This is a genomic window from Bacillus songklensis, assembly GCF_042649685.1.
Classification (GTDB): domain Bacteria; phylum Bacillota; class Bacilli; order Bacillales; family Bacillaceae_H; genus Bacillus_BA; species Bacillus_BA songklensis.
The window spans coordinates 13,563-71,233 of the sequence record NZ_JBHRZT010000026.1; the positions used below are offsets into that span (position 1 = coordinate 13,563).

The 57,671-nt window shown below is 41.4% G+C and carries 51 protein-coding genes, 2 pseudogenes and 2 riboswitches (1 of these 55 only partly in view); of the genes and pseudogenes, 23 read left to right on the forward strand and 30 right to left on the reverse strand.

From position 1 onward, the window contains the following. A partial coding sequence (locus ACFOU2_RS07170) for a phosphotransferase enzyme family protein (protein ID WP_377913685.1) occupies nucleotides 1–929 on the reverse strand: 929 nt, incomplete at its 3' end. A 237-nt stretch (nucleotides 930–1,166) separates the two neighbouring features. Between ACFOU2_RS07170 and ACFOU2_RS07175 the strand changes: the two genes are divergently transcribed. Both ACFOU2_RS07175 and ACFOU2_RS07180 read left to right on the forward strand, forming a co-directional pair. Then, nucleotides 1,167–1,931, forward strand: a complete 765-nt coding sequence (locus tag ACFOU2_RS07175) for a DUF4931 domain-containing protein (RefSeq protein WP_377913687.1) — start codon at nucleotides 1,167–1,169, stop codon at nucleotides 1,929–1,931. A 303-nt stretch (nucleotides 1,932–2,234) separates the two neighbouring features. After that, nucleotides 2,235–2,966, forward strand: a pseudogene (locus ACFOU2_RS07180) (ZIP family metal transporter). A 206-nt stretch (nucleotides 2,967–3,172) separates the two neighbouring features. Here ACFOU2_RS07180 and ACFOU2_RS07185 read toward each other — a convergent pair. After that, nucleotides 3,173–3,412, reverse strand: a complete 240-nt coding sequence (locus ACFOU2_RS07185; protein ID WP_377913689.1) for a Spo0E family sporulation regulatory protein-aspartic acid phosphatase — start codon at nucleotides 3,410–3,412, stop codon at nucleotides 3,173–3,175. Nucleotides 3,413–3,841: 429 nt separating this feature from the next. Here ACFOU2_RS07185 and ACFOU2_RS07190 point away from each other — a divergent pair, with 429 nt between their 5' ends. Together ACFOU2_RS07190 and ACFOU2_RS07195 are read left to right on the forward strand one after the other, a co-directional pair. Continuing rightward, the gene (locus ACFOU2_RS07190) at nucleotides 3,842–4,738 is read left to right on the forward strand and encodes a DMT family transporter (RefSeq protein WP_377913691.1); all 897 of its coding nucleotides are present in this window, start codon (nucleotides 3,842–3,844) and stop codon (nucleotides 4,736–4,738) included. Nucleotides 4,739–4,910: 172 nt separating this feature from the next. Continuing rightward, nucleotides 4,911–5,075 (forward strand): annotated as a pseudogene (locus tag ACFOU2_RS07195) (VOC family protein); the annotation flags it as partial. 13 nt (nucleotides 5,076–5,088) lie between these two features. On the opposite strand, the gene ACFOU2_RS07200 reads toward ACFOU2_RS07195, so the two are convergent. After that, nucleotides 5,089–6,423, reverse strand: a complete 1,335-nt coding sequence (locus tag ACFOU2_RS07200; protein ID WP_377913693.1) for a CoA-disulfide reductase — start codon at nucleotides 6,421–6,423, stop codon at nucleotides 5,089–5,091. A gap of 179 nt (nucleotides 6,424–6,602) precedes the next feature. Here ACFOU2_RS07200 and ACFOU2_RS07205 point away from each other — a divergent pair, with 179 nt between their 5' ends. Next, a complete protein-coding gene (locus ACFOU2_RS07205; RefSeq protein WP_377913695.1) occupies nucleotides 6,603–7,463 on the forward strand; it encodes a dimethylarginine dimethylaminohydrolase family protein in 861 nt (286 codons plus the stop codon). 273 nt (nucleotides 7,464–7,736) lie between these two features. On the opposite strand, the gene ACFOU2_RS07210 is transcribed toward ACFOU2_RS07205, so the two are convergent. The 8 genes from ACFOU2_RS07210 to ACFOU2_RS07245 all read right to left on the reverse strand — a co-directional run bounded on the left by ACFOU2_RS07210 (nucleotide 7,737) and on the right by ACFOU2_RS07245 (nucleotide 16,342). After that, nucleotides 7,737–8,759, reverse strand: coding sequence for an ABC transporter permease (locus ACFOU2_RS07210; protein ID WP_377913697.1), 1,023 nt, complete (start codon nucleotides 8,757–8,759; stop codon nucleotides 7,737–7,739). After that, nucleotides 8,756–10,243: a sugar ABC transporter ATP-binding protein gene (locus ACFOU2_RS07215; RefSeq protein WP_377913827.1), complete on the reverse strand. Its 1,488-nt coding sequence runs from the start codon at nucleotides 10,241–10,243 to the stop codon at nucleotides 8,756–8,758. Before ACFOU2_RS07215 ends, ACFOU2_RS07210 begins: the two co-directional genes overlap by 4 nt. Nucleotides 10,244–10,431: 188 nt before the next feature. Continuing rightward, complete coding sequence (locus ACFOU2_RS07220; protein ID WP_377913699.1) at nucleotides 10,432–11,523, reverse strand: sugar ABC transporter substrate-binding protein; 1,092 nt, start codon at nucleotides 11,521–11,523, stop codon at nucleotides 10,432–10,434. Nucleotides 11,524–11,710: 187 nt separating this feature from the next. Next, nucleotides 11,711–12,223 (reverse strand): 1,2-dihydroxy-3-keto-5-methylthiopentene dioxygenase, encoded by a 513-nt coding sequence (locus tag ACFOU2_RS07225; RefSeq protein WP_377913701.1) that lies wholly within the window; start codon nucleotides 12,221–12,223, stop codon nucleotides 11,711–11,713. A 19-nt stretch (nucleotides 12,224–12,242) separates the two neighbouring features. Further along, nucleotides 12,243–12,872: a methylthioribulose 1-phosphate dehydratase gene (locus tag ACFOU2_RS07230; RefSeq protein ID WP_377913703.1), complete on the reverse strand. Its 630-nt coding sequence runs from the start codon at nucleotides 12,870–12,872 to the stop codon at nucleotides 12,243–12,245. Next, a complete protein-coding gene (locus tag ACFOU2_RS07235; RefSeq protein ID WP_377913705.1) occupies nucleotides 12,869–13,531 on the reverse strand; it encodes a 2-hydroxy-3-keto-5-methylthiopentenyl-1-phosphate phosphatase in 663 nt (220 codons plus the stop codon). The genes ACFOU2_RS07230 and ACFOU2_RS07235 overlap by 4 nt, the downstream gene beginning before the upstream one ends. After that, nucleotides 13,528–14,772, reverse strand: coding sequence for a 2,3-diketo-5-methylthiopentyl-1-phosphate enolase (gene mtnW / locus ACFOU2_RS07240; RefSeq protein WP_377913707.1), 1,245 nt, complete (start codon nucleotides 14,770–14,772; stop codon nucleotides 13,528–13,530). The genes ACFOU2_RS07235 and mtnW overlap by 4 nt, the downstream gene beginning before the upstream one ends. A 192-nt stretch (nucleotides 14,773–14,964) precedes the next feature. After that, a riboswitch (SAM riboswitch) is annotated at nucleotides 14,965–15,078 on the reverse strand. Nucleotides 15,079–15,157: 79 nt separating this feature from the next. Continuing rightward, nucleotides 15,158–16,342 (reverse strand): pyridoxal phosphate-dependent aminotransferase, encoded by a 1,185-nt coding sequence (locus ACFOU2_RS07245; protein ID WP_377913709.1) that lies wholly within the window; start codon nucleotides 16,340–16,342, stop codon nucleotides 15,158–15,160. A gap of 110 nt (nucleotides 16,343–16,452) precedes the next feature. Here ACFOU2_RS07245 and ACFOU2_RS07250 point away from each other — a divergent pair, with 110 nt between their 5' ends. The 5 genes from ACFOU2_RS07250 (at nucleotide 16,453) to ACFOU2_RS07270 (ending at nucleotide 21,364) form a co-directional block, all read left to right on the forward strand. After that, nucleotides 16,453–17,238, forward strand: coding sequence for a carbon-nitrogen family hydrolase (locus ACFOU2_RS07250; RefSeq protein ID WP_377913711.1), 786 nt, complete (start codon nucleotides 16,453–16,455; stop codon nucleotides 17,236–17,238). Nucleotides 17,239–17,508: 270 nt separating this feature from the next. After that, a riboswitch (SAM riboswitch) is annotated at nucleotides 17,509–17,667 on the forward strand. A 211-nt stretch (nucleotides 17,668–17,878) separates the two neighbouring features. Beyond that, nucleotides 17,879–19,060: an S-methyl-5-thioribose kinase gene (gene mtnK / locus ACFOU2_RS07255; protein ID WP_377913713.1), complete on the forward strand. Its 1,182-nt coding sequence runs from the start codon at nucleotides 17,879–17,881 to the stop codon at nucleotides 19,058–19,060. An 18-nt stretch (nucleotides 19,061–19,078) separates the two neighbouring features. After that, nucleotides 19,079–20,143, forward strand: a complete 1,065-nt coding sequence (mtnA, locus tag ACFOU2_RS07260; RefSeq protein WP_377913715.1) for an S-methyl-5-thioribose-1-phosphate isomerase — start codon at nucleotides 19,079–19,081, stop codon at nucleotides 20,141–20,143. A gap of 328 nt (nucleotides 20,144–20,471) precedes the next feature. Beyond that, entirely contained in the window at nucleotides 20,472–20,918 is a 447-nt protein-coding gene (locus ACFOU2_RS07265) for a chemotaxis protein CheX (RefSeq protein WP_377913717.1), read from the forward strand. Nucleotides 20,919–21,190: 272 nt separating this feature from the next. Next, complete coding sequence (locus ACFOU2_RS07270) at nucleotides 21,191–21,364, forward strand: hypothetical protein (protein WP_377913719.1); 174 nt, start codon at nucleotides 21,191–21,193, stop codon at nucleotides 21,362–21,364. 76 nt (nucleotides 21,365–21,440) lie between these two features. Here the strand turns inward: ACFOU2_RS07270 and ACFOU2_RS07275 are convergent, their stop codons facing one another. The 9 genes from ACFOU2_RS07275 to ACFOU2_RS07315 form a co-directional block, all read right to left on the reverse strand. Next, on the reverse strand, nucleotides 21,441–22,046 hold the full coding sequence (locus ACFOU2_RS07275) for a DedA family protein (RefSeq protein ID WP_377913721.1): 606 nt from the start codon (nucleotides 22,044–22,046) through the stop codon (nucleotides 21,441–21,443). Nucleotides 22,047–22,085: 39 nt separating this feature from the next. Beyond that, nucleotides 22,086–22,604, reverse strand: a complete 519-nt coding sequence (locus ACFOU2_RS07280) for a methylated-DNA--[protein]-cysteine S-methyltransferase (protein ID WP_377913723.1) — start codon at nucleotides 22,602–22,604, stop codon at nucleotides 22,086–22,088. Further along, nucleotides 22,601–24,784, reverse strand: a complete 2,184-nt coding sequence (locus ACFOU2_RS07285; protein ID WP_377913725.1) for a PAS domain S-box protein — start codon at nucleotides 24,782–24,784, stop codon at nucleotides 22,601–22,603. The genes ACFOU2_RS07280 and ACFOU2_RS07285 overlap by 4 nt, the downstream gene beginning before the upstream one ends. A gap of 607 nt (nucleotides 24,785–25,391) precedes the next feature. After that, on the reverse strand, nucleotides 25,392–26,114 hold the full coding sequence (locus ACFOU2_RS07290; RefSeq protein WP_377913727.1) for a LutC/YkgG family protein: 723 nt from the start codon (nucleotides 26,112–26,114) through the stop codon (nucleotides 25,392–25,394). A gap of 2 nt (nucleotides 26,115–26,116) precedes the next feature. Then, on the reverse strand, nucleotides 26,117–27,541 hold the full coding sequence (locus tag ACFOU2_RS07295) for a LutB/LldF family L-lactate oxidation iron-sulfur protein (RefSeq protein ID WP_377913729.1): 1,425 nt from the start codon (nucleotides 27,539–27,541) through the stop codon (nucleotides 26,117–26,119). 49 nt (nucleotides 27,542–27,590) lie between these two features. Continuing rightward, complete coding sequence (locus tag ACFOU2_RS07300) at nucleotides 27,591–28,307, reverse strand: (Fe-S)-binding protein (protein WP_377913731.1); 717 nt, start codon at nucleotides 28,305–28,307, stop codon at nucleotides 27,591–27,593. A gap of 476 nt (nucleotides 28,308–28,783) precedes the next feature. Then, nucleotides 28,784–29,614: an ammonia-dependent NAD(+) synthetase gene (gene nadE / locus ACFOU2_RS07305; RefSeq protein WP_377913733.1), complete on the reverse strand. Its 831-nt coding sequence runs from the start codon at nucleotides 29,612–29,614 to the stop codon at nucleotides 28,784–28,786. Between the two features lie 176 nt (nucleotides 29,615–29,790). After that, nucleotides 29,791–31,233 (reverse strand): nicotinate phosphoribosyltransferase, encoded by a 1,443-nt coding sequence (locus ACFOU2_RS07310; RefSeq protein WP_377913735.1) that lies wholly within the window; start codon nucleotides 31,231–31,233, stop codon nucleotides 29,791–29,793. A 270-nt stretch (nucleotides 31,234–31,503) separates the two neighbouring features. Further along, nucleotides 31,504–32,217, reverse strand: a complete 714-nt coding sequence (locus tag ACFOU2_RS07315) for a FadR/GntR family transcriptional regulator (RefSeq protein ID WP_377913737.1) — start codon at nucleotides 32,215–32,217, stop codon at nucleotides 31,504–31,506. 332 nt (nucleotides 32,218–32,549) lie between these two features. Here ACFOU2_RS07315 and ACFOU2_RS07320 point away from each other — a divergent pair, with 332 nt between their 5' ends. The 4 genes from ACFOU2_RS07320 to putP all read left to right on the forward strand — a co-directional run bounded on the left by ACFOU2_RS07320 (nucleotide 32,550) and on the right by putP (nucleotide 38,889). Then, nucleotides 32,550–34,232, forward strand: coding sequence for an L-lactate permease (locus ACFOU2_RS07320; protein WP_377913829.1), 1,683 nt, complete (start codon nucleotides 32,550–32,552; stop codon nucleotides 34,230–34,232). A 524-nt stretch (nucleotides 34,233–34,756) separates the two neighbouring features. Beyond that, nucleotides 34,757–35,671: a proline dehydrogenase family protein gene (locus ACFOU2_RS07325; RefSeq protein ID WP_377913739.1), complete on the forward strand. Its 915-nt coding sequence runs from the start codon at nucleotides 34,757–34,759 to the stop codon at nucleotides 35,669–35,671. 30 nt (nucleotides 35,672–35,701) lie between these two features. Next, nucleotides 35,702–37,270 carry an L-glutamate gamma-semialdehyde dehydrogenase gene (gene pruA, locus ACFOU2_RS07330; RefSeq protein ID WP_377913741.1) on the forward strand — a complete coding sequence of 523 codons (1,569 nt, stop codon included), beginning with the start codon at nucleotides 35,702–35,704 and terminating at the stop codon, nucleotides 37,268–37,270. A 152-nt stretch (nucleotides 37,271–37,422) separates the two neighbouring features. Continuing rightward, nucleotides 37,423–38,889, forward strand: a complete 1,467-nt coding sequence (putP, locus tag ACFOU2_RS07335) for a sodium/proline symporter PutP (protein ID WP_377913743.1) — start codon at nucleotides 37,423–37,425, stop codon at nucleotides 38,887–38,889. 244 nt (nucleotides 38,890–39,133) lie between these two features. On the opposite strand, the gene ACFOU2_RS07340 is transcribed toward putP, so the two are convergent. Then, a complete protein-coding gene (locus tag ACFOU2_RS07340; RefSeq protein ID WP_377913745.1) occupies nucleotides 39,134–40,846 on the reverse strand; it encodes a sigma-54 interaction domain-containing protein in 1,713 nt (570 codons plus the stop codon). 313 nt (nucleotides 40,847–41,159) lie between these two features. Between ACFOU2_RS07340 and ACFOU2_RS07345 the strand changes: the two genes are divergently transcribed. Next, entirely contained in the window at nucleotides 41,160–42,929 is a 1,770-nt protein-coding gene (locus ACFOU2_RS07345; protein WP_377913746.1) for a B12-binding domain-containing radical SAM protein, read from the forward strand. 156 nt (nucleotides 42,930–43,085) lie between these two features. Here the strand turns inward: ACFOU2_RS07345 and ACFOU2_RS07350 are convergent, their stop codons facing one another. Both ACFOU2_RS07350 and ACFOU2_RS07355 read right to left on the reverse strand, forming a co-directional pair. Then, nucleotides 43,086–43,265 carry a hypothetical protein gene (locus tag ACFOU2_RS07350; protein WP_377913748.1) on the reverse strand — a complete coding sequence of 60 codons (180 nt, stop codon included), beginning with the start codon at nucleotides 43,263–43,265 and terminating at the stop codon, nucleotides 43,086–43,088. Further along, the gene (locus ACFOU2_RS07355) at nucleotides 43,258–43,443 is read right to left on the reverse strand and encodes a hypothetical protein (RefSeq protein ID WP_377913750.1); all 186 of its coding nucleotides are present in this window, start codon (nucleotides 43,441–43,443) and stop codon (nucleotides 43,258–43,260) included. Before ACFOU2_RS07355 ends, ACFOU2_RS07350 begins: the two co-directional genes overlap by 8 nt. Before the next feature lie 221 nt (nucleotides 43,444–43,664). On the opposite strand from ACFOU2_RS07355, the gene ACFOU2_RS07360 reads away from it, so the two are divergent. From ACFOU2_RS07360 to ACFOU2_RS07380, 5 genes are all read left to right on the forward strand, one after another. Further along, the gene (locus tag ACFOU2_RS07360; RefSeq protein WP_377913752.1) at nucleotides 43,665–43,967 is read left to right on the forward strand and encodes an EthD family reductase; all 303 of its coding nucleotides are present in this window, start codon (nucleotides 43,665–43,667) and stop codon (nucleotides 43,965–43,967) included. 91 nt (nucleotides 43,968–44,058) lie between these two features. Next, on the forward strand, nucleotides 44,059–44,373 hold the full coding sequence (locus ACFOU2_RS07365; protein WP_377913831.1) for a DUF3905 domain-containing protein: 315 nt from the start codon (nucleotides 44,059–44,061) through the stop codon (nucleotides 44,371–44,373). Between the two features lie 298 nt (nucleotides 44,374–44,671). Continuing rightward, nucleotides 44,672–45,805 (forward strand): CdaR family transcriptional regulator, encoded by a 1,134-nt coding sequence (locus ACFOU2_RS07370; protein WP_377913754.1) that lies wholly within the window; start codon nucleotides 44,672–44,674, stop codon nucleotides 45,803–45,805. A 166-nt stretch (nucleotides 45,806–45,971) separates the two neighbouring features. Then, nucleotides 45,972–47,384, forward strand: coding sequence for a glycolate oxidase subunit GlcD (gene glcD / locus ACFOU2_RS07375; protein WP_377913756.1), 1,413 nt, complete (start codon nucleotides 45,972–45,974; stop codon nucleotides 47,382–47,384). After that, nucleotides 47,381–48,715, forward strand: a complete 1,335-nt coding sequence (locus ACFOU2_RS07380; protein WP_377913758.1) for a (Fe-S)-binding protein — start codon at nucleotides 47,381–47,383, stop codon at nucleotides 48,713–48,715. Before glcD ends, ACFOU2_RS07380 begins: the two co-directional genes overlap by 4 nt. A 213-nt stretch (nucleotides 48,716–48,928) precedes the next feature. Here the strand turns inward: ACFOU2_RS07380 and phaC are convergent, their stop codons facing one another. The 3 genes from phaC to phaR form a co-directional block, all read right to left on the reverse strand. Next, nucleotides 48,929–50,017: a class III poly(R)-hydroxyalkanoic acid synthase subunit PhaC gene (phaC, locus tag ACFOU2_RS07385; protein ID WP_377913760.1), complete on the reverse strand. Its 1,089-nt coding sequence runs from the start codon at nucleotides 50,015–50,017 to the stop codon at nucleotides 48,929–48,931. A 207-nt stretch (nucleotides 50,018–50,224) separates the two neighbouring features. Then, on the reverse strand, nucleotides 50,225–50,968 hold the full coding sequence (phbB, locus tag ACFOU2_RS07390; protein ID WP_377913762.1) for an acetoacetyl-CoA reductase: 744 nt from the start codon (nucleotides 50,966–50,968) through the stop codon (nucleotides 50,225–50,227). A gap of 84 nt (nucleotides 50,969–51,052) precedes the next feature. Continuing rightward, nucleotides 51,053–51,664, reverse strand: coding sequence for a polyhydroxyalkanoic acid synthase subunit PhaR (gene phaR, locus ACFOU2_RS07395; protein ID WP_377913833.1), 612 nt, complete (start codon nucleotides 51,662–51,664; stop codon nucleotides 51,053–51,055). A gap of 365 nt (nucleotides 51,665–52,029) precedes the next feature. Between phaR and phaQ the strand changes: the two genes are divergently transcribed. From phaQ to ACFOU2_RS07410, 3 genes are all read left to right on the forward strand, one after another. Continuing rightward, a complete protein-coding gene (phaQ, locus tag ACFOU2_RS07400; protein WP_377913835.1) occupies nucleotides 52,030–52,470 on the forward strand; it encodes a poly-beta-hydroxybutyrate-responsive repressor in 441 nt (146 codons plus the stop codon). A 91-nt stretch (nucleotides 52,471–52,561) separates the two neighbouring features. Beyond that, the gene (gene phaP / locus ACFOU2_RS07405; RefSeq protein ID WP_377913764.1) at nucleotides 52,562–53,074 is read left to right on the forward strand and encodes a polyhydroxyalkanoic acid inclusion protein PhaP; all 513 of its coding nucleotides are present in this window, start codon (nucleotides 52,562–52,564) and stop codon (nucleotides 53,072–53,074) included. A 375-nt stretch (nucleotides 53,075–53,449) separates the two neighbouring features. Continuing rightward, the gene (locus ACFOU2_RS07410; RefSeq protein ID WP_377913766.1) at nucleotides 53,450–53,647 is read left to right on the forward strand and encodes a small, acid-soluble spore protein, alpha/beta type; all 198 of its coding nucleotides are present in this window, start codon (nucleotides 53,450–53,452) and stop codon (nucleotides 53,645–53,647) included. 60 nt (nucleotides 53,648–53,707) lie between these two features. Here ACFOU2_RS07410 and ACFOU2_RS07415 read toward each other — a convergent pair whose 3' ends face one another. The 4 genes from ACFOU2_RS07415 to msrB form a co-directional block, all read right to left on the reverse strand. Further along, on the reverse strand, nucleotides 53,708–55,183 hold the full coding sequence (locus ACFOU2_RS07415) for an anti-sigma factor domain-containing protein (RefSeq protein WP_377913768.1): 1,476 nt from the start codon (nucleotides 55,181–55,183) through the stop codon (nucleotides 53,708–53,710). Then, on the reverse strand, nucleotides 55,180–55,929 hold the full coding sequence (gene sigI / locus ACFOU2_RS07420; protein WP_377913837.1) for an RNA polymerase sigma factor SigI: 750 nt from the start codon (nucleotides 55,927–55,929) through the stop codon (nucleotides 55,180–55,182). Before sigI ends, ACFOU2_RS07415 begins: the two co-directional genes overlap by 4 nt. A 551-nt stretch (nucleotides 55,930–56,480) precedes the next feature. After that, nucleotides 56,481–57,107, reverse strand: coding sequence for a DedA family protein (locus tag ACFOU2_RS07425; protein WP_377913770.1), 627 nt, complete (start codon nucleotides 57,105–57,107; stop codon nucleotides 56,481–56,483). A 158-nt stretch (nucleotides 57,108–57,265) separates the two neighbouring features. Continuing rightward, nucleotides 57,266–57,671, reverse strand: the 3' portion of a protein-coding gene (gene msrB, locus ACFOU2_RS07430) for a peptide-methionine (R)-S-oxide reductase MsrB (RefSeq protein ID WP_377913839.1). Its footprint extends 44 nt past the window's final position; the window shows 406 of its 450 coding nt (coding positions 45–450); its start codon lies beyond the right edge, outside the window; the stop codon is at nucleotides 57,266–57,268.

Here is a 57,671-nt window from a genome sequence, read left to right on the forward strand (position 1 = left end):
TCCTTTATCCGAGGTGTGAGCTCCTCTTCACTTAATTTCAAACGTAAAACCGAATAAAAAGTGATATCACGAAGTCTTAAAAACAGCGGTATTTTCTCGATCCACCATAAATCGAGGCTGTATTCGCGTAAATATCCGCTTAAAAAAGCTGTGAAAAAACGCCGGGCAAACCCCTGTCTTGCCTCTTCATCCTTTATGTGGCGGTAAAACGAGGCATAAAACAGCGGAATAGCCAAGTCATTGACAAACCAATGATAGCAGCAATCGTCGAAGTCAAATACTGTGAGATGTTGTTCATCTGCAAAAAAGTTTCCGGAATGAAGATCAGTATGAATAAGGCCATATACATCTTTGTTAACAGGCAGTGTCCGAATTTGCTGGAGGAGCCCTTCCATTTTCTCCAGCAAAAACGGCTCTTTTTTAGCAATTTGCAAAGCAACCGCCAGTTCTTCGTCCTGCCAATCCATCCGTTTTCTCACACCAGGGGACGGTACGTAGGCACGAGTCACACCATGCATCTTGCCGATTGTTTCTCCCCATCGTGTAAATAATGCATCATGAAAATACGTATCATCGTCCACACGTACGGAACAACCCGGAGCCTTTTCAAATAAGCTTACCGTAAAATACCCTTGTTTTACTGGAAGGCATTCAGTTAAACGTCCATGGATTGATAATAACGGGGCTGCTGCCCCAATTCCTTGCCTGCTCAAAAATTGAAGCCAATCAAGCTCTGCCTCTACCTGCTCACGCCCGCGATGGGAGCTGTATGTCAAGCGAAGTACATAAGGCTTGTTCTTTCTTTTCACTTCATATACGTAGTTTTCAAAATCCCCCAGCAATTTCGCATCATTTATATTCACATTAAACAATGCCGCTGCCTGATTCAAAATTTCCTGGTTAAAAAATTGCTGAACTGCTTGTTCCATCTCTCTTCCCCCTTCCTCCAAATTTTAGCATAAGTATAAAACGAATAAGTTGGCTTTTTACAAGCGGAATGAGATAATGTTAAAGAAAACTCGCCGATTGGCGAGCCTGTTAACGCAAAGATAGAAGGGGAGTTGACCCTATACTTCAAACTTAAAATTGGCCGCTTCGTCGACGCCACTGCCGCGCTGCCAATTTATACTTTCTGAACGTAAAAAAAGTGATAAAAGGTGAACAGTATGAAACAGTCTCATCTCATTTTTAATTCATCCATTGCAGCACAAAAACCCGAAACCATTATAAACCGCCAGCACCCATGTCCATTTTGTGATGTGGAATCACTTACAGACATCTTGGCACAGGACGGTCCCATTATCTGGCTTAAGAACAAATTCCCTGTTCTTCAAGATGCATTTCAAACAGTCATCATTGAAACGGACGAGTGTTTGTCCGAATTGTCTTTATATCCAAAAGATCATTTATACAAGCTTCTCGCTTTTGGAGTCAAACACTGGTTGAATATGATTCACAGCAGGGAGTATAAGTCGGTCATGTTTTTTAAAAATCACGGCCCCATGTCAGGTGGGTCTCTCCGCCATCCTCATATGCAAATTGTCGGCTTAAAACATGCGGATGCATATGACAGCTTATCACCTGAACAACTAGAAGGGTTCGTGATTGCAGAGCGAAATTCTGTCCAATTTAACCTTTCAACCAAACCCCGTATCGGTTTTTTTGAGTTCAATGTCATCCTCAAAGACCTAAATGATATACCGATTATGGCGGATTATATCCAAATAGCTGCCCACTACGTCTTGAATCATTTTCACCGCAGCTGTACGAGTTATAATTTGTTCTTTTATTATATGGACGAAAAAATTATGGTGAAACTAATGCCTCGTTTTGCCACGTCCCCTATTTTTATCGGTTACGGCCTTCCTCAGGTGTCTAACAAAATAGGAGACCATGTTCGTTACATTCAAGAGATTTATCTATCAAAATAAAGAGGGTATCCCAAGTACGGTTTTTGTACTTGGGATACCCCCTATTTAATTTCTTCGATTATCCATCTCACATCAGGTTTAAACATTCCATTTATACGAGTGTGTTTCAAAATCATCCTGGATAAGCTAAAAGAGTTAATATTAATCATTCAACACGGATTTTTATTCGTGTTGAATGATTGGCGGGCATATACACCTCTCCCCCCAAAATTGCATTCGGTAATTTAGTGTTAGGCTGAAACTTCAACTTTTTCATCCATATCATTATAATAAGAGTAAGAATTTAATTAAAGGAGATAAAATATGAAGGAAGTCTTGATCGGAAGCATTCTGTCTGCGTTGTCGACAGGACTGGGTGCCTTGCCCATCTTAATTTTGCATCATACATTGACCCACCGATGACGCGATATTCTCTTAGCTTTCACAGCCGGTATTATGACAACAGCCTCCACAATGAGTCTCATTCCCGAAGCTTTAAATTCCGGCGGCTTTGTGGCGCTCGCTATCGGACTAATGCTTGGCGTGGTGACGCTGACCTTATTGGAACAAAACATTCCGCATATCGATTTGCAGCATTCAAAAAAAGGCATTCAATTTGACGAAAAAGCACTGCTTATTGTTGCGGCCATCACGCTCCATAATTTGCCTGAAGGATTGTCTGTTGGAGTAAGTTATGCATCGGATGTATCAAACACCGGAAATTTAATTGCGCTTGCCATTGGGCTGCAAAACGCTCCGGAAGGTTTGCTTGTCGCCCTGTTCCTCGTCCAGCAAAATATTACAAAAGCAAGAGCTTTTCTCATCGCTACTTTAACAGGAGCGGTAGAAATCCTTTCATCATTGATAGGTTTTTATTTAACGTCCTATATTAGCTCACTAGTTTCATACGGATTGTCATTTGCGGCAGGGGCCATGTTATTTATCATATACAAAGAGCTCATCCCCGAAAGTCATGGAGACGGTAACGAACGGTTAGCTACGTATTCTTTTATTCTTGGTCTATTATTTATGATTTTTCTTATTCATATTTTTTAAATTACTTCATGAAGAGTGGCTATGAGAGCGGGATACCTCTTAAATAACAAGGTGCGGTGAAGCGTTTTCGTGTTGATGTGGGCAAAACTCTCTATACACAGTTGTAATGGCGGAAACACATGAATGATAGAAAGAAGCCCTGCCAGCATTGAACCTATGTCAAGGCCTTATGTGTTCACATTCCCTTCTGGCGGGACTTTTTTTCTTTAACCAAGCTTTTGAAATACAAACGGTTTGGCTAGAAAGGAAAAGAAGCCTTTCCGTTTTTCCTTTTTTGTTAAAAGCTGTTGATATATATTTAAAAGCTCATCAAGCTCTTGACTGCACTCAATTGTTTCCATGCTTGTAAATCCTTTTTCTTCCGCTAGCATCATCATTTTTTGTCGTTTTTGAACAATTTCGATAAGTAAGGCCTCTGCCTCACTTCGGTTCCCATAAAAAAACAACTGGACGTCCTCCCTTATTCTTAATCAGAAAATACCCCCCTAACGCATTATTACAAATTCTACTAAATATGTAAATAGACTCGCAATAATAGACATTTTTTTTAATCTTTTTTTTAAGTATTTGTAATGCAACTGTTGCAAAAGGTTTGTTTTAACAGCATTCCTTCCCTGCTGAATCCACCCATTAACACTGGCACCTTTTTTTATCGACAAGAAACAGGAGCCATTTTCCGACAAAATCTCTCGAATCCTTCCAATCTATTACATACGTTTCTACTTTCTCTATTTTTTCCAGGAAAAAGGAGATGGAAAATACCTTATATATTTTCGCAGTACCTCTTCTTTTTAAGGGGGATGACTATTTATTTTCTAATGACAATTTTAGGATTTCGAAGTAAGATGAAAAAAAGATGAGGAGGAGGAATTTTTATGCAGCCGATGTATTACATACTATTATTAATCACAAGCATGTTATGGGCCGGGAATTTCGTATCGGGGAAGTTTCTCGTTCCTCACGCTTCGCCGATATTGCTTACCGAATTACGATGGGTTATTGCTGTATTATGTTTGCTGCCGTACGTATGGTGGAAAGAAAAATCACTTTCATTTCCTAAACAAGCATTTTGGCCTCTCGTTTTTATGGGAGTAACAGGCGTTCTCTTATTCAATTTATTTATGTTTCTCGCCTTGCAATATACAAGTGCCGATAATGTGGGACTGTTATCTACCCTAAATCCCATTTCCATCGCTGCCGCTTCTTTCTTTTTACTAAAAGAGCGTCTCAACAAGCTGCAAATCTTGGCGATGGTCATTTCGCTCATCGGCGTGTTAATTGTCATGACACATGGCGAGGCCAGCCGTATACTCCGCCTTCACTTTAATATCGGAGATGTGTACATGATCATCGCTGTCATGACATGGGGCCTTTATTCCATTGCCTCCAAAAAAGCTATGGATTATGTGTCACCTTTCAAGTCTACCTTGTGGTCTGGAGTATTTGGCGTTTTAATCACCGCTCCATTCACCATATCTTCCATGGCGATTAACAATGCCAGCATGAGCTTTTATGTTGCATTACTTTATTCAGGTATTGGGGCAACTGTATTGGCCATGGTTTTTTGGAACATCGGAGTACAGAAGGTTGGCGGGACAAAATCGGGAATGTTTTTAAATTTCAACCCCATTTTTACAACCGTTCTTGCCTTTTTCTTTTTAGGGGAAAAATTGAATGCTGCCCAGCTTTTTGGTAGTATCGTTGTCATTGGCGGTGTTTACTTTTTCACATTGAAGCCCGTAAAGAAAACTCGCCGATTGGCGAGCCTGTAAAGGCGAAGACAGAGGCGTAGCTGCCCTTATACTTTAAACTTAAAATGGGCCGCTTCGTCGAACCTACTGCTGCGCTATCGATATAGAAAAGCGGAGGGCGAACAACCGAAAGATTAGGAGCTGCAGCTAGACAATATATGCTTTCTGAACGTATAAAAAGTGAGGGAGACTTATGTCCATTCAAGGAGTTAACCATCTATTGTTCTCAGTGACGGATTTAGAAACATCCATTGCCTTTTATGAAACAGTGTTTGAAGCAAAACTTCTTGTGAAAGGAAGGACAACTGCCTATTTTGATTTGAACGGGTTATGGATTGCGTTAAATGAAGAGAGGGACACCCTCCCTTTCTTTATTTCGCTTTTCTCGTTGCTACCTGAACGGCATCCCATACAGAAGCAAACGGCGGCGCGTAACTTAAGTCAAGAAGCGTAATTTCTTCTGTCGTCATTTCATTCGTTACCGCGGTTGCGAAGACGTCGATTCGTTTCGCTACTCCTTTTTCTCCTACCATTTGAGCACCATATAATACAAGAGTCTCCGGATGATAGACAAGCTTGATCGTCATCCTTTTGGCACCCGGATAATAGGATGCATGGCTGTTTGCATCAACGGTGATCGTTTTATAGGGAATCTCCGCTTCTTTTGCTTCCTTTTCAGAAACCCCCGTTTTGGCAACCTCTAATTCAACAATTTTGATCACGCTTGTTCCTAATACTCCTGGAAACTTACGGCACTGCCCGGCAAGATTATCCCCAACAAGCTTTCCTTGCTTATTTGCAATGGTGCCAAGTGCAATGTTAACAGGCTTTTTTAACACAAGATGATGACTCGTTGCGCAATCCCCCGCTGCATAAACATGCGGGATATTCGTTTCCATAAACTGATTAACAATAATAGCGCCATTTGGGAGCATGTTAAGGCCAATATCTTTCACAAACTGCGTGTTTGGGCGAATGCCCACATTAACAATGACAGCATCCGTTTGATAGGTACCTTTATCCGTTTTTACAGCCGTTACCCTGTTGTTATCATTAATAAGGTGCTGTACTTCTTCTCCTAGATGAAAATCTACGCGATCCCTCAAAGTATCCTGGATAATCTTAGCTACATCGGCATCAAGAGTTGTCAGAATTTGTTCATTCAACTCAACCACCCTTACACTTTTCCCTAGTTCAAGCATTGTCTCGACGAGCTCCAACCCAATATATCCTCCGCCGATAATAGTTACACGTTCAATCTGTTCCTTCTCAAAAAAAGCCCTCATTCTTTTCCCATCTTCAAGCGTTTTTAACGTGAACACGTTTTCAAATTCCGCCTTCACAAATGGCGGAAGAATCGCTGAGGCTCCGGTTGCGATCAATAACTTATCGTATGTATATACCTTTTCTTTCTGTTTTGTTACGTCTAAGACAATCATTTCTCTTTTATGGACATCAACCTGCTGGACTTCGTGTTGAGTATATACCTGGATACCGCGTTCCTCAAATTCTATTAGCGTTCTTGCGATCAAGTCCTCATGTGATTTTGTCACACCAGAAATATAATATGGAAGGCCGCAAGCACCATAGGAGACGTCCTCTCCTTTTTCAAAGACGATAATCTCTGCACTTTTATTTAGCCTTCTTAATTGTGATGCAGCGCTCATTCCTGCCGCTACTCCTCCAATTATAAGCACTCTTTCCATCTTCATTCCTCCCATTGCCTTATACTATTAAATTATCCTTATTTTTCTCCTTTTTAAACTAAAAAGGCGATAGAGCTAATTTATCTTCACTCCTTTTTCTAGTTTCTGCAAAAATCGGCTTATATCCATTTTGCTGCAGGTAATATTATATTTAAACGACATTTTGGGGAGGCTTTATTATGACAGTAATGTTGGAACAAAACGCAAAAGCGTCTTGCCGCAGTGAATATGACGAACTGCATAGAGTCATCTTATGCCAGCCCCAATATATGACCATACGCGAAGTCATAAACGAAACCCAGAAACATTTTAAGGATGAAGGAATTCATATTCAGCTCGCTATGAAGCAGCACGAGCAATTCGTTCAAACACTAAGAAACCATGGAGTTGAAGTTATTCTGTTGTCAGCCCTAAAAAAATATCCGGAGCAAGTATTTACACGTGATATTGGTTTTACGCTCGGACAAACGGTATTTGTTGCCGAGATGGCGAGTGAAATTCGACAAGGTGAAGAGGGACTATTGAAAAAATGGCTGGAAGAAGAACAGATTCCTTATCATAACTTGAAAGAAGACCGCATCGAAGGCGGCGATGTCATCATTGATCGTACCACTATCTATGTTGGGATAAGCAATCGAACAAACGAGAAAGCAATCAATCATTTACAAACATTGTTGCCGGATTACGAAGTGATTCCCATCCCTTTCACTGCAAAATACCTGCATTTAGATTGTGTATTTAACATTTTATCTTCCGATGAGGCGTTGATTTTCCCGGGGGTCATTAGAGATAAAGAAGCAAAATTACTAGCCTCCCGCTATGATTTGATTGAAGTGACAGAAGAAGAACAATTTACACTTGGGACAAATGTGCTTTCAATCGGCAACAAAAAGGTGCTTAGCCTGCCGGTAAATCAAGGGGTCAACAAACAGCTCAAAGACCGCGGCTATGAAGTGATAGAGGTAGATATTACTAAAATCATCAAATCGGGAGGTTCTTTTCGCTGCTGCACACTCCCGATCTTGCGTAAAGGAAAATAAGAAAAGCGGAGGCGACTGTTCAGCCCCGACATGCGTTCGAACTCCCGACAAAGAACTGCTTTTCGATTCCATATATAAATCCTATTTAATTTTTTAACATCAACTTTTGCTGTTTATGCTATTTATGGCCTTTCTGTTCTTACATCTTGAATGGACTTATAAGGGTTCTCATATAAGCAGTTGGCAAGAGACCGTAAGGTTGCTTGCCAACTGCTTATGCATCAATCAATGGGCATGGGCGCTTTTTGCCCATGTCCATTGATTGATGTGGATTTATTTTTTGCGATAATACGTGATAGCCAATGCACCTGCAAGAACCGAACCTTTAATAATATCCTGTGTATAATAAGGAACATTCAGCATCGTTAAGCCGTTTAGGAGCACTCCAATCAAAATGGAGCCGAACAACGTCCCGACTACATTTGGCTTTCCTGCTCCGAAGACCGAAAAACCGATATAAGCAGCCGCCACGGCATCCATTAAAAACGGAGCTCCTGCATTCACTTCTCCAACACCGATTCGCGCTGCCAAGACGACACCGCCGATTCCCGCAAATAGAGCGGACAATACATATGCATACACGCGATACTTATTCACTGGAACACCCGATAAACGTGCCGCTTCAATATTGCCCCCCGTTACATAAAAGAAACGCCCATGTTTGGTGTATGTGAGAAAAATATGAACAAGTAAGACGGCTAACAACATAATGATAACCGGAATCGGAATCCCCAAAAGTTCCCCCTGGCCGATATTAATAAAAGAAGGGATAAAAATTCCCGGTGCACGTTCCCCGCCTTCAAGCGGCATGTTCGTATAAATCGCAGATCCTTTCGTATATGTCAGCAATGCCCCCTGCACAATAAACATCATCGATAACGTAGCGAGAATATCAGGAATCTTCACCTTCACCACTAAAAAGGCATTCACAAGGCCAATCAGCAATGCCACGGCGATAGGCACGATAATGGCAACAAATAGCTCCTGCCGATGCAGCACAAGCATAGAAGCAGAAAGAATAGTCGCAAGTCCGGCTGTCGAACCAACGGATAAGTCAAGACCATTGATCGTCAGGGACAATGTGACTCCAATAGCGATTAATGTAACAATTGAAATCGAGCGCAGAATGTCGCTAATGTTATTAGCTGTTAAAAAATTCGGTGATAATATAGAAAAAATGACAATGACCAGCCCAATCGTCAACACCGTCCCATATTTATATAAGAAGTCAAATACGCTGATTTTTTGTTTGGCTGGTGCACCAATAGCTTTCTGTTCTACCGTTTGACTGTTCATCCCGTCTTTTCTCCTCCTGCCGCATAATAAAAAATAATTTCCTGTGTGGCTTCCCTGCGAGACAGCTCTTTTACGATTCTTCCGTCATACATGACATAAATGCGGTCAGCAATACCGATAAGCTCATTGAATTCACATGTCGCGTATACAATGCCCTTCCCTTTTTTGGCCAGACCATTAATGAGTTGAAAAATATCGCTCTTAGAACCAATATCAACTCCTTTTGTAGGCTCATCAAATAAATAAACATCCGCGTCCTGCAACAGCCATTTCCCGATTGCTACCTTCTGCTGGTTTCCCCCGCTTAGGGTACCGACTTTTTGTTGAATGGAAGAAGCTTTGATTCCAACCTCCTGTACCGTTCTTTTCGCTTCTTTTTGTTCTTTGGAACGATGCAAAAAGGAGAAGGTTGTAAAATTGGCTAACCCTGGCAGCGTCAAATTGGAAGCGATCGATTCCTCGACTAAAATTCCTTCTTTTCTTCTCTCTTCGGGAACAAGCGCGATTCCATTTTCAATATAGTAATAAGGCGGCTTATTTAAAGCGAGACGGCGATTTCCCACCTTTACCTCACCGCTGACATGGTCTGTTAAACCAAATAAACTTCGGCATAACTCTGTTTTTCCCGCTCCAACCAGGCCGGCAATCCCCACAATTTCTCCTTCGCGAACAGATAAAGAAATATCTTCAAGCTTGTCCTCCCATGACAAATGATCGACGGAAAAAAGAGTATCGTGAATCGGAACCACTTCTTTTGGAAACTCCTCTCCAAATTCCCTTCCAAGCATAAAAGAAATGACTTCCTCTACGTTCGTCTCCGAAATGGCTTTAGTTGCAACATGCACTCCGTCTCGAACAACGGTCACCCGATCAGCAATATCGAACACTTCCTGAAGGCGATGCGAAATATAGATTACTCCGACTCCATTTTCAGCCAGTTGACGAATAACCTTGAATAAATACTTTGTTTCCTCTACACTAAGCGGCGCTGTCGGTTCATCCAAAATCAGAAACTGAACTTGTTGAACGATCGCTCTGGCAATCAATACTTGTTGCTTTTCGGATAGAGTAAGGGTAGATACTTCACGTCTGACATCCAATTTTACTCCGAGTTGCTTTAAGGCTGCTTTTGCCTGATCGTGAAGATTGCGCCAGCGAACAAAGCGTTTCCTAGTGGATACTTGGGCATCCAACATAATGTTTTCCGCAACCGATAAATATGGTATCAGTGCTACATCGACTTCCTGGTGAACAACTTGAATGCCATGTTTTTTGGCATCTCTTGGAGAGCGAATGGAAACATGTTCCCCATTTTTGACAATTGCTCCTTGATACTCGTCATACACTCCGCAAAGAATCTTCATCAAGGTGCTTTTCCCCGCACCGTTTGCTCCCAATAAGGCGTGTACTTCACCACTTCGAACAGTAAAATCGACTCCTTTTAGCGCATGAAAAGAGCCGAATGATTTTTGGATATGGTTCATTGTTAAGGTCACCGCTGCATTCAACATTGCCCCTCCTTTTTTCATGTGGCGACCCAAAAGGTCTTTCGCCATACTATAAAAGTCTTATAATGATTGGTTTTATGATTTATGCACAATAGACCGCCAACAGAAACCGTTGGTTTTACTGGTTTGGCCTGACGGTCCATTGTGCAGTGATGACTCGTCCGTTATTCGTCGCTTCCCCACTCTTCTACGTATTCTTGCAGTTGGTCCATATTGATTGGACTATCCGGCAAATCATCCTGTGTAACAAGAACCGGATCAAACGAGTAGTAACGCGGTGTTTTTTTACCCGCTAGTTTTTGAAGCAGTAATTCCACTTGTTTTTCCCCAACCGCTGCCGGATTGACAGCCGCCGATGCTTTCCATGGACTTCCTTTCTCTTGCATCATTTGTAAATCCTCATCGGATAAATCAATGCCGTATACTTTAATTTCGTCACGCCCAGCTTCTTTGATGGCACGGGTTGCACCCTTTGCAAACTCATCCCATGGTGCCCAAACAGCTTTGATGTCCCCTTTATTTGGATATTGCTTTAAAATGGCCTCCATTTTTGTCTGTGTATCAAGAGAGGTATTAGCCGTTGCGCTTCCAAAGCGAGCGATCTCTTTGATGCCCGGGTAGCGCTGCAGCATGATTTCATATACACGGTTTCGTTTTTCCATCGGAGCAAAACCCCCGACAAAAATATTCACGATGTTCCCTTCACCGTCGATATCCTGTACCATTTGTTTTAAGCCAAGGAGTGCCAGCATATAGTCGTCCTGATCAATTGTTGTCACCCCATCAACATCTAACTCGACATCAAAAGCCACTACCGGAATACCTTTTTTAATTGCACGTTTTACCCCCGGTTCTAATGTTTCCGTACGTCCATGTTTAATGATAATTCCGTCTGCCTCTTGATTGATGGCCGTATCTAAGTAAGAAGCCATTTTGGCTTGATCGTTGTTCGCATCTGAAATGACAAGGTCAATTCCATGTTCTGCAGCTGCTTTCTTGACCCCGCTCACATATTGGGAAGCATGGGTCCCTGTTGTAAACTCGGCAATTAAGGCAACCTTCACTTTTCCATTTTTGCCTTTTGGTGCAGGAATTGCTTTATCTTCTTTCTGATTTTCTTTTTTCGCTTGCTCCTGTTTAGCGGGCTCAGGCTGTGCATTGGAAGCAGCGGGCTGCTCACTCCTACACGCTGCGAGCGGCAATGCGAGAACAAAAATGAATAAAGTAAATAATAACGTTTTGATGATTCGTTTCATAATAAAGCCTGCCTTTATCTGTATTTTCTGACTTTCAACATTGTTTAACATTCTATTCCGATAATAAAACTTGGTTTTATGATCATCAGGGGAGACAAGTTCCTCTGATGGTTGAAAGTTCGTTATATAAGAGCCCGGCTCCCCTTATTTTACCGGGCTCTCTCAATCCCTTGTGACCGTTACTGAATCAATAAATCGGTACCCAGCCTTCTGTCGTAACGAAGATGCGTACTGCCACCACTTTGCGATCGTCCATTAACGTGAAATAATGGCGCACATTTTCAGGAACAGAAATTAAGTCCCCTGGTTCTAATTCCACATCAAAGAAGTTTCCTTCTTTGTCTTGGATGACGAAAATACCGTGTCCGCTTACGATAAATCGAACTTCATCATCTGTGTGGTGATGTTCTTGTTGGAAATTTTTCAACAACTGCTCCAGGTTTGGCGTTGTCTCAGAAAGAGAAATCACATCCTGGGCTTTATAGCCGCGACGCTCTGAGATATCGGCAATCTCAGCTTCAAATGTCTTTAATACTTCATCCTTTTGCTCATCTGTTAACGCGTAGTTTTCGCGTAATGACTCAGGAAGTTTGGCAATGTCCCATTTTTCATAAATGACTTCATTGCTTGCTAAAAACTCCTCTACCGCTTGCTGATCTGTAATGCGCTCATTGTTTACATGTAATCGAATTTCTGCCATTTTCAATTTCCTCCTATTATTAAACTGTTTGAAATTGTCGTTTTAGAGAAAGCAGTTTTACGTGATAGCTGAATAAAAATTCGTAAGATTCCAAAAACTTTTTCGCTTCAAAAGCATTTCTTCCCCATACGGTGATGCCATGATTGCGAATGAGGACCGCTCCCTGGTCACCCTTTACATATTTACCGAACTCTTCAGCCAATGTCGGGATATCTGCATAGTTACGGATGATCGGAATGCGAATTTCTGCATCCTCTTCCCAAATTCCAAAAGCTTTAATGATTTCTTGCCCTTTAAACACAATCTCTCCTTCATCTCCATAAAGCTCTGAGATGACATTGTTGTCGATTGTATGGACATGAAGGCTGCACCCGGCATTGGTCTTATTGTAAATTTCCACATGAAGCAGCGTTTCCGCTGAAGGTTTCAGTTCCGTTTCCTCGGCTTTCTTTCCCTCAGCGTCTACTAGCAGAAAGTCGTCACTCGTACGCTTTCCTTTGTCTCTCCCGCTTGCGGTGACAAGAAACGTAAGCGGTTCATCGCTTACTTTGATAGCAAGATTTCCGCTTGTTCCTGGAAACCAGTCGCGTGCTGCAAGCTCATCTTTTACATCTGCCAGCTCGTGCCAACGTTTCGCTAATATGCTCATGATTTCACCCCCGTCAATTCTTTCACATGATGGATTACATCATAAAACGTCGCAAATGGACGATATGGAATTTGCAGTTCTTCGCATTTTTCGATTAAGAAATCTCTCGCGATAACAGCATTTGCCACTTTGGCTGCTTGCAAGTCCGTGATGGAATCGCCGATGACGATTTTAAACTCGTCTTCTTTTTCAAGCTTTCGAATGATCGAAGGCTTGCAGCAACCGCAATCATTGCTGCACTCATCATCACATGAATGAGGCCATGTTATCGTAATTGTCTCACCACTGAAATCAGAGCCGTTACAATAAATGCTCTCTTTTTCTACTAATCCATCAAGCAAACGATGGACAAAGAAATCGATACCCCCGCTTACGATATAAAGGGGAATGCCTTCCTGCCTTGTAAAAGCAACAAATTCCGAGAACCCTTCTCGAATTTCAGCCTTATGCAACAAAAAATCTATGATCTCTTGTTTTAAGCTTGTCGGAAGAAGGGAAAACATCTTTCCGACCCCTTCTTTTACCGACACGTTTTGTGCGAGTACATCATCTTTAATGGCTTCCCACTCTGAGGGAGCAAATTGTTTCATGATCGCAATGATGTTATCGCTGTTTGTAACCGTTCCATCGAAGTCGCAAAAAATGACTGGCTTCTTCACGATGTCACCTCTACCGTGCCCCACAGTTCAATGGCCTTTTTAAGCGACTCGGATTGTTGGGCTGCTTCTTGGAGTGTTTGGCCGTTTAACACCGCATCGATAGCATCACGGAAAGCACGACCGCCTCCTGCCGCCCCGTCTGGGTGGCCATGCACCCCACCGCCGGCATTGATAACAGAATCGATGCCAAAATCACGAATCAACAGAGGAACCATACCAGGATGGATGCCGGCTGACGGAACCGGAAACGACTGCTTTAGCTGCTTGCTCGGGTGTATAAGTTCATCACTGATACTCACTGCATCTTCAAACGGTAATGCCACACTGCCATATGGAGATGGGAATAATGAGAAATCAGCACCTGTTATACGGAGCAGCTTTCCAAGTAACAGAGAATACGAGAACCCATAAAACTCGGACGGTGTGGATGCTCCGCTGACTGCCGGATGGGCCATGATTGGAAGGCCGATTTCATCATCTTCACGCAATGCCTGCAATACATCCAGACCGTAGGCAAACACATTGAACAATAATGCATCCGCCCCAAGCTCTGCCGCACGTCTCGCTTTTTCTTTCAGCTCGAAGGTACGACCCGTTAAATTGACGGCATATAACGTACGATGTCTAGTTTCTTCATACACTTCATCCAAAACACGCTTCCCTTCCACGATGCGCTTTTCAAAGGGGGTAAGTTCGTTATCGAATAAAATTTCATCATCCTTCACTAAATCGACGCCCCCAAGTGCTTGCTCGCGAAGCTGCTCGGTTAAATACTGAATGTCGCGTCCAATCACTCCTTTAAAAATACTCATGACAAGCGGGCGGTCGTACACACCTAGTTTCTTACGAATCCCCTCAACCCCGAAACGAGGGCCGGGAAAAGCTTGAAGCAAGTCACCATGAAACTCCAAATCAATCAATTTCACTTTTCCATCAAGTGATAATTTTCCGAAAACCGTTGTTAAAACAGCTGGCAAGTCAGCTGAAAAATTGGCCGCCGGATATGCAATTTTGATAATGGCCTGTGCCACTTGTTTATCTAAGTATTGATTTACGCGGTCACAATCTTGTAACGGTGCGATTGAAACAACGCGTCCTTTATGCTTTTTCAGTTGTTCCTGTTCCAACAGCGGCAAATTCGTCCATGAACCGATCGTTAACCCTAAGGCAATGCCTTCCGCCTTTTTCTCCCAATTCCCCGATGGGTCGTGAATCAAATAACTCGCAATCACTTCACTCATGTTTGTCTTCTCCTTTGCTGTAATTTTTGCTTTCGTTATGATCTTTTATCATTGGCTGTTCATGCATCTCATCATTTTTCCTTTAGGTACTTGGTTGTCCTTTATCCAAGTGCCTTTATTTTTATCGTCCTTTTTTCGAGAGCGACAAAAATAAAAGCCCCTTCATTAAGAAGAGGCTAATGACTAGCACTCTTCTTATCTCTCAGCATCGCGCTGCAAGAATTAGCACCGTGCTTAACAGTAATCGTCGTTAAGTCGGTTGCCGGGCTTCATCGGGCTCGTCCCTCCACCTGCTCTTGATAAGAAAGTTGCTTATTTATGTTATTTTCTAAAAAGTTCGTTTCACACAATGTAATTTGGATTATGACAGGAATTTTTTTCTTTGTCAATTATTTTTTGTAAATAAATTTAATTTTTCAATTCGGTTGACAGCTTCTTGAAGGCGGTCTTTATCCGTTAATAGCCCAACACGCACATACCCTTCCCCATACTTTCCAAATCCGATTCCCGGAGCTACGACCACTTTCGCTTCCTCCAATAAAAGATCAGCAAATTGCTCGGATGTATATCCTTCCGGGACGGGAAGCCAGGCAAAAAATGAGCCTTCAGGAGCCTTCACATCCCAACCGATTTTCTGAAGTCCATCAATCAGAACATTACGACGGGATTCATAAAGCTCTGACAGTTCGTCCACGCAGCTTTGGGATGCAAGAAGGGCCTCTGCAGCTGCTGCTTGAATGGCACCGAAAATGCTCACATATAAATGGTCTTGTAATAAGTTGATCGCTTCGATCACACTCTCGTTTCCAACCGCAAAACCAACGCGCCAGCCGGCCATGTTATATGTTTTGGAGAACGTATAAATTTCGATTCCGATATCCATTGCTCCTTCAGCTTGCAAAAAGCTGACAGGCTTCTTTCCGTTGAAACCGATAGCTCCATAGGCAAAATCATGGACCACACAGATGTCATGCTTTTTCGCCAACGCTACGGTTTCTTCAAAAAATTCAGCTGTCGCTATCGCACCGGTCGGGTTATTCGGATAGTTCAAAAACATCAATTTAGCTGCCTGCTTTACTTCTTCTGGAATTTCTTCATAGTTTGGCAGAAAATGACGTTCAGCCCGAAGAGGCATCATTTCCATATTGGCGCGGGCAAGCTCTACTCCCGACCAGTAATCAGGATAACCGGGATCCGGCACAAGGACAGTGTCACCTGGATTCAATAAACATTGCGGAATCTCTACAAGTCCCGCTTTACCACCAAACAAAATGGCCACCTCTTTATCCGGATTGACCGTTACTCCGTATTCTCGTTCATAAAAACGTGCAACAGCCTTTTTCAAGAAGGAATGACCGCGAAACGGAGAATATTTATGATTGCGCGGATCCTCCGCAGCTTGTTGTAATGCTTTTACGATATGAGGCGGTGTTGGCTGGTCGGGATTTCCCTGACCAAGATTGATAACATCATGTCCCTCTGCCATCACGTTTGCCACTTTGTTTACAAGTGAAGCAAAAAACTGCTTCGGCAAACGTTTCAGTAAATCAGATTGCTCGAAATTTTTCATTTTGTACACCTTCTCAAAAATTTCTTGAAATTCTAGTCAAAAATAATATATTGTTGTTATCAACTTGTAAAGCCATTTTTTCAAATCAATCGAAAGGCGGGAATTTACAAATGCCGTTAAAAGTCGCATGTATTCAGTTAGATATTGCATTTGGAGATCCTAAAAAAAATTTTTTGCGAGTGGCCGAAAAAATGAAAGAGGCCCTTCAAACAGGCGCAGACATTTTGGTACTGCCCGAACTTTGGTCAACAGGCTATGACTTAACGCGTTTAAATGACATCGCCGATGAAAATGGAGAGAAAACGAAACACTTTTTTTCTTCATTCGCCCAAGAACACAATGTGTCCATTGTTGCAGGATCGGTCGCCAAGAAAACCGAAGAAGGCATCACAAATACGATGTATGTCTTTGATCACAACGGCAACCTTGTCTCTGAATATAGTAAACTTCATCTTTTCAAACTAATGGATGAGCATATTTACTTAAAAGCCGGCAATACTCAAAATTCATTTACCCTAAAAGGAACCTCCTGTGCCGGGTTCATTTGTTATGACATTCGCTTTCCTGAATGGATGCGTACACACACGAGCCAGGGAGCAGAAATATTATTTGTAGTTGCGGAGTGGCCTCTTCCGCGACTCGCCCACTGGCGCGCCCTTCTCATCAGCCGGGCCATCGAGAACCAATGCTATGTAGTCGCTTGTAACAGTACAGGCAGCAATCCGGATAATGTATTTGCAGGACATTCACTCATTATCGACCCGTGGGGGGAAATCATCTCTGAGGCTGGCGAAGAAGAAAGCATCATCACAGGAATGATTGACAGCGAAAAAGTTCGGCAAGTGCGCAGACAAATTCCTGTATTTGCCGACCGACGCACCGAATTCTATATTTAGATCCACCTAAACCTTTTTTAGCATATTCAGGATGTAAGAACAGAAAGCCATTAACATCATCCTTATCTTTGCTTCGATCTCCTTCATGGCCTCTCTGTTCTCTTATCTTGAATGAGCTTATAAAGGGTCTCGTAGATTTATATAATAATATTTTTCGGAAAATCTATTGACAATCTTACAGATTACCTGCTAATATTCACATCAAGTGATTCAAAACTTTCTAATTTTAAATTGAATTCTAAATTTTTAATCATACAAGTGAATATGTATCTCTTATCAAGAGTTGGCTGAGGGAATTGGCCCTATGAAGCCCAGCAACCGACCGTAATACCATCGCAAGGTGGAGCGCAAATTTGCGCTAGCGAACAACTTGTTCAGTAAGGCACGGTGCTAAATCCAACAGAAAGACACCTTTCTGGCAGATAAGAGGTTTGGACGCATCGTCTTCAAGCCTCTTTCGCTAAGAAAGAGGCTTTTTTATTAGAAAAGCGGAGGCGACTGTCCAATCTTGAGAGGCGTTGGAACTTCTGGCCGGGAAACCGCTCTTTGGTTTCACCGGAAAAGTCGAAGCGTCGCGATAAATTCAAAACTGATTAAACCAATAAGAAAACTACGAGAGCATTATATGGAGGTTTTTATAATGGCATTATCCACTCAACATATCTATGAACCACTAACTGAAGAAAAAGCTGTCGCTTTAGCGATAAAATTAAACCTATTCGCCGAGGATGCGGTGCTGGCCTGCCGTGAGATCGGTGATGGAAACTTAAATCTTGTGTTTCATGTGACAGATGAAAGCAACAAAGGTGTGATTATTAAACAGGCCCTGCCTTACGCAAAAGTTGTAGGTGAAAGCTGGCCTTTAAGTCTTCATCGTGCCAAAATCGAAAGTGATGCGTTAAAACAATTTGCTCAATCGGTACCGCAGTATGTACCAGAGGTGTATTATACAGATGAAACGTTAGCTGTGACGGTAATGGAAGATTTATCGCACCTGCAAATTGCACGGGCGGGACTCATCCAAGGAAAATCATACCCTCTTCTCGCGAAACACGTAGGAGAATTTTTAGCAAACATTTTATTTTACACATCTGACTTTGCTCTTGATCCACAGGAAAAGAAAGAACTGGTTAAACAGTTTACAAATCCGGATCTTTGCAAAATCACAGAAGACTTAGTCTTTACAGACCCATTCTTTGATCACGACACAAACGATTTTGAGGAAGGTCTTCAAGAAGATGTTGAAGCGCTTTGGGCGGATTTTCAAGTAAAACTTGAAGCAGCTAAACTCAAGAAAAAATTTTTAACAAACAGCGATGCGCTAATTCACGGTGATCTTCACACAGGCAGTATCTTTGCAGATGAGTACACGACAAAAATCATTGACCCTGAATTTGCCTTCTATGGCCCAATCGGTTTTGATCTTGGTCAATTCATCGCTAACTTATTATTAAATGCGCTATCCCGCAACGAGGAAGAACGAGAAGAATTATTTATACAGGCGGAAGAAACGTGGAATGTATTCAGCGATACCTTCACGAAGCTTTGGGAAAAAGATAGCCTTGAAGTATACACAAATGTCGATGGGTATTTAGAGTATGTATTAAAAACAACATGGCGTGATGCAGTTGGCTTTGCTGGATGTGAAGTCATTCGCCGCACTATCGGTTTGGCTCACATTGCCGACTTGGATGGAATTGCAGACGAAGAAAAACGTCTTGCGGCAAAACACCATGCGCTTCGTCTTGGCAAAGCGCTTCTGTTAAATCAACAAAGCATTACGCCTGATATTCTGCACGAAATTATAAAAGTCACAGCTTAACGAAAGGAAGTTTACAACATGAATACAACGTTACCTTTACCTCGTTCTGTTGAATGGAACGATACACATATTACATTATTGGATCAGCAAGCGCTTCCTCTTGCTGTCGAATATTTAGAATTAAAAACATTGGAAGATGTATGGAAGGCCATTAAAACGTTAAAAGTACGCGGGGCACCAGCTATTGGTATTACGGCTGCTTTCGGGCTGGCACTGGCTGCACAGCAATACGAGAACGAGAGCATTGAAGAATTCAGGAAACAGCTTCAAAAATACCGCGACTATTTAGCAAGCTCGCGTCCGACAGCCGTCAATCTATTTTGGGCACTTGATCGAATGGTGGCCAGCATAAAGGATGTTATCTCTGTCAACGAAGCCAAGACCACTCTTGTGCATGAAGCGATCCGCATTCAAGTGGAAGACGAAGAAGTATGCTACAGCATCGGTCATCATGCTCTTTCCCTTTTGAACAAGAATGATTCGATTATGACGATTTGTAATGCTGGTTCAATCGCAACCGCTTACTATGGGACGGCACTCGCTCCATTTCATTTGTCGGTCGAGAAAGGCATTCCGTTAAAAGTGTATGCATGTGAAACAAGACCTGTGCTGCAAGGATCCCGTCTGACAGCCTGGGAGTTACAGCAATCCGGTGTGGATGTGACACTCATAACGGATAATATGGCCGCCCATACTATTAAAACCAAAAAAATCAACGCCATTATCGTTGGGGCTGACCGCATCGCAGCAAACGGAGACACAGCGAATAAGATTGGTACATACGGTTTGGCTCTTCTTGCAAAATCATTCGGTATTCCATTCTATGTTGCCGCTCCTCTTTCAACATTCGATCCAACGATTGCAAGCGGAGATGATATTCCAATTGAAGAACGAGCAGCAGAAGAAATAACACATTTGAACGGAAAACGTATCGCCCCAGAAGGAATTTCTGTCTACAATCCAGCTTTTGATGTCACACCAAATGAACTCATTACGGCAATCATTACGGAAAAAGGCATTATAACAGGAAACTATAAGCAAGAAATTCAAAGATTGTTTGCTCATCAATCATCATCTAAATAAAGGTAGTGGCCAGCGTACATTGAAAAACATACGTGCAGCCGCCCTTCCTGCAATAATCACCATTTCATCTCTCCCTAATTGGCTAAACAACAAGGAGCATACAAATGGTGATTTTTTGATTCCCTCCGCTAAATATATTTTCATTTTTCGACATCAGCTTTGACTTCTTAAACTGCTTATGCGTAAATCATTTGACACGGGTTCTTTTATCCATGCCAAATGATTTATGTGCATTCATATAGATGAAAATAAACAAATCTTTTACATAAAAATTCGACAAATCATGATATGATAGTATTACTACTTTTGTCTTAATCGAGGTGAGATAATGACATTGACCCAGTCCCTTGAACACCTGTTAAAAAACGCCATTACGTCGTTTCAAACGATGGTACCTGCTCCTATTACTGTTGAGCCGACAATAGCCCTCTCTCCAGAAATGAATCTCCCGTTCCGGTCTGTATTTATCGGATTGACGGGAGATATTTCAGGCTCTCTGATTATTCAAGGAGAAGAGCGTACTTTCTCCAATCTTGCGCGTTCCATGTTTGGAATGGAAATTGAAGGGGCGATGCTGCAATCCTTTACATGTGAATTAGGAAACATGATTGCCGGCAATTTTGCTACTGAAGCAACGAATGTGCAAGTTTCTTTGGATATCACCCCTCCCTGTATTTACGAAGAGGCTTTTTTCACCAGTATGGGAACAGTGGTAAGTCTTCCGCTTAAATTTCAGGACAATGGTTATTTGCACATATCCATTTCAATGAATTGAATAGTATAACACCCCTGTTCCATGTCTACGCTAGTAATGAAGTATATATTTTGTCATGAAAACGTAATAAGAATGGATAAACAATAAAGAATACAATGTAATAATCTTATTTTTCGTTGGATAATAAGATTCATGCCATTCGCTCTTAGCGTTCTTTATTCCCCTTTTATGAAGTCGCTTCCCTGTCTTGAGCATTGTAATCACTGTACGGTTCAGTAGGATAAAAGGAAATATAAGTTTGGGGTCAGCTCCCAAAGGAGGGTCTCTTTACAATGACAGATAGCATAAGAGAAGAGAATTTGAAGAATAAGTACGGAGAAGAAAAAAGAAATCTCTATAGTGAAATCAATGAGGCTTCAAAAGAACAAGGAGAAGCAGAACTGATTACATCCATCGATTTTGTTTTTATTGAAGGAGAAGGTTGGAAACTAGAAAGTGATCAATAAGCACTTTTTAGTTCTCCAACCTTCTGTTTTTGTCCCGCTCTAACGGACAGCTAAAAAGCCCTGTGCGAGCTTCCCTTTATGAGCGTTCTCTCAGTTTTCTTCTTTTACGGCTAATCTTTTGATAAACAACGACAAGCAAAAATATGCCAAGGAATAACGCAATCCCATATGAATAAATAAATTCAACAATTTCATCAATATACTGTCCGAAGAAGTAACCGCTCGCAAATAAAGCACTCGTCCATACGAACGTCGTACTATAGCCAAACAAAGCAAACGTTCGATACGGCATATGGCTTTGTCCAGCCAAAAATGGAACGAAATGACGCACCCCCGGCAGGAAGTAACTAAACACTAAAGCCATTGAACCATGTTTTTCGATTAAACGAGTTGATTGCCGTACATAACTTTCCACTTTTTTAAGTTTCTTTACCCGGCTGTATATGGTGTCATGGAAAAACCTCCCGAGCAAATACAGGGTCGTTAAACTGCAAATCACCCCTGCATAGGTAACGACAAAAGCTGGAATGGGTAATAAATAGCTTTTAAAGGCGACAAGTCCGCTTGACATCACAATGACTTCATTGGGAACAGGCAAACCGAAAAAGCCAAGCCACAACACGAAAAATAACGCGATATACCCATAGTTATCTACAATTGCCAATAGTTCTGCGGTTTCCAAATATCTTTCTCCTTCTACCTTCTACGATGGTGCTAGCTCTTATCCAGGGATGAACATGCCATTTTGTGCATTTATCCCTTCTAGCTGTAAGAGCTCTTCTTTTATGCCTATTTTCTTTCCAGCATAGCCTGTTAATTGACCACTCTTCCCGATCACACGGTGGCACGGAACAATGATTGGAATCGGATTGGCACGATTAGCCTGCCCGACTGCGCGAACAGCTTTCGGATTATCAATCGCTTTGGCTACATCTGCATATGACCATACTTCGCCGTACGGAATAGTTGACAGTACGTTCCAAACTTGACGTTGAAACAGTGTTCCTTTCACGTCAAGCGGCACTTGAAAGCTTGTTCGTTCCTTCGCAAAATATTCCATAAGCTGCCGTTCCGCTTGAGCTGCTGGAGAACGGTCATCCCCACACTCTACCTCATAACAGGTTTGAAATTCAATAAATTCCTCTTCTGAAACCAAAATACGGGATAATCCTTTTTCACTTGAGACTAAATATAGCGTATGAAATATCGGTACGTGAACCTTTCGATAAAACGTGCTCATATAACATCCTTTCCTTTTGAATATATGGGCAAATAAATAGAAAAAGTCGTACCTTCTCCTATTTTACTATTTACGTCAATATATCCTTTATGTTCTTCAATAATTTTATAAGATACCATCAGTCCCAGGCCGGTCCCTTTTTCCTTTGTCGTATAAAACGGTTCGCCGAGGCGCTTGACCCGATCCTCCGGCATCCCTTCCCCTTCGTCTTGAATCGATACAGCAATGTATTGATCACAATGCTTGACAGCAGAAACGAAAATATTTCCTCCCCTTGGCATAACCTCAATGGCATTTTTGATGATGTTAATAAACACTTGCTTGAGTTGATTCGTCTCACAATAGACAAACGGAAGCTCTTCTTTAAATGTCGAGAGGAACTGCACATTTGTCAAAGCGGCTTGTGCTCCGAGCAAATCGATCGTTTCCTTGATAATTTGAACAACGTCTCGTTCCTCAAATTTGACGGCTTGCGGCTTTGCCAGCACTAAAAAATCCGTAATAATATTTTCAATTCTTTTTAACTCTGATGTGATGACGTCAAAATATAAAGAATAGTCTTCTTTGATGCTTCCCTGCAAAAGTTGGACAAACCCTTTCAACGCAGTCATTGGATTGCGAATCTCGTGGGCGATGCCCGCTGCCAGTTGCCCGACGACTTGCATGGTATCTGATTTACGAATTTGCTCTTGCATGGCTCTTTTTTCTGTTATATCACGAAACATTGTCATATAGAGACCCGGGATAATATCTTTTTTGGTAGAAAACTCAATAATCTTCGTTCTTCCATCCGCCATTAAATAGGTGAGCTCGCCGTCTCCTTCCCCCTCTGTTTCAATCATCACATGATGATGATGCAGCTCGTTGTAATGTTCTTTTGAGACAAAATATTGAAGGGAACACTTGCAAATCTCTTCTTTTGTCATTTCAACAATCTTGCATGCCGCTGAGTTCACATCGATAATATTTCTCTTCCCATCCCACAATACAATGCCATCAAGGGAACCGTCAAAGATTTTGCGAAACTTTTGTTCACTTTCCCTCAATTCTTGTTCCATTCGCTTGCGTTCACTAATGTTGCGATAAATGGTCAAATTGTAACCTTCAATAATTCCCCGCTTTGAGGTGAACTCCAGTTCTTTGATTTCACCATTCGGCATATAAAAAGGGTGTTCAGCGCGAATAACACCCCTTTCATAAAACTCATTCATGGCTCGAATGGTTTCTGGGTCATCCATATCCATAAAATGTTCAAGATTATAGCCGATCAATTGAGGAAGAGGCAGTTCAAACGTACGGGCTGAGGCAGGATTAGCATCGATGATATTCCATTGATCATCCCAAATGATAATGGCATCAATCGCATTCTCAAATATTTCTCTGAATTTTCTTTCACTTTTTGCCAATCTTTGTTTCATTTGGCGCTTTTCCGTGCTATCACGCATAATCGACATATAATATTCATTATAAATGTTTGATGTTGTCGTGAACTCAAAGTATTTTTCTTCTCCATTCGCTAACATAATGGGAATTTCTCCGGTTGCTTTACCTACTTGATAGAGATTTCTCCACAGTTTCATCAATTTATAACGGTAACTCGGTTTCACCAACTGTGTTAGAGACATTTGAATCAGTTGTTCTTTATCATAATTTAAAGAGCGGCATAAAGATTGATTAACATCGATAATATTGGCATTCTTATCAAAAATGATGATACCGTCAATGGCTTGATTATACATATCTTGAAACATTTTTTGACTCACAAGCCGTTCATCTTCCAGCATTTTATGTTGTGTCATATCATGAAACGTACAAATAATCATGTTCGTTTCATCTGTATATTGTTCTGATACAAATCTGACATATTTCTTCAATCCGCTATGGAGGGTAATATCCCCCTCATAATAAAAATGACTCTCGTTTGTCAACGACTCATAGTATTGTTCAATCACTTGATACGAAAACATAATCAATACGTCTTTTATATGCAGTGACATCATCTCATTCTTTGTTTTTTCAAACAGACGACATGCTGCTTCATTTACCTTTATTACTTGAAATGATCGATCAAACACAATAATTGATTCCATTACACGATCAAAGATGATGTTTAATTGTTTTAGTTGCTGGTCCCTCGAATATTCTTCTCTTCCCTTGGCTCCTTCATGAATAACTGTCATGATGAGACTACGACCCCTTTCCTTCTCAACCCTTTCTCCGAGTGTATGTATTCTACACCTTTCCGTTTTCACCTGCTATCATTTGTCGATTATATACATCCACATTGAAAATTCGACATGGCCAAAAATAGCCATGTCATATTTTCAACGCATAAGAGGTTGACAAGCTCCCTTTCGGGTTCTTGACAACCTCTCATACGAGAACCTTTTTTTGCGTATTCAAGGTGTAAAAACAGAAAGCCTTTAACATGATAAAAAAACCGTTTTCGTCATGGACAGCAGGGTATACTTTGAAAGCAGCTAAAGGAGAACCACAATTTTAAGAGTGGCCCACAGTAATTAAAAAACCCTTCCACGCTAGCTTTTGAACGTGAAAGGGTTTTTTTAATCATATATTATATATAAATCCCATTTAATTCTTTAACCTCTACTATTGGATTCTCTTCCATTCGCGCCTTTCTGTTCTCTCATCTTGAATGAGCTAACAAAGGTTCTCGTATAAGGCTTCGGCAAGGGCCCGTAAGGGAAATGGACGAAGCCTTATGCGTAAATCATGTAGCATGGACCGCTTTTGTCCATGTTACATGATTTATGTGGATTTATATATTTATTTGTCGTCTACAACGATATAGGTGGCTTTTACAGGACCATGTACACCTACGACTAGATTCATTTCAATATCAGCCGAGTTACTCGGGCCTGTAATAAAGTTAATGCATGAAGCGATGTCTTCACCTGCTTCGACAATCTCATGAATGCGTTGTGCAGCTTGCGTAATACGCGGGACGATCGAGCTTTTCGGAATGATGGCAACATAAGTGGTCGGAAGTAAGCTTACCGAACGGCCTTTTCCGTTCCCACTGAATAATACAACTGTACCGGATTCCGCCAACGTCATATCACTGAATGTAATTCCTACATTGGCCCGCTCTGCCTTTCGGATATTTTCCTTCCCAAGTTCCGGATTCCATATGTGAACATCGACATTCTCATTTTTCCATTGCTCATTTAATAAATGAGACAAACCGTATTCTTCAAAACGCGGGTCCTTCCAGGTAACAACTGGGCCCCCGCCATAGTTGGCAACGACTTGGTGAAGGGTCTCAACCAATTCAACAGACGATGTTTCCACATAATCTGTATGAATGCGCACGCAGTAATCTTTTAATTGCTGAGACAATTGATCCTGCGTCCATCCCCGATAAACCTCATGCTGCGGCTGATGTTTCCAATTTGGACGCGTAACCCCTTCCGTACGACGATCTCTGCCAAGCTGCTTGGCAATATGGTTTAAAAATTTATCGCGATTTTGAATAGTACCTACTGCCATGTTTAGTTCTCTCCTTTTTGATGATCTTTAAACCACGAACGGAAGGTTTCCTTGTTTGGAGCCGGGAATTCGCGAATTTCGGTCCATGCCTTTAACGGACCGGGACCTTTTGAGATTTTATCACCGTTCGTGAATGGATTCATTGCCGTCGGAGCAATCTTTGCACCAAGTTTGTACAATGAAGATGAAGCAGCTCCTAAACCGAATGCCTTCATCGCCAGTTTTTCGGAAATCGGTGCACGCCCCTCACGCTCCACGATGACTTGACGGTGCTTATGCAGCAATTCATGCAACGGAATTTTAACCGGACAAGCTTCTGTACATGCCGCACATAAAGTCGATGCATATGGGAGTTCTTTATAATCGTCATAACCGCCCAATAACGGCGATAACACCGCCCCGATCGGCCCAGGATAAATAGAACCGTACGAATGGCCGCCTACATGGCGATAAACCGGACAGACGTTGATACACGCCGCACAGCGAATGCATTGCAAAACGGATTGGAACTCAGTTCCTAAGATTTTGGAACGCCCATTGTCTACAATCACAAGGTGGAATTCTTCCGGACCGTCTATATCCCCAGGCTGTTTGGGACCTGTCAATGTCGTAATATAGCTTGTTAAACGCTGTCCAACCGCACTGCGTGTCAATAAGCTGACAAGTACCTCGAACTCCTCGTAAGTCGGAACAATCCGCTCCATCCCCATCACTGTGATTTGCGTTTTCGGCAATGTCGTAGCTAAACGCGCATTTCCTTCGTTTGTCACAAGTGAGATAGATCCTGATTCAGCAATCCCAAAGTTACAGCCTGTAATGCCAACATCGGCCGATAAAAAGTCCGGACGAAGAGTAACACGGGCATGTTGGGCCAGTTCCTCCGGCTTTTCGGTTTTTTGGTAAGCAAGTTTTTCTGTAAACACATCGCGAATTTGCTCTTTATTTTTATGAAGGGCAGGCGCAACAATATGTGAAGGAGGATCATGATCGTCTATTTGTAAAATATACTCGCCCAGGTCCGTCTCGATTACTTGACAGCCTAATGCTTCAAGTGCCGCATTCATATCGATTTCTTCTGTCACCATTGATTTTGATTTAACGATTTTTTTCGCATTTTTCTTTTGGATGACATTTGCAATGTATTCATTTGCCTCTTCAGCCGTTTGGGCAAAAAATACATGGCCGCCCCGCTTCACCACATTTTCGCTTAATTGCTGCAAGTAGTAATCTAAATTTTCCAATGTATGCCGGCGAATCTCTTCTCCAAGCGCACGCCACTCTTCCCAGTTCCCAAGCTCTTCGGCTGCATCTAGACGACGAGCCTGAAGGCGTTCCTGCGCACCGGCAACCGCCATCCGCATAAAATCATTGTTAATCCCTTTATCAACACGTTTTTTAAAGTCGTCTGCGCCAATTTTCATTGCCATCTTTCTCAACCCCAATCTTTGTATATCCGTATAAGCAACTAAACGATTATTATTTACTATTCAATACTTCAGCGATATGCATGACTCTAACCGGCTTTCCCTTACGCTCCATACGTCCGCCGATGTTCATCAAGCACCCGCAATCGGCACCGATCAAATAATCCGCCCCTGTCCCGACCGCGCATTCTACTTTTTCATCCACCATCTGTTCGGAAATTTGGCCCATTTTAACAGAGAATGTACCACCAAAACCACAGCAGTTATTGGCATTTGGCAGCATCTCAAAATCTAATCCTTCTACATTCTTTAATAGTTTGAAAGGAGCATCTTTTACGCCAAGTAGACGCGTCATATGACAAGATGTATGATATGTTGCTTTCCCCTCTAACTTTGCACCCACATTTTCCACTTTTAATACATCGACAATGAATTGCGTTAATTCGTATGTTTTGTCAGCAAGCGCTTGCGCTTTAGGTTCCCACACAGGATCTCCTTTGAAGATATGAGGATACTCCTTGAACATCGTTCCGCAAGAACCGGATGGTGTGACTACATATTCGGAATGTTCGAACGTTTTGATCATATTTTTCATGGCTTCTTTCGATTCTTTTACATAGCCGCTGTTGTAAGCGGGCTGTCCGCAGCACACTTGCGTTTCCGGAAAATCAATGTCACAGCCAAGACGCTCTAGTAATTCTACAGTTGCTTTCCCTACACCGGATTGAAACATATCAACTAAACAAGTAACGAATAATGAAACCTTCATCTCTTTTCCCTCCATACACAGACAAGCCTATTCAATATACTATTCACGCACAGGATAACCTATCAACAGGTCATCTGATGACTTGATTAATTATACTCCTATTAACAAATTTTTCAAAGCTTTATATAAATTCAAATAATAAAAAACTATCAAAAACAAACTCAAGCCAATAATAACAGTCCCACATTGTAGAATGATTTTCTGTTAAGCAATTGTCATGCTGTTGAAGATTTGATAACATCATTATATTGTGAAACGCTTTCATTATTCAAGGATTTTTTGTCAAAAAGTCTTCACAATTCATAGGCCGTTTATTGTAAGTTTTATGAATATGTCTTCATTCTTTTTCTTCAGTACTACTTTATTAATTATTATGTAAATATTCATTTCGATTTTAATTTCAATAAAAAAGCCTGGTGAGTGCAATGTTCTCACCGGGCTTTCTGGAAATAAGCCTTTCCTGAAAAGGGAAAGGCTTATTTCCAGAAGTCATCAAAAACCGTAATTGGAAGGTGACGCTTATGCTCAGATTTCAAATAATGTGATTCAATCTTCTTGCGTGATTCCTCATTCACTTCCTTTCCTTCCAAATAATCGTCGATTTCATCGTATGTCACACCTAGTGCTGTCTCATCCGGCAGCTGCGGGCGGTTTTCTTCAAGATCAGCTGTTGGTGTTTTTGTATATAAATGTTCAGGACACCCTAATTCTTTTAATAACATCTTACCTTGACGCTTATTTAAACGAAAAATTGGCACTAAATCTACACCGCCGTCACCATATTTCGTAAAAAACCCGGTAACCGCTTCAGCTGCATGATCCGTTCCCAATACAACCCCGTTATACATTGCGGCAATGCTGTATTGAGCCACCATGCGCTCACGGGCTTTTACATTTCCTTTTGCAAAGTCGGTCAATTTCCCGCCTGTTGCTTCTTCTACAGCAGCTACACTTTTATCGACCGCTTCTTTAATGTTGACCCTTAAACTTTTACTCGGTTGAATAAAATCAAGGGCGTCCTGACAATCGTCTTCATCTGCTTGTACTCCGTATGGAAGGCGAACAGCGATAAATTGATATTTTTCCTCTCCTGCTTCTTCGTTTAACTCGCCCACCGCTATTTGTGCGAGTTTTCCTGTTAAAGTTGAATCCTGGCCTCCTGAAATACCGAGAACCATTGATTGTAAAAACGGGTGCTTTTTCAAATATGCTTTTAAAAAGTCCACACTGCGGCGAATTTCTTCCTTTGGATCAATGTCCGGTTTTACTTTCAATTCTTCTATAATTTGGCGTTGTAAATCTCCCATCGTTTTTGCTCCCTTCAAAAGCTGACATTTTTAACAAAGTATTTCAACTTATTATCACCAGAAATTAACATGGTTTGTAACTAAATATTACACGAAAAGTGATATTTTTGGCAAAAGCTTCGTTTTCGTTTGATATTATTTTATTTACACAACGCGGACAAGTGTAAACATGTTCTTTATCTCTTTAGCTTGTGTTGATTGATTAACTCCATTTTCGTTTTCCATACTTCTTCGCTTAAATCAACAGGATAGCGTTCTGGATTTAGCTTGCGTAAGTATTCATCCCAAAAAAGCGTTAATTGTTCCTGGTGATAAGCGCGGATTTGATGAAGATCAGGGAGTGTATATTTTTGTTCTCCGTTCACAAAAACAGGAACGAGTAATTCAACTGCTTTGAAATTGGTCACAAATTTATGCAAATACGTATGGACAGGATCGAACAGCTTAATTTTATGTTTTGCTGTAACTTTCTCATGGACGAATGCGATATAGTCGCCTTCTGCTTTATTATTGGCGTTAAGAATTCGGTACACACTTTTAAATCCCGGTGTCGTAATTTTTTCCGGATTACCCGATATTTTGATAACGGGCTCATATTCGTTTCCTTCTTTTTTAGCGACTAACTTGTAAACTCCGCCTAATGCCGGGTTGTCCGCTGCTGTGATCAGCTGTGTTCCCACTCCCCAGCCGTTGATTTTGGCTCCCTGTGCTTTTAAGTTAAAAATCACATTTTCATCTAAATCGTTGCTCGCTATGATGTTGACATAATCAAGACCTGCATTATCGAACATTTTGCGTGCTGCTTGTGACAAATAAGCCAAATCACCGCTGTCCAATCGGATTCCTTTTAAGCGATGCCCCTTTTCTTCAAGCCACTTTCCGACTTTAATGGCGTTGGGTACACCTGATTTTAACGTGTCATATGTATCGACAAGCAACACCGTATTATCTGGATGAACTTGTGCATATGCCATAAACGCATCCAGCTCCGAATCAAAATCCATCACCCATGCATGGGCATGTGTCCCGATAGAAGGAATACCAAACATCTTTCCTGACTCCATATTGCTTGTGCCGTCAAAGCCCGCTATATAAGCTGCCCGCGCTCCCCAAATTGCCGCGTCCGCTTCTTGTGCACGTCTTGTTCCAAACTCAAATAACGTGTCATCCGGAGCCACTTGACGGATGCGGGAAGCCTTTGTGGCAATCAATGTTTGGTAGTTCATAAAGTTTAAAAGTGCCGTCTCAATAAGCTGCACTTCAAAAATGCGCCCTTCCACCCGAATAATCGGCTCGTTAGGGAACACAAGCGTCCCTTCTGGAACGGTATATAGATTTCCTGTAAAACGGAAGTTTTGTAACTCTTGAAGAAAGTCCTCTTCATAATTTTCCGGCTGCTTTCTTAAATACTCAAGATCCTCTTGTGAAAACTTGAGATGGTTAATATAATTGACGATTCGTTCAAGTCCCGCAAATACGGCATATCCGTTCCCAAATGGAATTTTGCGAAAATAAGCATCAAAAACACGAATATTATGGTGACGGTTCAGTTTCCAATGCGCATAAATCATATTGATTTGATACTTATCAGTATGGAGTGTTAAGTTATCATCACTCATTCGTCATTTCCCCTTTTCATCCCTCATCGGCTCTTTTTCTTAATATAAACATTTCCGGCTGCTTTCTTTCAAGTTTCCAACTTTTAAAGAAAATATAAGCGTTAATAAAAGGGGCTGGCTCAAAAGGTCAACCATCCACATCATAAAAAGTCTTTTAAACAAATGAATCGTCACGAGAACCTTTCATTTTACTGAATTCTCCATGACGATTCATTTGAAGGGGTTTCCCCCATCCATATGTTTTCGCGGATTTGGGAAATCCCTTTGTTTCTACAGCTCAATATATTTCATCAATACTTGTTCGACCGCTACTAAATGCGTTAGCATTAATTCCTGGGCCTTGGACGGATTTTGCTCCACGATGGCCTCATAAATCTGCATATGTTCCTGATATAAACGTTCGGACGTCGTTTGTTTCGAGTATAACCAGAGACGCCTTGTTTCCCTCATCGTTTCAATCATCATTTCAGATACGTTATTCATTAAGTTTACTAACAATGGATTTTTAGAAGCTGCGGCAATGGCCATATGAAATTCAAAGTCCGCTCTTTCCCCCAATTCTTCATTTCCTGCTGCAGCCTTCATCGCCTCAAGTGCTTCTTTCATTTTTTGTAAATCGTCCAATGTCCGTTTTGTCGCAGCGGCTACGACCGTTCCGACTTCTAATACTTTACGGACTTCAAGTAAATGAATGATATCTTCCTTTTTCATTAGAACAGCTGCCGTAACCGGAAGAGAAATGAGCTCTGCATCAAACTGGCGGACATATGTACCTTCTCCCTGCTTCATCTCAACAAGCCCCATCGCTCTTAACGCGCTAAGCGCTTCACGGATGGCAGAGCGCCCTACCTGAAAATTTTCAGCGAGCTGCTGGACAGAATCCAGTTTATCGCCCGGCTTTAAATCGCCGCTCTTAATCATACTTAAAAGCGCCTCTGCCACTTCCTCATATATCTTCTTCGGTTTTATATGTCTATACGTCAAAAACATTCACCTCTAGCCTGAAACTTCCAAATAGTATATGTTTTATTATATCAATACGTCTTTGTTAGATTCTACAAAAGTAAACTCTACTTTTCTAAAAAAATATCAAAAAGTTTTCCAGTACCACTTGCTTACTACTAAATTAATAGACTATAATGTGAGCGTATTCATTTTATTGGTACTATCATCAGATGACCTAATCACCTAATTTTATGAATGTCGGGTTTTCTCTCTTTTTTAAGTCATCTTGAAAGCGATTTCTCTTTTTTGAATGGGTAAGGGGATTCATGTTGTATCAATGGTCAAACTATTTTGAAAACGGGGTGTTATTCATGACATGGGCACAAAACTTTACGCCTATCGGGGATAGTCTATTATGGTCTGCTGTCGTAGCCTTAATCCCTATTTTGTATTTCTTTTGGGCATTAGCAGTCAAGCGAATGAAAGGGTATGTAGCCGGGATTACAACATTGGCAGTATCATTGGTTGTCGCTGTACTTGCATATAAAATGCCGGCAAGCATGGCTCTCATGTCAGCAAGCCAAGGAGCCGTATACGGTATATTGCCGATCGGATGGATTATCGTCACATCTGTATTTTTATATAAATTGACCGTTAAAACAGGTCAATTTGATATAATCCGAAACTCCGTATTGTCCATCACGGAAGACCGCCGCTTACAAGCGCTTTTAGTGGCCTTCTCATTCGGAGCCTTCCTGGAAGGGGCCGCAGGCTTCGGTGCGCCGGTAGCCATTTCAGCCGCATTGCTTGTGGGGCTCGGGTTTAATCCTTTATATGCAGCAGGCCTTTGTTTATTGGCAAACACAGCTCCTGTTGCCTTTGGCGCAATCGGTATCCCCATTACAGCAATGGAAGGGCCCACCGGCATTCCGGCCATGGAAATTTCAAAAATGGTCGGCCGTCAATTACCATTCATATCTGTATTTATTCCATTGTATTTGATCATTATTATGGCTGGTTTCAAAAGAGCCTTCGAAGTTTTACCCGCCATTTTAGTTTCAGGTGTATCTTTTGCCTTAACTCAATATTTAAGCTCGAACTTCATAGGACCTGAGCTTCCAGATATTTTATCAGCGTTAGTATCTTTATTTACATTGGCAATTTTCTTAAAGTTCTGGAAACCGAAAACCATTTTCCGTTTCCAATCCGAAGCGGAAGCTCAAGTTGCAGCTACAACTGTCGTTTCTCACGCGAAGCATACAAGCGGCGAAATCTTTAAAGCATGGTCTCCATTCTTAATTTTAACGGCGTTCATCTCTATTTGGGGCGTTCCACAAATCAAAGCAGCTTTAACGGGACACTACGAAGGAACAAACGGCTTATTAAAAGCGATTAATTCAATCGGCCACAATCTAACGTTTATGCCTGAAGTTCCGGGTTTAAACAACCTGATTTTAAACGGAAATGGTGATCCGATTCCGGCCGTTTATAAATTAGAAGTGTTAGGCGCTGCCGGTACAGCCATTCTTTTAGCGGCAGTTGTGACAAAATTCATTGTGAACATTTCCTGGAAAGAATGGGTGAAAACATTCGCCGAAACATGTAATGAATTAAAATTTCCAATCCTAACGATTGCAGCTGTTGTCGGTTTTGCTTATGTAACGAACTCTTCAGGCATGAGTACAACACTGGGAATGCTATTGGCGAAAACAGGATCTCTATTCCCATTCTTCTCACCTGTATTGGGTTGGTTGGGTGTATTCATTACAGGTTCTGATACGTCAGCAAACTTGCTGTTCGGGAACTTGCAAAAAATTACAGCGACATCTGTTGGAATGGATCCGCTTCTTGCACTTGCGGCCAACTCTTCAGGCGGTGTAACAGGGAAGATGATTTCACCGCAATCCATTGCCGTTGCTTGTGCAGCTGTAGGTTTGGCGGGTAAAGAATCTGACTTATTCCGCTTTACAGTGAAACATAGTTTATTCTTAATTCTTATCGTGTGTATCTTAACGTTCTTACAGTCTAACGTATTATCTTGGATGATTCCATAAAGTGAAACTTCCATCAGTGGGAGATGGGCACTCCCGCTGATGGTTAGTCGAACCAATTTGGGCTTTAATAAAATGAAAACTTTCTCTCCCCTCTTCATGGCGGGAGTTATAACAAAGGGGAGGACTCGGTACATAAAATCCAAAAAATCAAGAATTTTTCTGCCGGGTCCTTTTAGTAAAAATGTTTCTGGTTATCTATTTTAAACTTATGGGACAGCTCCTTCATACTTCTTTTATTCAAAAAACAGTTACCATTCTCTATAAAACAGAAAATGGTAACTGTTTTTTCATTTCCTCCTTCCCCTCTCTCATCCAATTGGATTGATCCAGCATAACTAAGTATCAACATTGAACAAAAGTGTTCAAAATAACACAACTTAAAAAAAATACATGAGACTTAAACAAAATTGTATAAAAGCGTTTACAAAATTGTATAAAAGTTTATATAATGAATGTGATGAAAAAACAGACTGTTTTTTATTTAACCAATTTTCGAAACCTTCATTCGAAAGGGGCATTCCATTATGGAAGTTTTGATGAGAAATATGTTTCAAACTTTAGGGAAAAACCAAGCAGCTAATAAGCTGGCAAAAAAATACGGTTTGCGTTTCGGTGCAGCACGCTTTGTTGCCGGGGAAACAATTGAAAACGCTATCAATTCTGTGAAAGAATTAAATCGGTCTGGGAAAGTGGTTACACTTGATCATTTAGGCGAATTTGTCTTCACGGAAGAAGAAGCAAACGAGTCGTCGGCAATGTGTATTCAAACACTGGATGCCATCGCAAAAGCGGGTGTGCAATCTAATCTTTCACTCAAGATGACGTCTCTGGGCTTGGACATCAGCAAGGATTTATGCATGAAAAATATGCGTAGAATTCTCGACCGAGCAAAGATGTATGGCAACTTTGTAAGGATTGATATGGAAGACTATGCCCACTGCCAAGTTTCCTTGGACATTTATCGAGAGTTGCGCAAAGATTACGATAATGTGGGCATTGTCATCCAAGCTTATTTATACCGAACAGAACAGGACATGCAAGACCTGAATGAGTACAAAGCAAATCTTAGACTAGTAAAAGGCGCTTACAAAGAATCGCCGGAAGTGGCATTTCCGGATAAGAAAGATGTCGATGAAAACTATAAAAAAATCATTAAGACACACCTGCTGAACGGAAACTATACGGCTGTGGCCAGTCATGATGAAGCAATCATCGAATACACAAAGAAAATGGTTCAAGAACACCGGATTTCAAAAGATCAGTTTGAATTCCAAATGTTATACGGCATTTGCGTGGAACTTCAGCAAAAGCTAGTCCAAGAAGGTTATAGAGTACGAGTTTATGTGCCATATGGAGTCGATTGGTTTGGATATTTCATGAGACGTTTGGCGGAGCGTCCTGCCAATGTTTGGTTCGTATTGAAAAACCTATTAAAATAAAACTTGTATATATATCAAGGAGTGGAGAAGATGACAACTATTACGAAGATTTCCCCTTTCAAAAACGAGCCTTTTACAGATTTCACGATTGAAGAGAACAAAAAAGCAATGGAGCTCGCTCTTTCAAAAGTAAAGAATGAACTTGGCAGGGAGTTTCCCCTTCATATTGGGAGCAAAAAGGTAGTAACAGAAGATAAAATCAAGTCGATTAATCCAGGGAATGTGGATGAAGTAATCGGTCTTGTAAGCAAGGCAACAAAACAACTTGCAGAAGAAGCCATGCAGGAAGCTTTAAAAACGTTTGAATCATGGAAGAAGGTTTCCCCTGCAGAACGCGCCGAGTATTTGTTTAAAGCAGCCCGCTTAATGCGTGAACGCAAGCATGAGTTTTCGGCTTTACTTGTTTACGAGTCAGGGAAAAACTGGGCAGAAGCTGACGCCGACACAGCGGAAGCAATTGATTTCATGGAATTCTATGCTCGAGAAATGCTCCGTCTCAGCGAGACAAATATCCATCAACCTCTTACAAAAATCGAAGGTGAAGAGAATATATTGACGTACATTCCTCTTGGAGTAGGTGTCATTATCCCGCCATGGAATTTCCCGCTGGCGATTTGTGTGGGCATGACTACAGCGGCCATTGTATCAGGAAATACGGTTCTCTTAAAACCGGCTTCTACTACTCCGGTTATCGCTCATAAGTTTGTGGCTTTAATGGAAGAAGTTGGCCTTCCATCAGGTGTCATTAACTTTATTCCGGGAAGTGGAGCCGAAGTCGGTGATTACTTAACCACACATCCGAAAACTCGTTTTATTAGTTTTACAGGCTCTAAAGAAATAGGCCTCCGTATCAATCGTTTAGCGGCCGAAACGGCAAACGGACAAATTTGGTTAAAGCGTGTCATAGCGGAAATGGGTGGTAAAGATGGTATTGTTGTTGATGAAACAGCCGATTTGGACGCTGCTGCCGCTGCCATTGTTGCCTCTGCCTTCGGGTTTCAAGGACAAAAATGTTCTGCGGGATCCAGAGCGATAATCGTCGAATCGGTTTATGATGAAGTGGCAAATAAGGTAACAGAATTGACAAAGCAATTACGCGTAGGAAAGCCTGAAGAAAATGCCCCTATCGGTCCAGTAATTGATCAAAACTCTTTAAACAAAATTTTGGAGTATATTGAAATTGGAAAACAAGAAGGACGACTGCTGACAGGCGGAGTAAAAGCGAAAGGAAACGGATTTTATATCGAACCTACTGTGTTTGCGGATGTTGATCCGAAAGCCCGTATTATGCAGGAGGAAATTTTCGGCCCTGTCCTAGCTTTAGCGAAAGTGAAAGATTGGAAAGAAGGAATGGAAGTTTATAACGATACGGAATATGGTCTAACAGGCTCCTATTTTTCACAAGATGAGGAACGAATCCAATACGCCTTGGAAACTATTCATTGCGGAAATCTTTATATTAATAGAAAATGTACAGGGGCTCTAGTTGGAGTGCATCCGTTTGGCGGATTCAATATGTCCGGTACAGATTCCAAAGCCGGCGGTTATGATTATTTACTATTATTCACACAAGCAAAGCTAACATCCAGAAAATTATAGAAGCTTAAAAGCTCCCTAATAACGGGAGCTTTAAAAAAAACGTCGTATGTATCCGCTTTCATAAAATAAATTCTCCAAAATAGTCGATATATTCTATAAAATGAGATAAAATATTATTTTCCTCGAAAACAAACTAGAAGGGAGATGTAATAATGGACATACAGCTTCTTATTTCAATCGCCGTTTACATGGTGGGGATGCTTTTTATAGGGTATTATGCGTACAAACGAACGTCCAACTTATCTGATTATATGTTAGGAGGAAGGACACTTGGTCCTGCCGTCACCGCGCTCAGTGCCGGGGCGTCCGATATGAGCGGATGGCTGCTGATGGGCTTGCCTGGCGCCATGTTTGCTCAAGGACTTAGTGCTTCCTGGATTGTAATTGGGCTTACGCTGGGCGCATATGCCAATTGGCTTTATGTCGCTCCTCGCCTAAGGACATATTCCGAAATGGCTAACAACTCCATTACCATTCCTGCTTTTTTAGAGAATCGCTTTGATGACCAATCAAAGATTCTGCGTTTAATTTCTGGATTTGTAATTATTATTTTCTTTACTTTTTATGTATCTTCTGGAATGGTGTCCGGCGGTGTTCTTTTTGAAAACACATTTAACCTGGATTATCACACAGGCCTATGGGTCGTCGCAGGGGTGGTGATAGCTTATACGCTTTTTGGGGGCTTTCTTGCTGTAAGTTGGACCGATTTTGTTCAAGGGCTCATCATGTTTATAGCTCTCGTTCTTGTTCCGATCGTTACCATCATGCATGTAGGGGGTATTGGGCCGGCATTCAGTGAAATCAAGTCCATTGACCCTAAACTGTTTGATTTATTTAAAGGTACAAGCCTTCTAGGAATCATTTCTTTGTTTGCATGGGGACTAGGTTACTTCGGTCAACCGCATATCATCGTGCGCTTTATGGCCATTTCTTCTGTAAAGGAAATCAAAAAAGCGCGTCACATTGGAATGGGCTGGATGATTTTTTCAGTCGTTGGTGCCATGTTTACAGGATTCGTGGGACTTGCCTACTATTCCAAGCAAGGAATGAAGCTGGCTGATCCCGAAACTATTTTTATTGAATTAGGTAATATTTTGTTTCATCCTATCATTACCGGGTTTTTGTTAGCGGCTATTCTCGCTGCGATCATGAGTACCATTTCTTCGCAGCTTCTTGTAACCTCAAGTTCATTAACAGAGGATTTGTACAAAACATTTTTCCGCCGTTCAGCAACGGATAAAGAGCTCGTGCTAATTGGTCGTCTTTCCGTATTGTTGGTCTCCATTGTCAGTGTACTTCTTGCTTATAATAAAAATGCTTCTATATTATCTCTGGTAGGCTATGCATGGGCTGGTTTCGGGGCTTCCTTTGGACCTGTGATTCTTCTCAGTCTTTATTGGAAACGAATGAACAAGTGGGGAGCTATTGCAGGAATGATTGCAGGTGCGGTTACCGTTATTGTTTGGACAAAAATCGACTTTTTCAAAGATACTGGCCTTTACGAGATGATACCAGGGTTTGCGATGAGCTTGATTGCCATCTATGTGGTTAGTCTATTAACCCCTATCCCTTCTAAGGATACTCAGAAACAATTTGACGAATACAAACAATCAGCTTAATAAATTCACTTTGCCAAAAGGACGGGAATAAAAACATTCCCGTCCTTTTGTAAAAACCTTTTCGCTTACTCATGATGCTTAAGGATAAAGAATATAAAATTATTTACGTGGATCTAATATATAAATCCGATTTAATCTTTTTGACATCAACCTTGCCTCCCGCCCTCTTCATGTTTCTCGCCCCATCAACTCGAATAGGCTAACAAGATTAAATCATAGGGCATGGATGTTTTTTATCCATGCCCTATGATTTATGTGAATCCATATTGTATTCTTTCATTTTATTGTATAATGTTCCCCTTGATATACCGAGTAGCTTAGCAGCTGCGCTCTTGTTTCCGTATGTTTTATTCAGCGCTTCTTCAATTCTTAACGCTTCTCCCTTTTGATATTCCTTCCCTTTCGATACCGCCTCTTTGGGCATGGATGCGCCATCACCTCTCACCAAGTTATCGGTAGTGATGTTTTGGGGAATGTGCTCAAGCGTAATGACGTTTCCGTCGTTGAGAAGAACAAATCCTTCCACTACGTTCCGAAGCTCCCGCACATTTCCCGGCCAATCATAGTTCATTAAGGCAGCCCCGACTTCCGGACTCACGACCGGCATTGACTTTCTATATTTGATCGTAAATTCTTTTAAGAACTTTTGGACTAACTCCATAATATCTTCTTTTCTTTGACGCAATGGAGGAATATCAATCTTTATCACGGTTAGATGATAATAAAGATCCTTATGGAACTTTCCTTCTTGCACCAATTCTTCTAACTCAGGAGAAGCAGTCGCAATGACACGTATACGTGTTGTCACTAATTCCGTTCCGCCTACATGGTAGAAGGATTGGTTCTGTAGATAGTTCAAAAACTTCACTTGGATATCAAGAGGCATTTGATCAATTTCCGCAATGAACAAAGTCCCCTCTTTGGCCTGTTCAATTTTACCCGGCTGACCGGCTTGCTCTTCTTCTGTAAAAGCTCCTCCTTGATAACCGAATAATTCTGCTTCTAAAAGGCCTGAAGGAATAGCTGAACAGTTAACGGACACAAAAGGCTTATTGCTTCTTGGGCCGCCATAATGAATGGCTTGTGCCAGCATTTCCTTCCCTGACCCGTGTTCCCCCACTAATAGGACTGAAATATCGGCATAGGCTGTTTTCTGGGCAATCTTGACTGCCTGTTGGATTTCCGGGCTATCACCAATCATAGAGGAAAAAGGTCTGTCTTGATGAATAAGCAAAGGGGACGATGCATCAATTTCTTCATTTAGGCGAACAATCGGGGTAATATCATGCTCGGTTGCAACTCCGCCAATAATTTTATTATCTTGTATAATCGGTGAAGCATTGATTAGTACATGAGTATCTTTGGCAGGGTGATGATACTCTCCCCGAACCGGGCGCCCCTCATTTAAAATCCGGTGCAACATCACCGATTCAGCATGGAAATGATCGCCAATCTTTCGACCGAGGATGTCTTCCCTCTTAATCCTGTATGTTCTTTCAGCTGCAGTGTTCCAACATATGACTTTCCCTTCGTGATTTACAGCCGTAACCGCGTCATTAACCGTTTCAGCTAGCGTATGAAAGTAAGCGGCCAGCTTTTTATTCTCCGTATGTAAATTTTTGATCCATGAATCGGCAGTTATAACTCCAATAATATTTTTTTCTTCATTCTCTATCAGGATTGGCCGTCTCCAATCCGCTTCTCCTTCAAACATTTCTTTCATGGAAAAAACAGCAGATGGAAGCCATTGCATTTCTTCAAGCCACTGGATTGCTGACAATGAATCCTCACCTAACTCGACCATCTTGTACTCATTGTTTGCAATGGTATAGCACGCTTTTCCTCTGACAACAACAAAATGATATTGTAAAAGCTTGCTTTTTATTTCCATTAAAGGGGTACACGGCTCAATCAAAATAAAGGAGTGATCCATCTCGATTCGTCCAATCTCAAACATCCAAAATCCCTCGCTTTATATGATCTTATCTATACTGTATCACGTTTATCTAACGTTTTTCTAGTGCAACGACGATGAAACAAATGTGAATCCTCCACTTCTCTTCGTACATTAAAAAAGTAAACCTCCTTGAATTTTCCTCAGCGATATTGGCGAGAATGTGATAAAATAATAAGTTGTTCTCAATCAGAGGAATCCGTAAAGGGTTCCTCTGATTGAGGCATTTCGTTCTGAAATGCTTGAGAAACATCAAACAGAAGAAACACCGTTTATATTTTTATAGATGATAGACTAAAGGAGTTCGAATAAATAAATGAAAATTATTTGTGCGACGTTGAATGCGAAGTACATTCATACAAATTTAGCGATTCGTTATTTAAAAGCTTATGCCGCTCCTGAGTATGATGTGGAGATGGCCGAATACACCATCAAAGACCCCTCTTTGAATATCGTGACAGATTTATATAATAAGCAGCCGGATGTGCTGGGATTCAGCTGTTATATCTGGAACATCGAAGAAACGATTAAGGTCATTAAAATGATGAAAAAAATCATGCCTGACGTTAAAATCGTGCTTGGCGGCCCTGAAGTGACATATGATGTAAGCGACTGGCTCGACCGCATTCCAGAGGCGGACTTTATCGTCATCGGTGAAGGTGAAGTCACATTCAAACATTTATTGGACGAGCTTGACGGTGAAGGAAAGTTTGAAGAGGTGAGCGGCCTTGCATTCCGGAAAAATGGGGAGAAAATCATTAACGCCCAGCGCAACAAAGTCGATTTAAAAGAAATGCCGTCACCGTTTCGCTTTGAAGAGGACATTCCTCACCTGTCCAAACGTGTCGTTTATATCGAGACGAGCCGCGGCTGTCCGTTTAGCTGCCAATTTTGCTTGTCATCCATCGAAGTCGGAGTTCGCTATTTTGACCGCGAAAAAGTGAAAGAAGATATACGCTATTTAATGAAAAACGGCGCTCGCACCATCAAATTTGTCGACCGCACATTTAACATTAGCCGCAGCTACGCGATGGATATGTTTCAGTTTTTAATTGACGAACATGTTCCGGGTGTCGTGTTCCAGTTTGAAATCACGGCCGACATTATGCGCCCGGAAGTTATTCAGTTTTTAAACGAAAATGCTCCTGCAGGATTGTTCCGTTTTGAGATTGGGGTTCAATCAACAAATGATGCGGTCAATGAGCTTGTGATGCGTAAACAAAACTTTGAAAAGCTGACTCGTACGGTCACGATGGTGAAAGAAGGACGCAAAATCGATCAGCATCTTGACTTGATCGCCGGTCTTCCTGATGAGGATTATAACTCATTCAAGAAAACATTCAATGACGTATTTGCTCTTCGTCCCGAAGAACTGCAGCTCGGTTTCTTGAAAATGCTGCGCGGTACAGGTGTCCGTTTACGTGCCGATCAACATGATTATGTATATATGGACCATGCGCCGTATGAAATTTTAAGCAACAATGTCTTATCCTTTGATGATGTGATTCGCATTAAACAAGTAGAAGATATTTTAGAAAAGTACTGGAATGATCACCGCATGGATGAAACGATTGAATACCTCGTATCCCATGTATATGAAACGCCGTTTGATTTCTTCCAAAACTTCGGAACATACTGGGATAATCAAGGATGGGTACGCATCGGCCATCAGCTCGAAGACTTATTCCGCCGACTAAAAGAATATTTAACAACTGAAAATTTTAAGGACCAACATGTAATCGAGGGCTTCATGAAAATCGATTATTTGCAAAATCAAAAATATAAGCCGCGTAAGCCTTGGTGGGATGATGCGGTCCAAAAACAAGTCCGTTCTCACTACTACCAGCAGATTTTAGAACAACCAGCTTTAATGGGGGAAACGTTTGTTCAAGAAGGATTAGCAGAAAAAGAACTATACAAACATACAGTACTTGAGTTTCTTCCATTCGATTACAATCATTATCAACAAACGGGTAAAGTCGTGCAGAAACCATCATTAATGCTTGTGTACTTCGATCCAAAAGAATTGAAAACAAAAGTATATACAAGACCGCTTGAAGCATTTGAACTTCCAGTCGCGAACTAATAAAAGAGCTGACTCGAAAGCCTCAAAAAATGGTAATCATTTAATTTTCTAAGATAAACTGTCACCGAAATGATTGATTTTCCAGGATTTTTAATGACGGTTCATCGCAGGGGGTGTCCCCAAAGTACGTTTTTGTACTTTGGAGACATCCTCTTTTTACTTTTTCTTATTATTTTTACGTGAAGCGGCTTCAGCAGCCGCCTCATATATTTTACTTGCGTTCACGTCACCTAATTCATGACCAAACTCTTCTTGGAGCAGCTTTCTCACATCCGCTTTTTCGTCCATTAAATTTCCATTTGCTTTACGCGCTTTTTTAAATTCTTTTTTATTCATGAGGGTATGCTCCTTGTACTTTGCCTTTACCCTGACGGCCTTTTTTCGAATTGCGATTAGCGCCTTTCATGACGTTTTCTTCGCCAAATTCCTCTGAGTATCTGGCATTAGGCATGCTTTCTGTCGGGGTGAAATTCGTATTTCTGGCTGCATCATTCTTCACTTTGCGCTTTGCCATCATAACCATCTCCCTATCCAAATGGTTTGAGCATAACCGCTCTTCATTAGTATCAAAGAAAAACGACCGGGTCATGCTTTGAAAAAATTGACTGTCTTTCCTCATCCCCTGTTTTTGGTTCCTGTAAAATCCCGTTTTGACGAAGCAATTTTCCTAATCAATCAGGGCACACTAACAAAAATCCTTCTCACCTTCCGCGACTTTTAAAGGAGGCTCATCGCATGGCCAAAATCATGATTATGTACCCTATTCCAACCAACAAGGAACAATTTGATAAACTTTATTTTGAAGAACACGTTCCTCTTACTAAGCAACTAAAGGGCGTCACCAACACTTTTGTGAACAAAGTCGTGCAGAACGTAAACCCTAATCAACCCTTCTACCTGATTGTGGAGCTTGAATTTGAAAGCCTGGATGAACTGCTTCACACGACCGCAACGCCTGAATGGGAAAAAATAGGCGAAGATGCGAAGCGCCTTACCCCATATTTACCGGAACCTCCGGCCGTTTGTATCTGTGACTAATGAAACGACTGATGAGGGTCAAGGAGACATAATGAATAAATAAAGGAGGAAATGAATCTTGAATAAAAAAGATGAAACACTTAAATCTCCCATGATTGACGGCACCATGCCTCATCAAGCAGATGCTCCTTCTTTTAAGGACACAGGCATTCAAATCCAAAAACCATTCGTAAATCCATATGGGGTCGTTATTGGAGACAGTCAGTATAACTCTGAACAATCACCGTTAAACAATTGGAGCGATGAAATCGATCCTGCCATTATGTCCGGTGATGAATGGGTCCATCCAACAAATGATATCGGATGGAACACAGCCGAAAACCGCGACCTTGTGGAAAGGCAAAAGAAACCTCAAGGTGTCCCGTTTATGCATCCAGACAAAGATGTGAGTTACGGAACTGATTGAGGTATACTTTCTTATATAGTCAAAAACGGGCCCCTTTTTTAAGGGAGCCCGATTTTTTGCCCGTTAGCCTATGATGATCCGCTCTTTTGGATAACGGTATTTCGGTTGTGTTTGCGGCCTTCCAAGCATAAAAATAAACGGTAGAATCCCAACACAACGGCTCCTGCCAATTCTATAATCAAAATAATCATGAAAATATGTCTCATTAAATTGACAAGACCGGACAAACATTTAAAGGTTTCTCTCCCACTTTTTCGATAGGGTATAATAAGGAAAAAGAAATCAGGGAGGTATATTATTGTTACTTTTACCTTCTTTAGCCAAAAAAATCATTTATGAAGTCAAAAAACTCATTGATGAAGATATTATTATCGTCAATGTAGACGGTACGATTATAGCGAGTACAGATGAAAAACGTCTCGGCACGTTCCACGAAGGTGCCCTTCTTAGTGTGAAAGAAAAGCGAAAAGTGATCATTACGAAGGAAGATGAAAGCCGACTGGAGGGAGTGAAATCCGGGCTTAATTTACCGATTTTTTTCTCTCATGATGTCATTGGAGTGGTTGGAATTACAGGGGATCCTGATCGTATCTTGCCATATGGGGAGCTCCTTCGAAAAATGACTGAGCTGCTTATTCAAGACAGCTATTATTCCGAACAAATCCAATGGCGCTCCCGCATGCTTGAAGCATTCGTATTCGACTGGCTTCAGTTGAAAGACTGGTCCAAGCCATTCATCGAAAGGGCCAACCTTCTGAAAGTCGATTTACAGGCGCGTCGGCAATTAATATTAGCCTATATCGACAACCATCAAACCTTTTTGAACGAAGACATTTGGCAGCTCACCCATGTTTGGAACGAGCAGCACCAGCATGACTTGTTCGTACGTTGGGGAAACGATCGTTTTCTGATTATTCGTCATGTTCATGATGAAGCGCAAAAGGAGACAACATTACAAAAAGTGAAGCAGCTCAAAACATTTATAGAAGAAACATGGAATACATCTGCTTCCTTTGGCATCGGACAGGTTGTGGAAGGAGACCAGCTTAAAAAATCGTATGAACAAGCTGAACGTGCGTTAACCGTCGCCATAAGAAAAAACGGCATCGTATTTGATACCGATTTACGCCTTGATATGTGTTTAGAAGAAATCTCTATTCCTACACGCAAAGAGTTTACAGCACGTATATTGAATTCCGTCTTGGAAAATGAAGAACTGATTGAAACATTCCGTGTCTTTTTCCAGCAGAATATGTCCCTTAAACAAACGGCAGAAGCCCTTCATATTCATATTAATACCTTACATTACCGAATCAAAAAACTGGAAGAATTAACGGAATTGAACTTAAAGTCCTTCCCGGATGTGGTAAGCCTTTATTTATCCCTTTATTTTTTGGATAATCATCTAAAAAATAATCATGAAAACGGATAACTTTTGTACATTCATCTATAGAACTAGCTGAATTTATCCTTTATGATGATACAGAGAGAAAACCCAACGTCTTTCTCCCATGATGGAAAGACAACCACCATGGCCTAACAGTTCCCCAAGCTGTTAGGTCACTTATTCTACGTCTTAAGTAAAGGATGAAAAATGTATGATTACAGCAGATATAAAAACAACATTCATTCAAATCGTCGGCGCTGAAAACTATGATGATTCAAAAGCGGGCCGGCTTGTTTATTCATATGATGCCACTCCTCAATTTCAATCCATGCCGGATGCCGTTATTGCACCTCGCAACACAAAAGAAGTATCTGAGATTGTAAAAGTGTGCAACGAGCATAAAATCCCGATTGTCCCCCGTGGATCCGGTACAAACCTATGCGCTGGCACATGCCCGACTGAAGGCGGGCTGGTATTGCTTTTCAAGCATATGAACCAAATCTTAGAAGTGGACGAGGAAAATTTGACGGTAACCCTCCAGCCAGGCGTTATTACCCTTGACATGATCAATACGATTGAGGCAAAAGGCTTGTTTTATCCGCCAGACCCAAGTTCGATGAAAATCTCGACCATCGGCGGCAATATCAATGAAAATTCCGGCGGACTTCGCGGATTAAAGTACGGCGTAACACGTGATTATGTCATCGGATTGGAAATCGTTCTGGCAAACGGTGACATCATCCGAACAGGCGGCAAATTAGCCAAAGATGTAGCCGGCTATGATTTAACCCGTTTATTCGTCGGATCTGAAGGCACCTTAGGAATCATTACGGAAGCAATATTAAAGCTTGTGCCGATGCCGGAAACAAAGAAAACGATTTTAGCTCTTTATCAGGATATTGAAGCGGCCGCCCGCTCCGTTTCCAAGATTATTGCCAATAAAATAATCCCGACAACACTTGAATTTTTAGATCAGCCAACACTTCAAGTTGTTGAAGACTTTGCAAAAATCGGCTTGCCGACGAATGTGCAAGCCGTTCTATTAATCGAACAAGATGGTCCTGAAGAAGTCGTAGACCGTGATATTAAAAAGATTGCGGAAATTTGTACAGCCGAGCAGGCCGTTTCTGTACAAGTAGCCCAATCCGAGGAGCATGCAATGGCATTGCGTACGGCTCGCCGCTCTGCTTTATCGGCACTTGCCCGCTTAAAACCGACGACGATTTTAGAAGATGCCACAGTCCCTCGTTCTGAAATCGCGAAGATGGTGCGTGCGATTAATGAAATCGCTGAAAAATACGATGTGAAGATTTGTACGTTCGGCCATGCGGGCGATGGAAACCTGCACCCGACCTGTCCGACCGATTCACGCAATCATGACGAAATTGAGCGTGTAGAAAAAGCGTTCGCTGAAATTTTCGAAACAGCAATCGAGCTTGGAGGTACGATTACAGGGGAACACGGCGTTGGTATGATGAAAGCGCCTTACCTGGAGTTAAAGCTTGGCCAAGAAGGAATCGCAGCGATGAAAGCCATAAAAAATTCATTTGATCCAAATAACATCATGAACCCTGGCAAAGTGTTTGCCAAAGACTCTCGTAAACGTGTGGTGGTGACAAGATGACTACAGTGACGGAACGTGAAACAATTCAACAGCAATTTCAGGAGCGCATAGATGAAGATCAGCTTCTTAACTGTATGCGATGCGGCTTCTGTTTACCATCTTGCCCGACTTATATCGAATCAGGTTTTAAAGAGTCCCACTCCCCCCGCGGCCGTATTGCCTTAATGAAGGCGGTCGTCGACGGATTAATCGAGCCGGATGAAGACGTGGAACGCACATTGGAGCTATGCCTAGGCTGCCGGGCCTGTGAGCCGGTTTGTCCATCCGGTGTAAAATACGGACATTTGCTTGAAGAAGCGCGCGATATTATTAACCAAAACAAAAAGCATTCCCTCCCTGTAAGGGCTGTACGCAAAGCCGTATTTGAAGGACTTTTCCCTCACCAGAACCGGATGCGTACCTTAACCGGCTTAATCGGTTTTTATCAGCGTTCCGGTTTGCAGGCGATCGCTCATAAAACAGGTGTAATCAACATTTTGCCCGATAATTTAACATCGATGGAAAAAGTCCTTCCAAAAGTACCGACAATGAAAGAAATGAAAAATCGCCCTACCCATCTTCAAGCTGAAGGGATGCAGAAAAAACGTGTGGCCTTCTTCTCAGGCTGTTTAATGGATACGATGTTCCTGGAAACAAACAACGCAACCATGAAGCTGCTGCAAACGGCCGGATGTGAAATCGTCATCCCCCAAAACCAGGCGTGCTGCGGTGCTCTTCATGGCCACAGCGGAGAAAAAGACGGGGCAAAAGAATTGGCAAAACGAAATATCCAAGCGTTCGAGGATTTAAATGTCGATTACATTATTACAAACGCGGGTGGCTGCGGCGGATTCTTAATTGAATACGACCATTTGCTAAAAAATGATCCGGAGTGGAAAGACCGCGCCAAAGCATTTGTGGACAAACTAAAAGACATTTCAGCCATCCTTATGGAACTTGAGTTTGATAAACAACCGCTTCGCTTACCTGCACAAGTGATTACTTATCAGGATTCTTGTCACTTGCGCAATGTAATGCGTACATCAAACGAACCGCGCCGCCTATTGAATGCCATTGAAGGCATCGAGTTTCGTGAAATGCAGGGAGCGGATCGCTGCTGCGGTTCAGCGGGTATTTACAACGTCGTAGAATCCGAAATGTCAATGCAAATTTTAGACAATAAAATGGAGCATGCGAAAGCAACCCATGCAACAACCATTGTCACAGCAAATCCGGGCTGTTTATTGCAAATGAAGCTTGGCATTGAACGTGAAGGCTTATCGCACAAAATGCGTGCTGTGCATATTGTAGACCTATTATTAGAAGCGGCAGAATACGCCCAAAAAGCGTAACTCCCCTCTATAACCTTTTATCCAATTGGCAGGTTGTCCCAAAAGTATGTTTTTTATACTTTTGAGACATCCTCCTTTCTTTTCGTTCTCTAAATTTGACTGTGTTAAAGAGCGCTCGTAACTTTTATTATTTTTGTCTCAATTGAATAAGCCCAAATCAACACTAGACTAAAAAAGAAAGAGGAAGCCTGTGCTCCCTCTTTCTTTTTCTCCTTATTTTGAACGTGTTTCTAACCAATCGCCAATTGACGGATATGTTTCTTTCACTGCTTTTGGACCGAATACAACTGATACGTGTCCTGTTTGCAGCAGCTTAAATTCTTTGTCTTTGCTTGAAATGACATTCATTAAAGCTTCTACCTGATGCGGCGCGGCAATGTGATCACGGCTTGCCGCAATATTTAAGACGTTCGCTTTAATGTTGGATAAATCTACTTTGCGCCCGCGGACTGTCAGCTGGCCATTAATAAGTTTGTTTTGTTGATAAAATTCACGAATCCATTGGCGATATGCTTCACCAGGGAATGGGATTCCGTCCCCTACCCATTTTTGCATCAACTTCCAGCTCTCAACGAAACGCTGGTTTTCAGAGCGGTCCACCAGTGTAACATATGGGCCGTAGAAGTTTGTGATTGGCTTTAGCATCTTGTTTCCAAAGTCAATCATTTCAGGCGGCACGTTACCTAACGTATCCACAACCTTATCAATGTTAAAATAACGTTCATCTAAAAATGAACCGTACAAACCTGTGTCCGAGAAATCAAACGGACTTGTCATGAAAACTAAATTCTTAATCGGAAGCTCTTCATTTAAAGCGGCGAAAATGGATGTCATCGTACCACCCATGCAATAACCGAGTACAGATAATTCATCTGCACCTGATGTGCGCAATACTTTTTTGGCCGCTCTTGGAATGTAATCCAAAATGTAATCATCAAGCTTCATGTTCGCATCTTCAAGGCCCGGTGTACCCCAGTCCAGTAAATAAACATCAAATCCGCGGTCCACTAAGTATTCGATTAAGCTGTTGCCTGGTGATAAATCTAAAATGTATGGTTTATTAATAAGGGCATAGACCATTAACAGAGGCGTGCGATGAAGATTTTTTTGTTTTGGAATATAACGATACAATTGCGCTTTATTTTTCTTCCAGATTACTTCTTTTGGTGTTAAGCCAACTTCGGGTTCTGCTTCTGCCGTTAAAATTTCGAATGCGCGTTTAAAGCGGCGTGCAGAGCTTTTGTATTCCTTTGGCATGGATTGAAGGATCTTTTCCCACTCTTGTACATACGATACTGCCATATTTCTCCACAACCTTTCGTTAAAATGGTGTGCTTTTGTCAAAAAAAAAACGGATACATGTAAATTACACATACATAACCGTGAAAAAAGTCAGGGAAACAATCAGCGCCGCCCATGTCCGCACCTCCCCTCCCTTCAGAGGAAGAAGAAGCACGAAAGCGAAGCACTGTACCTGGGTGGTGTTGATTTTCCCTAACTTATGGGTAATTACATGTATAATCCGCCGTTAATGTTTAATTGCTGACCCGTGATATAAGCACCGTCTCGGCATAAGAAAACAATTCCGCGAGCAATTTCTTCTGCTTGACCAAGGCGGCGGACCGGGATTTTAGAAATGATTTGCTGGCGAATGTCTTCTGGAATTGCCATAACCATTTCTGTTTCGATGAATCCCGGGCAAATGGCATTTACTGTGACACCTGTTTTCGCAAGCTCAAGCGCTAACGATTTTGTAAAGCCGATCATACCCGCTTTTGCAGCAGAATAGTTTGTTTGGCCAAAGCCGCCTGCTTGACCGATGATAGAAGAAATATTGATAACGCGGCCCGCTTCAGATTCAAGTAAATAAGTAAGAGCAGCCGTTGTTGTGTTATAAACACTGTTTAAGTTTACGTCGATTACTTTTGTCCAATCTTCATGAGACAACTTTTTAAATGAACGATCGCGTGTAATACCTGCGTTATTGACAAGAATATCAACCTGGCCGAATACTTCCTTCGTTTGATCAACAAGACTTTTTGCCTGTTCCGGATAAGAAACGTCTGCCTGGATAGCGATGCATTCCCCGCCATTTTCTTTGATTTCGTTTACAACTTTCTCTGCTGCTTCTTTGCTGCTGTTGTAGTTAACGGCAACCTTTACCCCGTGAGAAGCAAGCTCTTTTGCGATAGTTGCTCCGATTCCTTTTGATCCGCCTGTTACGATTGCTACTTTTCCCTCTAATGTTGTCATAACGACATCCCCCTTGCTTCAGCTAGTAATTTTTCAATATATAGTTCTGCATCTAAGAGCAGGTACTAACGATCCCATATCTTTTTACGATGGTTTTTGTCCCTTTGTTTCTTTCGGCCCTTTTGAATCTTTCGGTTCTTTTGCGGCCGCTTGTTCTTGAAGTTTTAATTGTTCTTGAATCGATTGTTGAAGCTCCTCATTTTGCTGTTGCAGCTTTCGTTGAAGCTGCTCTTGAATGGATTCTTGAAGTTCTGCTTGAAGTTGTGATTGGAAATCATTCTGCTGTGTAATAGCCTCTAATACTTTATCAAGCTTTTTCTCTAAAGACTTGACGTCAGATTTGATTTTGCTCAATTCACGTTTATAAAGAGCGCTGTTATCTTCGACACCTTGCAATTCATCAAAACGGTCCTCAAGCGCTTCCACTTTTTCTTCGACATTGATCACTAAAGATGCGACATTGGCTACGTCATCTTTTGTCGGAATGTTCACCTGCTGAAAGTAACGGTCTGTTGTTTCATTTAACGCTTGATGATATTGGAGGTTTAAGTTCAGTACTTTGCCCATCCATTGAGAAAATTCTTCTTTATTCATGTTTTCGCCAAGTACTTTGCCCCAATAAGCTTCTGTCTTATCGTACATTTCCTTCCATGCTAAAAATGGATCAAATACTTTTTGTTGCTCCAAAAATTCCATCTCCTTTCGTTTGATGTAAAAGTGATGGCTTGCCTCAACTCTTATACGTTTTACCATTTTTTAAATGATAGCAGCAAAGCTTCCTTTTCACTTTTATGAAAGAACCAACAAGAATCATGTTCATAATTTTCCTTGTTTCGATGATACATACTTATTATAAAGCGGGTTGCCACTTTAGACAATTCCAAAAATTTGAGAGATTTTGATAAGTTTTGTAGAATCCTGTCGAATTTCATTAATAAATTATGAATTTTTTGTAAACGCTATTACATGGCTTGACTTTCCATCCATATAGGTGTAAATTACACATAGACGAAATAAAAGCTCCATAATGATTGGATGCACAAAAACGGGGGGGATGATCCATCTTGTCAGACAACCAAAAGGAAAAAAACGGAACGCCAAATAATTTAGAAAAAACGATAAGCGGTGCTCCTAAAAATTTTATGATCCCTTTTTTGCTGTTATGTTTGCGCAACTGGAATTTACATGGCTACAAACTGATTCAGCAACTGATGAACTTTGGGTTTACTTCCATTGATCAAGGAAACGTTTATCGTACATTGAGACAGCTTGAAAAAGACAACCTGATTAAATCGGAATGGGATACATCATCAGATGGTCCGGCACGCCGGATTTATTCCATCACTGAAGCGGGTGAACAATACTTAAACATGTGGGCATCCTCGCTTGAGCAATATCAAAACTTGTTGAATTCCTTTTTCACAATGTACACTGACATGTTATTTCCTTTCAGCTCCTCATCCAGAAAGCAAAAGGATGAGCCCTCAAAAGATAACAAATAGGGATTTGCACAGTATTTGCGACTGTGTTTCCAATATAAAAGAACAGGCTGCCTAGCAAAATTGGGTAGAAAATCAAAGGAGGAATTATTTTATGACAGCTGTTAAGTATGATTCTGTAATCGATGCTATGTGGGAACAATGGACAAAAGGTTTTAATAATCTTTTAGAAAACAACAAACAAATGGAGAATTGGACTTTAAAAGCTCTTGATCAGCAAAAAGAATTCGTCAACAAAGCCATGGAACAAGTTCAGCACGTTGATCAACAATGGAAGCAAGAAGTAGAACAGCTTCAAACAAAGGTAACAGAAAATTTACGTAAAACAGCGGGCAACGTTGTTGCTGATTCTTATGAGGAATGGTCAAACCGCGTTCATGAAGCGATGCAAAAACTTCAGCAAGTTTCTGTTGATCAAAACAAAGCCAGCTGCAATTTTGTGCAACAAGCTCATGAGCAATATCAACAAGCAATTTCTCAGCTACTAGAAGAGCAACAAAAAGCCCGCGAGGAATTCCAGAATGTATCCGATGCTTACATTGAACAATTAAAAGGATTTCAAAAATCATTTTTACAATCTGTTGAACAATACTCTCTTGTAAAATAATAAAGAAACGTCAAGCCATTTAGCAATACGGACACCGAAAAGAATAAAATTTTATTTTCAAGTACCCCCTCGCTTGGAAATAGAGGGAAAGTAAGCGGAAGCTGCTTCATTTCATCGCAACAAAAAAGCCGTACCTCCTGGCAATGGAGATACGGCTTTTTTGTGTATATAAGTTCAACTTAAGTTTTTAACCTCTGTCATCGAGCCTTCTTCTATCTGCGCTTTTCTGTTCTCTCACCTTGAGCAGGCTATACGTGGATTCATATAATTTGCAAAATATGAAACGGATTACCAGTATGGAATCAATTATGCCTCAAATAATATAGGTACAACGAGAAATCGTTGCATAAACGAGCAAAGGAGATGAACATATTAATGGCAAGAAACAGAAACAAATTGCTCGTTCCTGGTGTGGAGCAATTTTTAGATCAATATAAATATGAAATCGCTCAAGAATTTGGAGTAAATCTCAGCGCTGACACAGCTGCCCGCGGCAATGGTTCAATAGGGGGCGAAATTACAAAACGTCTTGTCGCCCAAGCACAATCTGAATTAAGCGGTAAAACTGAATAATACATGGCAAAAGCCGAAGCATGCAAGCTTCGGCTTTCTTAAATCTAAAAAACCGTCCCTTTAGGACGACGTATGTAATGAAACGTTGATCCATATCTGTATCTCTACGGGTTGTCGATTTTCGTTGACAGAACCAGGTGACGCGGACGGAACTTCTTCACTTTTAGTTGGTAAAGCTTCCGTGGAATCTTGCTTCTCTTCACCTATATTACATGAGGGGTCAGGGTAATAACGCTCATCCTCTTTTTTCTTTGGACCTACTTTTGGTTTTTCTTTATCTTGTCCCCACGGCACAGGTTTAGAAGGGTCAGGATCCTTTGCCTTTTGTGCACCGTTTGGTTTTTCCTTATTCTGGCCTGGCGGCACAGGTTTAGGAGGGTCAGGATCCTTTGCCTTTTGCCCGCCGTTTGGTTTTTCCTTATTCTGACCTGGCGGCACAGGTTTAGGAGGGTTAGGATCCTTTGCCTTTTGCCCGCCGTTTGGTTTTTCCTTATTCTGACCTGGCGGCACAGGTTTAGGAGCGGTAGATACCTTCTCCTTTTGCCCGCCGTTTGGTTTTTCCTTACTCTGACTTGGCGGCACAGGATGAGGAGGCTTAGGCCTCTTCTCCTTTTGCTCGCCTTTTGGCCCAATCTTTTTGCTATGGTCCGGCTTTGGCGCCGGTTTCGACTTTACCTGTTGTTTTGCCGGAGGAACGTTGTTTTTCTTTTGTTCCTCTGCTTGTTTAGAGGCAAGAACCCGCACAACAGTCTTATGTTGTTCCTCCTTTTTCGGAGGAAACGATGAAACATATTCTTTTGATTTGACTTGCTGAGACACTTTCGGCTTAATAGGCTGGGACGTTTCGGCCGGTTTTACATGTGGATGTCGTTTACTTTCTTCTCTCTTCAACCATGTACCTGTTGACACACCCATTTTTTCCGCTTTCCCTCTTACGTCTAAAGAGCTTTTCACAATCTCGATTTTATAATCTTTTTGTCCCCATTCTTTTGTAACAGTTTGGATATCCGCTAGTAATTGTTCTTTATATTCTCTTTTCTCTCTTTTAAAAACCGTTGCAACGAATACTTCTTTCTCTCTTTTTAAGTATCCTTGCTGTTCACTCGCTTTTAAGATTTGCGAAGTCACCTCTTGAACAGGCTTGTGATCCCAATCTTTTATGCTTTTTATCAGGGCCTTTGCCTCTTCATTAAAGGTCTGGACTTCCACTACTTCAAGCTGACGATTGACCCCCAATTCTAAACTCGGGTTAATATCGATAGACATGTATGCATAAACTTGCTGCTGCATGTAATATGGAATGAAAGAAAGCAAAAGTGCGGCTGCAGCAACAAAACTGACCATTGGCAATCTCCAGGAACGTCTCTTTATCTTTGCTGGAGAGGTCAGCGTTTGTTCATGCATCAGCGGAAAAAAAAGGGTTTCCTCACCCAATTCGTATGGACGCTGTTCATGTCTGGCTCGTAAAAACTCGCCTTCAGGGGTTAACATCGTTACATAATCTTCTGTGATTTCCATGACAATGCCCTTTTTCAAGACCCGAGCACCCCTTTTATATAATCTTTTAAATAAACGTAATCCCCTGCTAAAACAATGGCGATGGCAATAATATACTTGCGGTTGCGCTCAATCGTTTTACGGCTCACTGCTACATGTTTTTCTACTAATCGAATGGGTATTTGTTTCTTTTTGAACAGCTTTTCACGGAGCTCCTTGTGTTTGACAATAAACTGCGCCACTTCTATTGCATTAACACGGGCATCCGCATGTTTTGGAGACTGTTCCACGATCTCAGATAAAGTCAAACCAAACTGCTGAAGTACTTGATGAAAATGAACAATCTCGTCTTTGCGCAACTCTTGTTCAACTTGCCGTATGTATTCGTCAAGTGATAAATCCGCCTCGAGCTTTGTCTGGGAAAAATCCTCGTTCTCCTCATCATTCGCTTGAAAATGCAGCGTTTGCGCGCGTGCTTCTTTACGAATATAGTCAATGACGCGGCGTTTAATAATGAGTTCTGCAAAAGCAAGTAATGAACTCCCTTTTTCCTTTGTGTATTTCTCTATAGCTTCATTAAAAGCGATGAGACCAATGCTAAATTCGTCATCTGTTTCTTGTATATATTTTTTGCAAACGCTCGACACCGTTTTAGCGACAAACGGCTTGTATTGATCAATGAGCTCATTTTGCAGCTGCTGATCCCCTTGTTGAATTTTCAGTACCGTATCTTCGAGCGTTTTTGTTCGGCCGATCTTAAACAGTACACTAAGCAATGGTTTCACCTCTTGTCTATACATCATTCGTTATGCCGTTTTTCTTTACGGGTGTAATCGAATGAAAAAATAGTCCCCTTTATATTAGCGACTATTTATTATAACGCAAATCCCTCTATTTTGACTATAATTCACAAGCATTATTCATGAGATAAGAATGAAAAAAGGAAGCGGCTCGCTTGGGGACGAAACAAGCTGGAAGCTTCTTTACCAGAAGCTCTCTTTACTTCGTTTAAAAGTTCGTCGACTAAGAACGGTCACGCCCTGTGACTAACGTCGCCGCTTGAACATCCTATTCTTCGAAAGCGACGCGAGTCCCTGGTGGACAACTTCAACGCGCAATCTATGTGCTTTCTTATATAATAAAAACCTTTGGCCATATTAAAAATATGGCCAAAGGTCTCGCTTTTTTCAAGTCCCTTGACGCTACTCCCCTTTATGAGAAAGAAAAAGTAGGGTCATCCAATATGCAATCTGCGTGTATTGTTTCTAACACGTTCACATCTTTTAGTGAAAAACTAAACTTTCATCGTATAAATCGTTCTAGTAGGATAATTGCATTAACGTTTTTTTGTTGTAAATTCCTTTACAGAATAAACCGATGTTTTCAGCCGTTTTTTAATCCACATATAAATGGCCAGCAAGACGAGCATGCCGATTAAAATCGGAAGCAAATATTGATCGGCTAAATGACCTACATCTTTCCAGCGAGGTCCAAGCTTATATCCTAAATAAACATATAAAAAGGTAATCGGAAACATTGCCATAAACGTATAAATGCTAAACGTCCACACATTCATTTTCGACATGCCGCACGGGATTGAAATAATCGTTCGCAGTCCCGGCAGGAATCTCGCCGTGAATGCCACAATGGCTCCGTGTCTCTGAAAGAAGCGATCGGCTGCTTCCAATTGTTTTTCTTTAATAAAAAAGTATTTTCCATACTTCTCAAGAAAAGGTCTGCCGCCCCATCGCCCCAAGAAATATAAAGTCAACGGTCCAAATGTTCCGCCAACCGTTCCAGCCAGTACCACAAGCCATAGATTCATGTCGCCTTCATACACCCAGTACCCCGCAAGCGGTAAAACGAGCTCAGCCGGGACGAATTCAAACGTAAGGGCAATGACAATCCCCAAATAGGATAATCCCTTCAAAAACTGAACAAATTCAAGAATTAGTTGTTCCATCGATCCTGCTTCACCACCTAACACTTGTCCTTATCACTCTATCACACAATCTTGAAAAATCACAAATAATTGTATGGAGAATGAACGTTTGGGTGATTGTATGAAAGGATGACAAAGAAAAAGCCGAGATTCCCTGCAGGAAACTCGGCTTCTTCTCATTATTTTTCAAATAAATATTTATATTCACCGTATCCTTCTTTTTCAAGATCGGCTTTCGGGATGAAACGAAGAGCGGCTGAGTTGATGCAATAGCGTAAACCGTTTGGTCCAGGTCCATCTTCAAAGACATGGCCAAGATGGGAATCCGCCTCTTTGCTGCGAACCTCGGTACGGATCATATTATGGCTAATATCCATATGCTCGGTTACTTGTTCTTCCTTGAGCGGTTTCGTAAATGAAGGCCAGCCGCAGTTGGAATCAAATTTGTCCAATGAACTGAAAAGCGGCTCGCCAGATACGATATCCACATAAATGCCTTCCTCTCTATGGTTCCAAAATTCGTTGCGAAACGGGGGTTCCGTTCCATTATTTTGTGTCACTTCATACTGGATCGGGGTCAGCCGT

What these genes read in the sequence shown, in the direction of transcription:
- ACFOU2_RS07175 (WP_377913687.1), top strand. Translation starts at nt 1,167, where the DNA reads ATGAAACAGTCTCATCTCATTTTTAATTCATCCATTGCAGCACAAAAA.
- ACFOU2_RS07190 (WP_377913691.1), top strand. Translation starts at nt 3,842, where the DNA reads ATGCAGCCGATGTATTACATACTATTATTAATCACAAGCATGTTATGG.
- ACFOU2_RS07200 (WP_377913693.1), bottom strand. Translation starts at nt 6,423, where the DNA reads ATGGAAAGAGTGCTTATAATTGGAGGAGTAGCGGCAGGAATGAGCGCT.
- ACFOU2_RS07205 (WP_377913695.1), top strand. Translation starts at nt 6,603, where the DNA reads ATGACAGTAATGTTGGAACAAAACGCAAAAGCGTCTTGCCGCAGTGAA.
- ACFOU2_RS07210 (WP_377913697.1), bottom strand. Translation starts at nt 8,759, where the DNA reads ATGAACAGTCAAACGGTAGAACAGAAAGCTATTGGTGCACCAGCCAAA.
- ACFOU2_RS07215 (WP_377913827.1), bottom strand. Translation starts at nt 10,243, where the DNA reads ATGAACCATATCCAAAAATCATTCGGCTCTTTTCATGCGCTAAAAGGA.
- ACFOU2_RS07220 (WP_377913699.1), bottom strand. Translation starts at nt 11,523, where the DNA reads ATGAAACGAATCATCAAAACGTTATTATTTACTTTATTCATTTTTGTT.
- ACFOU2_RS07225 (WP_377913701.1), bottom strand. Translation starts at nt 12,223, where the DNA reads ATGGCAGAAATTCGATTACATGTAAACAATGAGCGCATTACAGATCAG.
- ACFOU2_RS07230 (WP_377913703.1), bottom strand. Translation starts at nt 12,872, where the DNA reads ATGAGCATATTAGCGAAACGTTGGCACGAGCTGGCAGATGTAAAAGAT.
- mtnW (WP_377913707.1), bottom strand. Translation starts at nt 14,772, where the DNA reads ATGAGTGAAGTGATTGCGAGTTATTTGATTCACGACCCATCGGGGAAT.
- ACFOU2_RS07245 (WP_377913709.1), bottom strand. Translation starts at nt 16,342, where the DNA reads ATGAAAAATTTCGAGCAATCTGATTTACTGAAACGTTTGCCGAAGCAG.
- ACFOU2_RS07250 (WP_377913711.1), top strand. Translation starts at nt 16,453, where the DNA reads ATGCCGTTAAAAGTCGCATGTATTCAGTTAGATATTGCATTTGGAGAT.
- mtnK (WP_377913713.1), top strand. Translation starts at nt 17,879, where the DNA reads ATGGCATTATCCACTCAACATATCTATGAACCACTAACTGAAGAAAAA.
- mtnA (WP_377913715.1), top strand. Translation starts at nt 19,079, where the DNA reads ATGAATACAACGTTACCTTTACCTCGTTCTGTTGAATGGAACGATACA.
- ACFOU2_RS07265 (WP_377913717.1), top strand. Translation starts at nt 20,472, where the DNA reads ATGACATTGACCCAGTCCCTTGAACACCTGTTAAAAAACGCCATTACG.
- ACFOU2_RS07270 (WP_377913719.1), top strand. Translation starts at nt 21,191, where the DNA reads ATGACAGATAGCATAAGAGAAGAGAATTTGAAGAATAAGTACGGAGAA.
- ACFOU2_RS07280 (WP_377913723.1), bottom strand. Translation starts at nt 22,604, where the DNA reads ATGAGCACGTTTTATCGAAAGGTTCACGTACCGATATTTCATACGCTA.
- ACFOU2_RS07285 (WP_377913725.1), bottom strand. Translation starts at nt 24,784, where the DNA reads ATGACAGTTATTCATGAAGGAGCCAAGGGAAGAGAAGAATATTCGAGG.
- ACFOU2_RS07290 (WP_377913727.1), bottom strand. Translation starts at nt 26,114, where the DNA reads ATGGCAGTAGGTACTATTCAAAATCGCGATAAATTTTTAAACCATATT.
- ACFOU2_RS07295 (WP_377913729.1), bottom strand. Translation starts at nt 27,541, where the DNA reads ATGGCAATGAAAATTGGCGCAGACGACTTTAAAAAACGTGTTGATAAA.
- ACFOU2_RS07300 (WP_377913731.1), bottom strand. Translation starts at nt 28,307, where the DNA reads ATGAAGGTTTCATTATTCGTTACTTGTTTAGTTGATATGTTTCAATCC.
- nadE (WP_377913733.1), bottom strand. Translation starts at nt 29,614, where the DNA reads ATGGGAGATTTACAACGCCAAATTATAGAAGAATTGAAAGTAAAACCG.
- ACFOU2_RS07310 (WP_377913735.1), bottom strand. Translation starts at nt 31,233, where the DNA reads ATGAGTGATGATAACTTAACACTCCATACTGATAAGTATCAAATCAAT.
- ACFOU2_RS07320 (WP_377913829.1), top strand. Translation starts at nt 32,550, where the DNA reads ATGACATGGGCACAAAACTTTACGCCTATCGGGGATAGTCTATTATGG.
- ACFOU2_RS07325 (WP_377913739.1), top strand. Translation starts at nt 34,757, where the DNA reads ATGGAAGTTTTGATGAGAAATATGTTTCAAACTTTAGGGAAAAACCAA.
- pruA (WP_377913741.1), top strand. Translation starts at nt 35,702, where the DNA reads ATGACAACTATTACGAAGATTTCCCCTTTCAAAAACGAGCCTTTTACA.
- putP (WP_377913743.1), top strand. Translation starts at nt 37,423, where the DNA reads ATGGACATACAGCTTCTTATTTCAATCGCCGTTTACATGGTGGGGATG.
- ACFOU2_RS07340 (WP_377913745.1), bottom strand. Translation starts at nt 40,846, where the DNA reads ATGTTTGAGATTGGACGAATCGAGATGGATCACTCCTTTATTTTGATT.
- ACFOU2_RS07345 (WP_377913746.1), top strand. Translation starts at nt 41,160, where the DNA reads ATGAAAATTATTTGTGCGACGTTGAATGCGAAGTACATTCATACAAAT.
- ACFOU2_RS07350 (WP_377913748.1), bottom strand. Translation starts at nt 43,265, where the DNA reads ATGAATAAAAAAGAATTTAAAAAAGCGCGTAAAGCAAATGGAAATTTA.
- ACFOU2_RS07355 (WP_377913750.1), bottom strand. Translation starts at nt 43,443, where the DNA reads ATGGCAAAGCGCAAAGTGAAGAATGATGCAGCCAGAAATACGAATTTC.
- ACFOU2_RS07360 (WP_377913752.1), top strand. Translation starts at nt 43,665, where the DNA reads ATGGCCAAAATCATGATTATGTACCCTATTCCAACCAACAAGGAACAA.
- ACFOU2_RS07365 (WP_377913831.1), top strand. Translation starts at nt 44,059, where the DNA reads ATGATTGACGGCACCATGCCTCATCAAGCAGATGCTCCTTCTTTTAAG.
- glcD (WP_377913756.1), top strand. Translation starts at nt 45,972, where the DNA reads ATGATTACAGCAGATATAAAAACAACATTCATTCAAATCGTCGGCGCT.
- ACFOU2_RS07380 (WP_377913758.1), top strand. Translation starts at nt 47,381, where the DNA reads ATGACTACAGTGACGGAACGTGAAACAATTCAACAGCAATTTCAGGAG.
- phaC (WP_377913760.1), bottom strand. Translation starts at nt 50,017, where the DNA reads ATGGCAGTATCGTATGTACAAGAGTGGGAAAAGATCCTTCAATCCATG.
- phbB (WP_377913762.1), bottom strand. Translation starts at nt 50,968, where the DNA reads ATGACAACATTAGAGGGAAAAGTAGCAATCGTAACAGGCGGATCAAAA.
- phaR (WP_377913833.1), bottom strand. Translation starts at nt 51,664, where the DNA reads ATGGAATTTTTGGAGCAACAAAAAGTATTTGATCCATTTTTAGCATGG.
- phaP (WP_377913764.1), top strand. Translation starts at nt 52,562, where the DNA reads ATGACAGCTGTTAAGTATGATTCTGTAATCGATGCTATGTGGGAACAA.
- ACFOU2_RS07410 (WP_377913766.1), top strand. Translation starts at nt 53,450, where the DNA reads ATGGCAAGAAACAGAAACAAATTGCTCGTTCCTGGTGTGGAGCAATTT.
- ACFOU2_RS07425 (WP_377913770.1), bottom strand. Translation starts at nt 57,107, where the DNA reads ATGGAACAACTAATTCTTGAATTTGTTCAGTTTTTGAAGGGATTATCC.